Here is a 57671-nt window from a genome sequence, read left to right on the forward strand (position 1 = left end):
TATTTACTTATTTACTTATTTACTTATTTACTTATTTACTTATTTAATCCTTGTACTTTATTTTTTTTGCGAGTTATCCATGTTTCATTTACAATAATTACACCTACAGATTTAATTATTATTTTTAAATCAATAGGTTACTGTTTGATTGATATATTTATTATAGAAGATAAAATTCACAAAGATATTAATTATAATATGCCAAATTTTCATAATTAGCATGAGGATTGTATTTGTTTTTATTAATAAATTATATGGTTAATTAACTATGTTGCTATATATAATAGTAAGGATAATAGGATAAATATCCTATTATCCTTATACCCTCAGGAAAATAGCCTTTTATTGATGCTATTTTGAATACCTGCGGCATCAAGTCCTAAATCCGCTCTGATTTCTTCCTGGCTACCTTGTGGTATAAATTGGTCAGGCAAGCCAATATTCAGAATCTGCACAAGACGGCCTTCCTGCATTAATAGTTCATTAACGCCACTTCCAGCGCCGCCCATAATGGCATTTTCTTCCAACGTGACCAATAAATCATGGTTATCGGCCATGTCTAATACCAATTCTTTATCCAGTGGTTTAATAAAGCGCATATCGACAACAGTTGCATCCAGTGATTCTGCCGCGGTTATTGCATCGGGTAATAGAGTACCAAAGTTCAGAATTGCTACTTTCTTACCCTGACGGCGAATAACACCTTTGCCAATTGGCAATTGTTCAAATGGTTGTCGTTCCGCCCCCGTTCCGGTTCCTCGTGGATAGCGCACGGCTACTGGACCTTGCTGATAATGATAGCCAGTGTGTAGCATCTGGCGGCATTCGTTCTCATCACTGGGCGCCATAATGACCATGTTGGGGATGCAACGAAGGAATGAGAGATCAAAAGCGCCTTGATGTGTCTGACCATCAGCACCCACGATACCGCCGCGATCTATTGCAAATAAAACAGGTAGATTCTGAATGGCGACATCATGAATAACCTGGTCATAAGCACGTTGGAGGAATGTCGAATAGATAGCGACAATCGGCTTGTAACCACCAATAGCCAAACCAGCGGCAAAAGTCACGGCATGTTGTTCTGCAATGGCGACATCGAAGTATTGATCAGGATATTCGCGGGAAAAACGCACCATACCAGAGCCTTCACGCATGGCGGGTGTGATTGCCATCAGTTTTTTGTCGTTAGCGGCCTCTTCGCATAACCAGTCTCCAAAGATTTTGGAGAAAGTAGGGCGGTTATCTGAGCTTTTAGGTAATGCGCCAGTGGTCGGATCAAATTTAGGTACCGCATGCCAACTGATAGGATCTTTTTCGGCAGGTGCATAGCCACGACCCTTTTTGGTCATGATGTGTAGTAGCTGTGGCCCTTTTAGTTCACGCATATTTTTCAGCGTTTGGGTCAATGTCAGTACATCATGCCCGTCAATGGGGCCAATATAATTAAAACCCAGCTCTTCAAATAGCGTGCCGGGAACAACCATGCCTTTAATATGTTCTTCAGTTTTTTTCAGTAGCTCTTTAATCGGCGGCAGGTTGGAAAAGACTTTTTTCCCGCCTTCCCGCAATGTGGTGTAGAGTTTACCGGAAAGAAGCTGAGCCAGATGGTTATTTAACGCGCCAACATTCTCTGAGATAGACATTTCGTTGTCGTTAAGAATGACTAACATATCCGGGTCGATATCCCCGGCATGGTTCATTGCTTCAAAAGCCATACCTGCTGTTATTGCGCCATCACCGATAACACAAACTGTGCGGCGGCCTTTGCCTTCGCGTTGAGCGGCAATTGCCATACCTAATCCCGCACTGATAGAGGTTGATGAGTGACCAACACATAAGGTGTCGTATTCACTTTCATCTCTCCACGGGAAAGGGTGAAGCCCATTTTTTTGACGAATCGTATTAATACGATCTCGGCGTCCTGTCAGGATTTTGTGGGGGTAAGCTTGATGGCCGACATCCCATACCAATTTATCAAAAGGAGTTTTGTAGACATAATGCAACGCCACAGTCAGCTCAACGGTACCAAGACCGGAGGCGAAATGACCACTAGAGCGGCTGACACTGTTTAGCAAGAATTGCCGAAGTTCATCACATAACTTCGGCAGGCTCTCTTTTGGCAACATACGAAGTTCTTCAGGATTTTCCGCTAATGCCAATGTGGGGTATTTGGCTATATCAATGCTCATTTGATGCTCGTTAAGAAGTGTTTATTTAAATAGCGCCGCCAGTGGGTGAGTTTACCGGCAGACCTTAATTGTTACGTTCAATAATAAAGCTGGCAAGTGCGCGCAGCATTGTTGTGTTATAGGATTTATCTTCCAGTTTGCTCAAGGCTTTTAAGGCTTCTTGATACAGCTCGTATGCTTTTTTTTGTGCTTGTTCTAACCCCAATAATGCGGGGTAAGTGCTTTTTCTTAACTGTTGGTCGCTGCCTTGGCGTTTTCCTATCATTTCGGTATCGCCAATGACATCAAGAATATCGTCATGAACTTGGAATGCGAGACCAATCGCTTGGGCATATTGATCCAATTCTGGCAGGGCATCATGTCCACTTTGACCTGCGCCATATGCGCCCATTCTGACGGCGGAACGAATAAGCGCGCCCGTTTTATGGCGATGAATTTGCTCCAGCATATGGAGATCAATGTGTTTGCCTTCCGCGGCCAAGTCCAGGGCTTGGCCGCCGCACATACCGGCTATACCACTGGCGGTAGCCAATTCAGCAAGCATTGCGAGGCGATCTGTTGTTGTAACATCCGGCATTTCTCTTTTAGATAGGATTTCAAACGCCAGAGCTTGTAATGCATCTCCCGCCAGAATTGCGTGAGCTTCACCAAATTTTATGTGGCAGGTCGGTTGTCCACGGCGTAAATCATCGTTATCCATCGCAGGTAGGTCGTCATGTATTAATGAATAGGCGTGAATACATTCAACGGCCGCTGCTGGCGCGTCCAGATTATCTGCGGATAATCCAAACATTTCACCGACTGCATAGACCAAAAATGGGCGTAGGCGTTTACCACCAAGTAAAGTACCATGTTGCATCGCGTGAACTAGTGGGCTGTCTGCAAATGCCAGTGAAGATAGTGTGCTTATCAGAACGTTATTGACTCGTTGTTGACAGATTTTAAGCTGTTCTTTAAATTGGGTTGAATTTTGTTCAGACATAGGCTTATTCAGTATCCGGGGAGAAGTGACTCAGTGGAGATTGGGGGTCATCGTTAAGCAGAATTTGCACTCGCTGTTCTGCTTGCTGTAAAGTCTGTTGTCCTTGGCGGGCTAATTGAATGCCATGCTCAAACTCGCTTAGGGCTTCTTCCAGCGCCAGTTCACCTGATTCCAGCCGGGCGACGATTTGTTCCAGCTCTTTTAATGAGCTTTCAAATGTCATTGACGGTGCAGTTTCTGGCGTACTGTTTGTACTTTCTGATATTGCATTTTTCTTTGGCATAATTTTTTACTATTTACAGAGTTCGCCTAAGGGTTGCAGACTATCTTATTATGCTGGTGCAAACAAATCCTTAACTGATTTTGCGTTTTCTACGCGCTATACCAACGAGATAGTGTTATACTGCGCAGCCTGATTTGACGACCGGGCATACTGTCAGGTTTATTTATCAAAACGCCTAACCACTACTATAACTCACTATGAAGTTTATTATTAAATTATTCCCGGAAATCACGATCAAGAGCCAAACTGTTCGTTTGCGCTTTATTAAAATTCTTGCCAGTAATATTCGCAATGTGCTTAAGACGTTAGGAGATAATATTGCAGTGGTTCGCCATTGGGATAATATCGAAGTTCGTACTAAAGATGAAAACCTTGGTGCTCAAATTTGTGATGCGCTAACACGTATCCCCGGTATTCACCATATTCTGCAAGTAGAGGAGCGTGAGTTTCGTGACATGCATCATATCTTTGAACAAGCTTATGAAGCTTATGGCGAATCGCTCCACAATAAGACATTTTGTGTTCGGGTAAAGCGCCGTGGTAAACATGCATTTACTTCCAATGAAGTAGAGCGCTATGTCGGTGGTGGTTTAAACCAGCATATTGAATCCGCGAAGGTAAAACTTAATCATCCTGATGTGACTGTTAATCTGGAAATTGATCAGGATGTGCTGATTCTGGTAAAAGCCCGTTATGAGGGGATTGGTGGTTTTCCTATCGGAACGCAGGAAGATGTATTATCTCTAATTTCCGGGGGTTTTGATTCTGGTGTTTCCAGCTATATGCTAATGCGTCGTGGCTGCCGTGTTCACTATTGCTTTTTCAATCTTGGCGGTTCTGCTCATGAAATTGGCGTGAAGCAGGTGGCTCATTATCTTTGGAATCGTTTTGGCAGTTCCCATAAAGTCCGTTTCGTTGCGGTGGATTTTGAACCCGTTATCGCTGAAATTTTGGAAAAAATTGATGACGGCCAAATGGGGGTGGTGCTTAAACGGATGATGGTAAGAGCGGCTTCTAAAGTTGCAGAGCGTTATGGCGTACAGGCAATTGTTACCGGTGAGGCTTTGGGACAAGTTTCCAGCCAGACACTCACTAATTTGCGTTTGATTGATAATGCATCGGATACATTGATTCTGCGGCCGCTGATTTCTCATGATAAAGAGCATATTATCAGGTTGGCACGTGAAATTGGCACTGAGGATTTTGCCCGTACAATGCCTGAATTCTGTGGTGTTATTTCCAAAAGCCCGACAGTAAAAGCCGTTAAAGCTAAAATTGAAGCAGAAGAGGCCAATTTCGATTTTAATATTTTGGAAAAAGTTGTCAGTGAAGCCCAGAATATTGATATTCGCCAGATCGCAGAACAAAGCAATGAGCAAGTAGTTGAAATTGAAACGGTGACAGCATTCGCTCCAACGGATGTGTTATTGGATATTCGTTCGCCTGATGAACAAGATGATCGGCCATTGCAGTTAAATGGTGTGGAAATCAAATCATTGCCATTCTATAAGTTGAGCAGCCAGTTTGGTGATTTGCCAAAGGAGAAGACTTATCTGCTCTATTGTGAACGTGGAGTAATGAGTCGTTTGCAGGCACTCTATTTATCTGAGCAGGGTTTTGATAACGTGAAAGTTTATCGGCCTTAATTGCTTTAATTATACATTTCGGGGTTCCTATTACGTGAACCCCGAATCGTATAAAGTAAGATGTTTTTGCCTATTTTTTCAATCCTGATAAGAATATACACCTAGTGGCAATATGAGTTGAGCCGCCACCTCTGCTGCTGTTTCTCGTCCTTTTAATAATTCGATGAGTTTTAATGCGAAATCGAAAGCTGTCGCTGGCCCCTGACTGGTCAATAGATTGACGTGATCATCAAAACAGACTCTGCAATCAATCCATTTATCGGACGAAATTTTGTCTTGCAAATCGGGGTAACCGGTCATTTTGCCAGTAGGAAATAAATTATGGTGTTCAAGTACGATAGCAGGCACGGCACAAATTGCAGCGATAATTTTCCCTTGATAATGTGCCTTGCGGATTTTTTCGATAACTAGTGGGTTATCACGGAAACACTCGGCACCCTGCATACCGCCGGGTAAGATGATGGCATCGAAAGATTTATCAATAACTTTTTCCAGAGGGACATCAGCAACCAATTTTACACCTCTGGAGCAAATTAAAACCAGTTCTCCATCGCTGGCGGTGCTGGCGATCGTAACACTGATGCCAGCACGTACCAGTAAATCAATAGTTGTAACGGCTTCTGTTTCTTCACTACCGTGAGCCAGGCAGATGAGTGTTGAAGGGTTCATAATCATCTTTCCTTATGTTTAATTAGGTTATAGATACGGGTATTTTCAGGGGCTGCCAGGCCATGTGCACGGGCCCGGCGTAATAAATAACCGGTGATATAGTCAATTTCAGTGCGACGTTTTGCGCGGACATCCTGCAACATGGAAGAGTAATTTTTTGCGGTAAGCTTAATCACATCGTAGACATAGGCAATCAGGTTATCGATAGTGGTATGTATGTTCTCTCGTTGCATAACCTGAATAATTTCTTCGCACAAAATATTCAATTGTTCCGGGTAGCGAAGCAAATCTCCATTCCGGCATTCATAAAGTGCAGTCAGCGGGTTTACGACACAGTTAGCAGCAAGTTTCAGCCAACTAATAGAGTGAATTTCATTATGCCATGCAACATCTGGCAAAGATCGGTGTAATACATTAGCCAGAGAGCTAAGCCCAGTTGCATTTGACGTTGCTGAGCCAATATGGGTTAGCCCGGAAGCGGTATGATAAACCTGTTGGTCATCCTGATATGCACCATGTGTCGTGACGCCAAGAAGTATTGGATTAGGCGCTGATAATAGTTCTTCTTGAGTACCCATGCCGTTGTGTAGTAATAAAATTGGGCAATTAGGTGAAAGCTTAGGGAGTAAATTATTCACTGCATCAGCGGCTTGCCATGCTTTCAGACAGACAATCAGTAATTCGCTATTAGCAAGATGGTCGCTGTTATTAGTTGGGATTGTCTGGTTGAATACTTCCCCGTTCATTTCATCAATATGAACAGATAAATAAGACCGGGAACTTTTTAGCCAACCTTGTACTTGATGTTTTTGTTGTGATAATGCTGCCAGCCACAGTTTTCCTATAGCGCCGCAGCCAAGAACGGTTATCTTCATACGATCCTCCGGGAGAGACGCTATTATGATAATGGATAGAAATGATAAGATCCTGCTAATCCAAGTATAGAGCTTTTGCTGGCAATGGAAAGCGGTTATCATGCCAACTTATTGATTATCAGGAGGTCATGGATAATGCCATCTTTCGATATTGTTTCAGAAATTGATATGCATGAAGTTCGCAACGCGGTAGAAAATGCGCAGCGCGAGCTTGCTAGCCGTTGGGATTTCCGTAATGTCAACGCCAGTTTCGAATTAAATGAAAAAAATGAATCTATTAAGATTGCCAGTGAGTCAGATTTTCAGGTAAATCAGTTGGTTGATATTATACGTGAAAAGCTGGCTAAACGTGGTATCGATGGTGCTGCATTGAATATCCCTGATGATATGTTGCACAGTGGTAAGACTTACAGCGTTGAAGCGACCCTGACGCAAGGAATAGATACTCCTACGGCGAAAAAGATCGTGAAATTAATTAAAGATAGTAAGCTGAAAGTGCAGGCACAGATTCAGGGTGAGCAGGTGCGAGTAACAGGTAAAGCTCGTGATGATTTGCAAAGTGTTATGGCATTGGTTCGCGGCGCAGAACTGGGACAGCCATTCCAGTTTACGAATTTCCGGGATTGATTTTCAGCCAAATAAATTGATATACCCTATGGATTTCAAGATGCATCGCGACGGCAAGGGAGTGAATCCCCGGGAGCATAGATAACTATTCTAGTCTAGTATGGAGTGGGATATTCCTGACCAGGAATCCCACTTCCAATTTCCCTTAATATCGAATCGAAGTGGGTGAGTTTTATTAGCTTCTTATATGTTTGGTTTGATACTTAATCTATCGTGTCATTATTATTAGCTATCAATTGTTCAAGTTGTGTTCTGCTTGTCAACTTAGTATCTACTTTTATGTAAGCGCTATGCTCTTCCGGCACAATAACGACGTCGCAAACGCCGGGCTGAACAAGAATTTTTTGTTCCAGTAATGCTTTATTTACTATGTTTTCTGGTAGAGAAATTCTGATGCTGCTGACATAAGGGGGTTGTTTCATTGTTGTGCTGATAATGAACCAAATGATTGTCAGAACGATACCTGCCGCAAATACCAGCGGCGCTCCTTTTAACTCATATAACCAACCACCAAGGCCGCCCCCTAAAGCGACACCTAAAAATTGGCTGGTGGAATAGATACCCATTGCTGTACCTTTATAACCAGCGGGCGCTTCTTTACTGATAAGTGATGGCAGGAGAGCTTCCATTACATTGAAAGCAATAAAGAAAATTTGTATGCCGATGAAAATTACCCATAAGTGATGTCCCGCCGCCCACAATACAATTTCAGCAATCAGCAGCATAGTGATACACAGTGAAAACACTTGTTTCATGCGGCGCTTTTTTTCTGCGTAAATAATGAAAGGTAAAACAGATAAGAATGAAACTAGCATAGTGATCAGGTAAACCTTCCAATGTTGTTGGGCAGGGAATCCTGCTTGTTGCATCACCAAGGGAAGGGCGACAAAACTTGCCATTAGCAAAGTGTGCAAACTGAGAATGCCAAAGTTAAGTTTTAGCAACTGGCTATCAGCCAGAACCTTACTGAAACTGTGGCGAATAATGCCTGATTCACGATTAAGAATGTGTTTATCTGTAGAAGGAACAGCAAATAATGTTATCAGAATGCCACACCCGGCCAGAATGGTAATTCCCCAAAATAGACCATTTAATCCAATGGCATTCGTAAGAATTGGGCCAAGTACAATGGCTATGGCGAAAGTTATTCCGAAGCTAATGCCAATAAAAGCCATTGCTTTAGTTCGATTTTGTTCACGGGTTAAATCAGAAAGTAACGCCATAATTGCAGCAGATATCGCTCCAGCGCCTTGTAACGCTCGTCCAATTATTATGCCCCAGATGGAATCGCTGAGAGCGGCAATAATACTACCAAGGACGAATAACAATAATCCGCCAACAATTAAGGGTTTACGGCCAATTCTGTCAGAAAGCAGGCCAACAGGGATCTGGAAAATTGCTTGGGTTAAACCATAAATGCCAATGGCGATGCCAATAAGTGTTTCGGTCGCATCTTTTAGATGAAGGCCATAGGTTGTTAATACAGGAAGAACCATGAACATGCCTAGCATTCGCAGAGAAAAAACTGAACCTAGGCCCCACGTCGCCCGAAGCTCAAGTGGCGTCATTTTATTATCGTTCATGATTACCTCTAAATATTTTGATGCGTCATTGTAGATAGGTTTTCAATAAGGGGTAAATAGTTAATTGAATTAATAATATTGAAGTATTAAGGAGAGGAGATAATAGGTTGGAAGGAAACTGATGGCAGAAGGGGGAGCCACTGCCATCAGGGAAAATTACCGGACGTAAGTTAGGAAGGCTTCTGAGGGCACATGCGGGTCAATAGACATCATGATACTCAGGGAAGTGATTGCCACAATGGAAAATATAAATAATTTACGAGCCCAAATGCGGTCATTATCAGTTTTGTAACCGGATAACGCCATTCCTAGCCACCAGACGCTTACTGCTGCTGCAACAACCAAATATTTGTAACCAGCGTAACCGCTGATGGCTAGCATAAGGGTTGCAATCATAAATGCCAGGATATAAAGGATAATGTGGTTTTTCGCCACAGATATGCCTTTAATCACGGGCAGTACAGGAATGTTGGCTGCCTGATAATCTTTGAAACGAAAAATAGCAATAGCATAGGAGTGCGGCATTTGCCACAGGCTGAAAATCAGTAATAGGATCAACGCGCCCGTATCAAATTGACCAGTTACTGCACAATAACCGATAACTGGAGGTGCAGCACCGGACAAACTGCCGATCAACGTGCCATAAACAGATTTCCTTTTCATATAGAGGCTGTAAACCCCTACATAGACAACAAAACCGATAATCGCTAATTGCATTGCTAAAGCATTGGCTGCTGCATAGAGCAGCACTATGCCAGCAATACCCAGTATTGATGCATAAATCAGGCTGATTTTCGGATCAATAAGTCCTTTTACAAGGACACGGTTTTTTGTTCTTTCCATGATCCGATCAATGTCACGGTCAATGTAATTGTTAAATACACAACCAGAAGCCACGACTAATGAAACGCCGAGCAGAGTCGAGATGAACAAAGGGTAATCAATCACCCCTTTCGAGGCGAGTAGAAAACCACCGATCACAGAAATTAAATTGCCGAAAATAATTCCTGGTTTAGTTACTTGCAGGTATTGCTTAATCATATATGCAGCTCTTTAATCAACCATCATATTAATGTTGAGGTTGTACATAATCCATAGTGAGCCAACAACAACAATACCGATAATTAAAATGGTGAACAGCAATGCTACTAAGTTCCAGCGCTCTTCTGACGAAGTGTTCATGTGCAGGAAGTAGATAAAATGAACAATAATCTGCACCACAGCCAGAGCGACTACTGTTGTCAGGATAGTCGTATGGGAGGCAGAACCATCCATTACCATCCAGAACGGAATCACTGTCAGGATTACTGAAAGAATAAAGCCGATCAGATAAGACTTCAGGCTACCGTGGCTAGCTCCAGTATGAGCGGTATTGGAATGACTCATTACATAGCTCCTAACAGATAAACGACGGTAAATACACAGATCCATACCACATCCAAGAAGTGCCAGAACAAGCTCAGGCAGTTCAGACGGGTTTTATTGACATCAGTTAAACCGCGGCGGGTTACTTGGATTATCATAATGATAATCCAGACCAGACCACAGGTAACGTGGATACCGTGAGTAGCAACCAATGCGAAGAATCCAGACAAGAATGCACTGCGGTCAGGGCCGTGGCCGTCAATAATCAAGTGATGGAATTCATACAATTCCATCGCCACGAAGCCAAGGCCAAACAGGAAAGTCATGGCAAGCCAGGCGTTAACCTGGCCGACTTTTCCTTTATTCATGCCTAACATGGCAAAGCCATAAGTGATACTACTGAATAGCAGTAGGAAAGTTTCGACCAATACGAAAGAGAGGTCGAAAAGTTCTTTGCCAGATGAGCCGCCCGCGGTTCCGTTAACGAGTACTGCATAAGTCGCAAATAGACATGCGAACAAAATACAGTCACTCATCAAGTAGACCCAGAAACCGAATACTTTAGTGGCTCCCGCATCGTGGTGCCCGTGATGCTCGTGGGCATGATTGTGGTTAGTCATAGTTTCAGTTGACATGGTTCAGACCTGCCTTGCTAATTTGTTCATGGTGTTGATTCTCGATTTGCTCAACTTCAGCAACGGGTACGTAGTAATCAACATCTTCATCAAAGCTTTTCGCGATCCAAGTGATAATCATGCCTGCAAAGCTTGCGATAACCAGCCACCAGATATGCCAAATCATGGCGAAACCAAACAGCAAACTGAAGCCTGCAATAATTACACCTGCACCGGCATTTTTAGGCATATGAATTTCTTCATACTGAGCAGGACGTTTATAAGCTGTGCCTTTTTCTTTCATATCCCACCATGCATCACGGGTTTGAACATGTGGAACTTCAGCAAAGTTATAAAACGGTGGTGGAGACGATGTTGCCCACTCCAGAGTACGTCCGCCCCAAGGGTCACCGGTCAGATCACGGTTTTGGTCACGGTCACGGATACTAACGTAGAATTGAATGACCTGACACAAGATACCAACGGCAATCAGTGCGACACCAATCGCGGAAACGACCAGCAGAGTATGGAATTCAGGGTTGATATCTTGGCTAATACGACGAGTCATCCCCATAAAGCCGAGTGCGTAAACTGGCATAAAGGCGATGAAGAAGCCGATGATCCAGAACCAGAATGCGCGGACACCCCATTTTTCGTTCAGTGTGAAACCAAAAGCTTTCGGGAACCAGTAAGCAGTACCAGCGAAACAACCGAAGACAACACCACCGATGATCACGTTATGGAAGTGTGCAATCAAGAACAAGCTGTTATGCAGAACGAAGTTTGCACCTGGAACTGCCAGCAGAACGCCAGTCATACCACCGATAGAGAAAGTGACGATGAAGCCAACAGTCCACAACATCGGTGTTTTATACTCAATACGGCCTCGATACATTGTAAACAGCCAGTTGAAGATCTTAACGCCTGTCGGAATCGAGATAATCATGGTGGCTATACCGAAGAAGGCGTTAACATTCGCACCGGAGCCCATCGTAAAGAAGTGGTGCAGCCATACGATAAACGACAATACGGTGATGGCAATGGTTGCCCATACCAGAGAAGTGTAGCCGAATAGTCGTTTTTTCGAGAACGTCGCAGTCACTTCAGAGAAAACACCAAAGACTGGCAGCACCAGAATATAAACTTCAGGGTGACCCCAAGCCCATATCAGGTTGATATACATCATCATGTTACCGCCCATATCATTGGTGAAGAAATGGGTACCCATGTAGCGATCAAAGGTTAGTAGGGCAATGGTAACAGTCAGAATCGGGAATGCGGCGATGATCAGTACGTTAGTACAGAGTGCTGCCCAAGAGAATACAGGCATTTTCATCATGGACATGCCAGGAGCACGCATACGCAGGATCGTCGCAAAGAAGTTAACGCCTGTCAGCAAGGTGCCGATACCGGATATCTGAAGACTCCATATCCAATAATCGACTCCAACGCCGGGGCTATATTCTATACCTGAGAGCGGAGGATAAGCTAACCAACCGGTTTGAGCGAATTCACCTACACCCAGAGAGATATTAATCAGTGCAACGCCAACGACGAAGAACCAGAAGCTCAGTGAGTTCAGGAATGGGAATGCCACGTCACGAGCGCCGATCTGTAGTGGAACCACGACGTTCATCAGGCCGACAACAAACGGTGTCGCCATGAAGAAAATCATGATGACGCCGTGGGCGGTAAAGATCTGATCATAGTGATGCGGTGGCAAGAAACCTGCTTCACCCGCAGAGGCGACAGCCTGTTGACCGCGCATCATGATGGCATCGGCAAAGCCACGGAGCATCATGACAAGTGCCACGATAATGTACATAATACCGATTTTCTTGTGGTCAACGCTGGTTAACCACTCGCTCCACAGCCATTTCCATTTACGGAAATAGGTCAGGGCTCCGACAATCGCGAGCCCTGCGAAGAGAATCCCTGCAAGAGTGACCATAACAATGGGCTCATGCAATGGGATTGCATCAAGTGTTAATTTTCCCAACATTACTTTATTCCTCAACTCCGGCATGAGCGGTTTCGCTCATATTCATGTTATGACCTGTCGTTGCACCGTGGCCGCCATGCATATTCATGTTGCCCATAAATTTGGCAATAATGTCTTGATACAGGTTAGGCTTAACGCTTGAGAAGTATTCAACCGGATGGTTCTGGCTTTGTTTAGCTAACTCGTTAAATGCTTGCATGGTATCCAAGGTTTTAGAGGAGGCTTTCACTTTTTGAACCCACTGTTCAAAACCTTCACGATCTGCGGTAGCGGTAGCAGTAAATTTCATGCCGGAGAAGCCGTGGCCGCTATAGCTGCTGGACAAACCTTTATAAGTGCCAGGTTCATCGGCAATTAAGTGAAGTTTAGTTTGCATACCAGCCATTGCATAGATTTGACCACCTAACTGTGGGATGAAGAATGAGTTCATCACAGAATCAGAGGTGATTTTGAAGTTAACCGGAACCCCGACAGGGAAAGCAATTTCGTTAACTGTAGCGATGCCTTGCTCCGGGTAAACGAATAGCCATTTCCAATCAAGAGAAATTACTTCAATAGTCACTGGTTTTTCATCACTGACCAGTGGTTTATATGGGTCAAGCTCGTGGGTTGTTTTCCAGGTAATGGTTGCTAAAATAATAATGATAATGATAGGAACGGTCCATACTACCAACTCAATTTTATTTGAGTGCGCCCAGTTAGGGTGATAGGTAGCACTTTTGTTGGCTTCGCGGTAACGCAGGGCAAAAGTGAATGCCATGATGATCACCGGAATAACGATGATTAGCATCAGGCCAATAGCCGTAAGTATCAGCGTTTTTTGTTCAGCGCCGATAGCGCCTTTAGGATTCATCAATACCATATCGCAGCCACTCAGCATAAGAGTAGCCGCTAGTATTGACAATATCCCAATACTTTTATTGTATTTCATAAGTCTCATCTAACGACTCCAAATAACAAAAGCTCTATTGTCGTTTCATCAGTGCGGGCATTCTACGGTAAGGCTACTGGAGTGTAAACATTTGTAATAGTTAGTTGAGGGGTTGTTAACCCTTTATGTTACTGGGATCACATGCAACTGTAAGATTAATCAGAGGTTAGCTTGAAAAGGTTATTTAATTGTAACGAAATAGTGCGGAAATATGAATTTATACTAAATCATTTTATATTTTTTAGGCAAAGGGAAAAAAATAAAAAAATTTGCTTTAAAAATTTCCACCGCGGTCATTTTATTTAGGAATTAAATTAATTGTGAGCCACTTTTGGCAGCTCACAATTAAAGTCAATAATTAAAAGTTATATTTAATGGAGTAGACAATCGCATCCTGCCAGAAGTCTTCACCTAATTTATGATCGGCATATCGATATTGAATGCCGGTCGTGAAGGATTGGTGAGGTGTCCACCATAACGCTATTGCCCCGTTGGTACCGTTCCGTCCACCGTTGCCGTAGCGTTCATTCCGGTTAAGTTCTATTTCATTCCAGTTAGTTATGCTGAATTTTTCTTCCCAGAGTTGAAAGTCGTAACCCGCAACCCAACCAACGACATAGCCGTTATTACCGGAGTAGAAAGTTTGGTCAACATAGTGCAGTGCAACGAACGGTTTAAACCAGACACCGGCGAAATCAGTGTTGTAGCCAATACCATAAAGGGTATTTACCTCATGGAAGTTCCCTCCATGTGCTGTACCTGGGAGCGAGTAAGTACCGTAAACATGACCATAGAGGTTGAAACCAGTATCAGCCAGATAAAAGCGACCGGTGGTTTTAAACGTGTATCTTTGGTTATCTCCTGGTTCAGCGTGCTGACTGTTGAAAGCATTTTCCAGATCAAAGAACCCGTATAATTCACCCCAGTCAAATCCGGCTCCGCCTTCCAGTTCCAAATAGGCAAAGTCGTCTTTATGAGAGGTTTGCCCTGACTTGTGTGTGGTATGGTTGGTCCAGTCAAGGTAGTTCATGCTGATATTAGCAAAGCCCCCTTGATATTCAGCATAAGCTGGGACTGAGACGGTGGTGAATAAAGCAGTGGCTAGAATGGTTGTTCTCATAAATTTCTCTAACGCATCCATGAAAAGAGGTTTTGGGTTTTAAAGCTATATTAAATAACCCTTAAAATGGTAGTCTGATTCTACGCAGATATAAATATTGAACAATCAAATAATCACTTGAAAATAGCACTTTTGGCAAATGACTATTTGAAGTGTGATCGCTATCACTTAAATATTTTAAAAGAGGGCAGGGATATCAAAGGCTGACGGTCGTCAACCTTTGATAAATTAGCTTAATATTTTCACCTTTTAAGCCAATTTGCACCTTCTTAATGCAAGATAATCTAAAAGGCTACCGAGAATGATGCTTGTGACACCGATCTGTGCTCCCCATAATAGTAATGTTTCGGCTAGATCAGGCGCATGAGTCCAGTTAAGAGCATTGGTGATGATGATAAGTAACCAAAATGTGAGCAAGATACTTGCTAATGATAGTAAACCAAGCGCTAGACGATAGAAATTTTTGAACTCAATACGTGGCATAAAATCATTAGTTCTCTGGGTATAAATTAGAGTCTGGCGGCAGATAAATAACAGTAATAAGCCTGGAACAGAGGCCGCAATAGAGAATAGATAGAAGTTTGGCCAGCCATGTAATTCAACGAACCAACCCGCAATTGGGCCGACATAGACTCGTCCAACGGCAGATAAAGCAGATAATAAAGCAAATTGTGTTGCAGAGAATGATTTATGACATAACGCCATCAGTAGGGCAACAAATGCAGCGGTTCCCATTCCGCCGCAGATGTTTTCCAGAAAAACGGCGCTGCCCATAGTGTAGATATTTTTGTCAGTAATGGATAACAGCCAGTATCCAATATTGGAAATCGCTTGAAAGATGCCAAAGATCATTAGTGAGCGGAATAAACTCCACTGTTGCATCAAATAACCACCATATAATGCACCAACGATAGTTGCTGCTAATCCTAGCGTTTTGTTGATCACTCCAACTTCACCAGCATCAAAGCCAATACCACGGATCAGAAATGGGGTACTTAGGCTAGCAGCAAAGGCATCTCCCATTTTATACATGACAATTAACAGTAGTATCAGCCATGCATTATTGCGATTAAAAAAATCGGCTAATGGTTCTATTGCGGCTTGCTGGAGTGTTTTTGGTGGCAGAGCGTCAAGTTCAGGCTCTTTAGCTTTTAACGTCGCATAGATGCCAATTAGCATCAATCCAGCCATTAACCAGTAGGTATGTTGCCAGCCAATATAGCGGTCTGCGATCCATAATGCTAACCCGCCTGAAACTAACATGGCTAACCGATAACCCAGTACCGAAACGGCAGCACCTACGCCCCGTTCTTCGCTACTTAATAAATCGGTTTTATAAGCATCAAAGATGATATCCTGTGATGCAGAGCAGAAAGCAACGGTTACCGCTAGTGTGGCCAGCCACCATAAATGTTGGGATGGTTGGAGAAAACCCATTGCAGCAATACTGGTTATGAGTAATAACTGTGTAGCAAGTAGCCAACCACGGCGACGTCCAAGAAAAGGGAGGGTAAATCGGTCCATAAAAGGGGACCAAAGAAACTTGAAAACATACGCTTGGCCGACAAGAGAAAAGAAGCCAATTGTTTTAAGATCAACGTCTTCAACGGTCATCCATGCTTGCAGGGTGCTAGCAGTCAATGCGAGCGGTAAACCAGAAACAAAGCCGAGTAAAAGCAGAATTCGTGAATTATGTTGGGTAAAAACGGTGAAATAACGATAAGACATGTGCCTCCCGAAACTCTGCCCTTGGCGGGCAGAGTAAATAATTAATCCTTTAATTAGCGAGCATTTTGTTTGATGAAATTACTGACGGAAGGATCTTGAGCCATATCGGCTATGACTTCTGATAATACAGTATTGACTGCATCAGCAATTTTCTCATTAGTTGCGCTTAAAGGACCTTGTACATTGTAGCTAGTGCGGTAATTCTTAACTTGTTTACTGCCATTTTGCGCTGTACTAATGATGGAAATATCGGCTTTTGTTGAAATATTATGGCGCAGGCTGCCTTCTTTAACGTCTGCATATAAATTGTTGACAATAATTTGCAGATTGGCATTGGCTGGAGAGCCAATCATATAACCGCGAGCGGTCATCTGTTTTTCCAGGATTTCCTGGAGTAGAAAGCGCAGATCACGGGATGGTTTCAGTATTTCCAGCTTTGCATTGCGGTTAACTTGAGCAAGTGTCTGAGATTGACGATTGTCGGCACCGCTGATACTGATGGTAATCGCGCCCATCGTTGGATCTGCTGTTGGCAATGTAATTTTAGGTTCGATGGACAGGGTATTGCTGGGAGCTGCACAACCAGCAAGAAGAAAAAGCGCAATGAGTGGGAATAAGATTCTTTTCAACATGTTAATTTTCTCATCGGTGATAAGGATATCCAGTAATACTTATCAATAGCATAAATTGCGTTAATAATAGCACTGCCTTTTGATCATGGCATATCCCTGATGGGGTAAACGTGTATAAAAACCTTATGATGTGGGATTCGATTAAAAGATATTTTAATGCGTTGGTGCTATAACTCATGGAGAATAGACTAAAATTATTAGTATGGTTGGCAGTACGACTGCTGTGCGGTTAAGGAGAATGATATGGTGTGTCAGGATATAGAAGAGAAATTACAAGCTGCATTTAATCCCTCATATCTTGAGGTCATTGATGAAAGTTATCGTCACAATGTACCCGTAGGTTCTGAAAGCCATTTTAAAGTCGTCATCATCAGTAATAAATTTGCTGGTGAACGTATGCTGAACCGTCATCGTTCTGTTTATAGCACATTATCGGCAGAATTGTCCGCAGGTGTTCATGCTTTGGCGTTGCATACCTATACAGAAAAAGAGTGGAATGAATTGCAGGATACTGTTTTAGCGTCACCGGTATGTCGTGGAGGTAATATTGTTGCCTGAAATCCGCGGATTGATATTTAATTTGGGTCGTTTTCTTGCACAATAGAATGAATTTAGTGAACGGTCTTCGGGCCGTTTTTATGTTTTATATATGATCCATTTTGGATGCAAATTTAGCCGCTGAATAATCGTTATCTTGTGAAGTTGATGAATAGTTCGGCCTTTTTTCAGCAATTCTCGACTCACACCGTCTGCATCGCTATAATGTCGCGTCTAATTTTTAGAATGGTTTCGGGACGCTTCTGACATCAGGGATTCTCGGTTTTTAAATGCGACCGCCCCGGTTCTTAGAGAGTGTTGCGATTGGTACATAAAATATGTGCTGGTTGTATGGTCTCTGGAGTTGACCGAGCACTATGATTTTTTTGAGGTAAAAAGATGCAAGTTTCTGTTGAAACCACTCAAGGCCTTGGGCGTCGTGTGACAATCACCGTTCCTGCTGCCGATGTTGAAAAAGCAGTTAGTAGTGAGTTGATCAATGTAGCAAAAAAAGTTCGTATCGATGGTTTTCGTAAAGGCAAAGTGCCTATGAACATCGTTAAACAACGTTACGGTGCTTCTGTTATTCAGGACGTTCTGAGTGATCTGATGCAACGTAATTTTATCAATGCCATCATCGAACAAAAAATTAATCCAGCAGGTGCGCCAAGTTATGCGCCAGAACAATTCAAAGATGGTGAAGATTTCACTTACTCTGTAGAATTTGAAGTTTATCCAGAAGTTGAATTGAAAGATCTGGAAGCCATTGAAGTTGAAAAACCTGTTGTCGAAGTAAGAGATGAAGATGTTGATGCAATGCTGGAAACATTACGTAAACAGCAGGCTAATTGGAAAGAAACCGAAGAAGCTGTTGGTGCGGAAGATCGTGTTACGGTTGACTTCAATGGCTCTGTTGATGGCGAAGAGTTTGAAGGTGGTAAGGCTTCCGATTTTGTTCTGGCTATGGGCCAGGGCCGTATGATCCCAGGTTTTGAAGAGGGCATTGTTGGCCGTAAAGCAGGGGAAGAATTTACCATTGATGTGAACTTCCCAGAAGATTATCACGCTGAAAATCTGAAAGGTAAAGCCGCTAAGTTTGCCATTACGTTGAAAAAAGTAGAACAGCGTGAATTGCCGGAGTTGACTGAAGAATTTATCAAGCGTTTCGGTATCGCTGATGGCACTGTTGAGGGATTGCGTGCAGAAGTACGTAAAAATATGGAACGTGAACTGAAAAATGCAGTTCGTAACCGTATTAAATCTCAGGTTATCGAAGGCTTGGTTAAAGCTAACGAAATCGACGTTCCGGCCGCTGTTGTTGATAGTGAAATTGATGTTCTGCGCCGTCAATCTGCTCAGCGTTTTGGCGGCAATGAAAAACAAGCTTTGGAACTGCCTCGTGAACTGTTTGAAGAACAAGCTAAACGTCGCGTTGTCGTTGGTCTGCTATTAGGTGAAGTGATTAGCAGTAATGAACTAAAAGCTGATGACGAGCGTGTTAAAGCATTAATTGAGGAAATGGCTTCTGCCTATGAAGATCCTCAAGAAGTGATCGAATTCTATGGTAAAAACCAAGAATTGATGAACAATGTTCGTAATATTGCTCTGGAAGAACAAGCTGTTGAAGTTCTTCTGGGTAAAGCAAAAGTTTCTGAAAAAGAAACCACTTTTAATGAGTTAATGAATCAGAATCAAATGGCATAAGTTTTAGTTTTGTCATGAGATAATGAATTTGTCATCTTAATGTAATGAGCCCGCAGATTTATCTGCGGGTTTTTTTATAAGTAAAAGGCAATATTTTTCTTGAAAAAAGTGGGTTTAACCCCAGATCCTTTTTCATATTATGTATATGATTGCAAAATTTTTCAGGGGGGATTCCCCCTTGATTGGCTAACTTTGAATCATGGTCATCATCGCTTATCTCAAGTAGAATTGGTTATGAATGGCACCAACATGAATTCTATTAGGAGACGAAAATGTCATATAGCGACAAGCGGGATCAATATGCGCCTCACATGGCTTTGGTGCCGATGGTAGTCGAACAGACTGCGCGTGGAGAACGTTCGTACGATATCTATTCTCGCTTATTAAAGGAGCGTATTATTTTCCTGACCGGTCAGGTTGAAGATCATATGGCAAACCTGGTTGTAGCTCAGATGTTATTCCTTGAGGCAGAGAATCCTGAAAAAGATATTTTCTTATATATCAATTCACCAGGTGGTGTGATTACTGCTGGAATGTCCATCTATGATACGATGCAGTTTATTAAACCGGATGTCAGTACTATTTGTATGGGGCAGGCATGTTCAATGGGAGCGTTCTTGTTGACTGCTGGGGCAAAGGGAAAACGTATCTGTTTGCCAAATTCCCGGGTTATGATCCATCAACCATTAGGTGGTTTCCAGGGACAAGCTACAGATATTGAAATTCACGCTCAGGAAATACTGAAAGTGAAATCGCGTATGAATGAGTTAATGGCAAAACATACGGGAAGACCTATTGAAGAGATCACGAAAGATACAGAACGTGATCGTTTCTTGTCGGCAAATGAAGCCGTAGAGTATGGATTGGTTGATAAGATTTTCACCCATCGCGATTAATTTATTATTCCCAGAAGCTATAATATAAACATTCGGCTTACCATTTGGTAAGACTATGACGTTCGGGGTAATAGCAGAAGTTTCCTGCTTTGCCAGATGAATCTGGGGGAGCAGTTGATAAAGTGAGGTTGTGACTGATGACAGATAAGCGCAAAGACGGTTCAGGAAAGCTGCTGTATTGCTCTTTCTGCGGGAAAAGCCAACATGAAGTGCGAAAATTGATTGCTGGCCCGTCAGTATATATCTGCGATGAATGTGTGGATTTGTGTAACGACATTATTCGCGAGGAAATTAAAGAGCTTGTACCACATCGTGAGCGTAGTGCATTACCAACGCCTCATGAAATTCGTCAGCATTTGGATGATTATGTGATCGGCCAGGAAACGGCGAAAAAAGTGTTGGCGGTTGCTGTTTATAACCATTACAAGCGGTTACGTAATGGTGATACCAGTAATGGTGTTGAATTAGGTAAAAGTAATATTCTGCTTATTGGGCCAACAGGGAGTGGTAAAACGTTATTAGCTGAAACATTAGCGCGTTATCTTGACGTTCCTTTTACCATGGCAGATGCGACTACGCTGACCGAAGCGGGATATGTAGGAGAAGACGTAGAAAACATTATTCAGAAATTACTGCAAAAATGTGACTACGATGTGCAAAAAGCCCAGCGCGGTATTGTTTATATTGATGAAATTGACAAAATTTCACGTAAATCTGATAACCCGTCAATTACTCGGGATGTTTCAGGCGAGGGTGTACAGCAAGCGTTGCTGAAACTGATTGAAGGTACAATTGCGGCGGTTCCTCCTCAGGGGGGGCGTAAACATCCGCAACAGGAGTTCTTACAGGTCGATACCTCTAAAATCCTATTTATTTGTGGTGGTGCGTTTGCAGGTCTGGATAAAGTCATAGGTCAGCGTTTAAATACCAGTACGGGTATTGGATTTGGTGCGAAAGTCAAAGGTGAGTCAGAAAAGGCTACTGAAGGCGAATTGCTTGCACAGGCTGAGCCAGAAGATCTCATCAAATTTGGGCTTATCCCTGAATTTATTGGGCGGTTACCTGTTGTTGCCACGCTCAGTGAATTGAGTGAGGAAGCGTTGATTCAGATTTTGAAAGAGCCTAAAAATGCGTTGACCAAGCAGTATCAAGCATTGTTTAACCTTGAAGGTGTTGATCTAGAATTCAGAAGTGAAGCCCTGACTGCTATTGCTAAGAAAGCAATGGTGCGTAAGACGGGGGCCCGCGGCCTACGTTCTATTGTTGAAGGTGCATTGCTGGACACTATGTATGATCTGCCATCAATGGAAAACGTTGGAAAAGTTGTTGTAGACGAATCTGTTATCAATGGTCAATCTGCGCCTTTGCTGATTTACAGCAAACCGGATGCCCAGGTTTCTGGTGAATAATTTAGTCTAGGATAGGGAATTCACTAAACGAGATATTATTGAATAAAATGAGGGGATTACCCTCATTTTGTTTTTATTAAAGTGCCATACCATTGAATGTCAAATTCCTGTCCCCATATATTTTATATTCTATGGAGTGAAACTCGTGAGAACCGTGTTTCACGAGATTCCTAAAAACTGGCGAAAGCTAAACGAAGAGAGAGCTCTATGAATCTTGAGCGTTCCGAACGCATAGAAATCCCTGTATTGCCTCTGCGCGATGTGGTGGTTTACCCGCATATGGTGATCCCATTGTTTGTAGGGCGTGAGAAGTCTATTCACTGCCTGGAAGCAGCAATGGATCATGACAAACAGATCATGTTGGTTGCGCAAAAAGAAGCTTCAACTGATGAGCCAGGGGTTAATGACCTTTTCTCCGTTGGTACAGTAGCTTCTATTTTACAGATGTTAAAACTGCCCGATGGCACTGTAAAAGTGCTTGTCGAAGGGTTGAAACGTGCCCGCATTACGACCCTGGCTGACAATGGCGAACATTTTTCAGCTCATGCTGAGTATCTTGACTCGCCGCTCGTTGATGAGCGTGAGCAGGAAGTTATGATCAGGACAGCTATTAATCAGTTTGAAGGCTACATTAAATTAAATAAGAAAATTCCACCAGAGGTTCTGACCTCGCTACATAGTGTTGAAGATGCCGCTAAATTAGCTGATACAATTGCTGCGCATATGCCATTGAAACTCAGTGATAAGCAGACAGTTTTAGAAATGTCTGATGTCGTTGAGCGTCTTGAATATTTGATGGCAATGATGGAGTCAGAAATTGATTTGTTACAGGTAGAGAAACGCATTCGTAACCGCGTGAAGAAACAAATGGAAAAAAGCCAGCGCGAGTACTACCTGAATGAACAGATGAAAGCAATTCAGAAAGAATTGGGTGAAATGGATGATGCGCCTGATGAGTATGAAACCCTGAAGCGAAAAATTGAAGCGGCGAAAATGCCCAAAGAGGCTCGTGAAAAAGCTGAAGCTGAATTGCAAAAACTGAAGATGATGTCTCCTATGTCGGCGGAAGCGACAGTTGTCCGTAGTTACATCGATTGGATGGTACAAGTTCCGTGGGTTGCTCGCAGTAAAGTTAAAAAAGATTTGGTTAAAGCCCAGGAAACTCTGGATACCGACCATTATGGTTTGGAGCGTGTAAAAGAGCGTATCCTTGAATATCTGGCAGTACAAAGCCGAATTAGTAAAATTAAAGGGCCGATTTTATGTCTGGTTGGGCCTCCTGGGGTGGGTAAAACCTCTTTAGGTCAGTCCATTGCACGTGCGACCGGGCGGAAATATGTGCGTATGGCACTGGGGGGAGTGCGTGATGAAGCTGAAATCCGTGGTCATCGCCGTACCTATATTGGTTCTATGCCGGGCAAATTGATTCAAAAAATGTCCAAAGTTGGAGTGAAGAACCCTCTGTTCCTGCTGGATGAGATTGATAAGATGTCATCCGATATGCGTGGTGATCCAGCTTCTGCCTTACTGGAAGTTTTAGATCCAGAGCAGAACGTGGCATTTAACGATCATTATCTGGAGGTTGATTATGATCTGTCAGATGTCATGTTTGTCGCAACATCCAACTCCATGAATATTCCAGCGCCATTGTTGGATCGTATGGAGATTATTCGTCTTTCCGGTTATACCGAAGATGAAAAATTGAATATTGCTAAACGTCATTTGCTGCCTAAGCAGATTGAACGTAATGCTCTGAAAAAGAGTGAATTAACAATTGATGACAGTGCTATTATTGGCATTATCCGTTATTACACTCGTGAAGCCGGAGTGCGTAGTTTAGAGCGAGAAATTTCTAAGCTGTGCCGTAAGGCGGTAAAAGCATTGTTAATGGATAAAAATTTAAAACATATTGAAATCAACTCAGATAACTTGAAAGATTATCTAGGTGTTCAACGTGTGGATTACGGCCGTGCAGATACGGAAAACCGTATTGGTCAGGTCACAGGACTTGCATGGACTGAAGTTGGTGGTGATTTACTGACTATTGAAACCGCGTGTGTTCCAGGGAAAGGTAAACTAACCTATACTGGCTCGCTCGGTGAGGTTATGCAGGAATCCATTCAGGCAGCATTAACCGTTGTTCGTGCTCGTGCTGATAAGTTGGGCATCAACGCTGATTTTTATGAGAAACGGGATATTCATGTCCATGTTCCGGAAGGTGCGACGCCAAAAGATGGCCCAAGTGCGGGTATTGCTATGTGTACAGCATTGGTCTCCTGTCTGACCGGTAATCCAGTTCGGGCTGATGTTGCTATGACTGGTGAAATCACATTGCGTGGTTTAGTTCTGCCAATCGGTGGTTTGAAAGAGAAACTACTGGCTGCTCATCGAGGCGGAATCAAAACGGTTTTAATTCCGGAAGAGAATAAACGTGATCTGGAAGAAATTCCCCAAAATATTATTGCAGATCTACAGATCCATCCAGTAAAACGTATTGAAGATGTTTTGGCTATTACATTGCAGGATCCTGTGTTTGGCGCAGAATTAGTGTCAGCTCAGTAGTACAAAAATAGTAAACTATCTCAATAATGATGGATGAAATATAGGCTGGTAAGTGAATTCAGGCTTACCAGCTTTTTTATATTGCTAACTTGGATGAACTGTCTAATAAATATTTTGTTGTCTTATGATTTCTTGCCAATATCGGAAAGGATTGATATAACGGCACTGCTATCGGGTTATCCGTTAGGATTCTGATGCAGTAGTAAAAACTATATGGGGATGATAAGAGTGAATAAATCACAACTGATCGACAAAATTGCTGCTGACTCTAATATTTCTAAAGCAGCCGCAGGGCGTGTAGTAGATGCATTCATTTCTTCTGTAACGGGTGCATTGAAGGATGGTGATGATGTTGCTCTGGTGGGATTCGGTACTTTTGCTGTTCGTGAACGTTCTGCACGTACAGGCCGTAACCCTCAAACAGGAAAAGAGCTCAAAATTGCTGCGGCTAAAGTACCTGCTTTCCGTCCAGGTAAAGGTTTGAAAGACGCTGTTAATGGGTGACACGAACCAAAAATTGCTTATCAGTTTTTGTTATATTGGCAAACATAGACTGACGAGACAGGTTTGGTAAGTTAAAATAGAAGCGCATCAATTGATTGGTGCGCTTTTTTTCTCTTAGCGCTTGAATTAGCGTAATATGGCGTTTTCAATTTCACCAAAGCGGAGTTTTGCCTCTTTATGATGGACAACCTACGCACGGCGGCAAACAGTCCTGTGCTTAAAATCGTGCTGGCTCTCATTATCCTGTCTTTTGTTTTGACGGGGGTTGGGGGCTACCTGACAAGTGGAGCTGGTAGTTATGCTGCCGAAGTGAATGGTCAGACTATCAGTCGTGCTCAATTGGAGCAGGCGTTTCAGCAAGAGAGAAACGCATTGCAAGATCAATTGGGAGATAAATTCTCGGTGTTGGCAAGTGACGAACAAAGCATGAAGCAGATTCGTAATCAGGCTTTGGAGCGTCTAATTAATAATGTGTTGATTGAGCAATATTCCCGTGAATTGGGTTTATCTGCCAGTGATGAGCAAGTTAAGGATTCTATCCGAAATACTTCTTACTTTCAGACAAACGGTAAATTTGATAACAGCAAATATTTGGCGTTGTTCAACCGTCCCAATATGAGTCCGGATGTTTTTGCCGAACAAACACGCCAGAATTTAGTTAATCAACAATTAATTATGGCTTTTTCTGGTAGTGAAATAGCATTGCATAGTGAGGTGAAACCCAATGCTGAATTGCTTCTGCAACAGAGAACTGTCCGTATGGCTACACTGGAGCTGAGGAAAATTCAGGCGCAGCAGGAAGTAACAGATAAAGATTTGCAAGATTACTATAATCTAAATAAGGGCAGCTTTATTGCTCCAGAAGAAGTGAAAGTCAGCTATATCAAAATGGATGCTGTAGATGAAATGAATAAAGTTTCGGCTACATCCTCTGATGTTGATGCTTACTATGAGCATAATTTGAAACGTTATACTCAATCAGAGCAGAAAAAATACAGTCTGATTCAACTTGCAACTGAAGCCGAAGCCAAAACAGTGCTTGATGAGCTAAATAAGGGTGCTGATTTTGGTAAATTAGCGACTAAAAAATCTACGGATAAGTTGTCAGCGAAAAATCGTGGGGAGATCGGCTGGATAGAAGAGGATGCTCTTCCTGAAGAGTTGAAACAAGCTAATTTGAAAGAGAAAGGTCAAATTTCTTCTGCGATTAAGGTTCTTAATGGCTTCGCTATTTTCCATTTGGATGATGTTAAGCCTCAAATAATTAAGCCCTTATCTGAAGTTCGCTCTGAAATTGAGAAAACGGTTAAACAGGAAAAAGCGGTAGATGCTTTTTATGCTCTGCAACAGAAGGTCAGTGATGCTGCTACCAGCGATAATGAATCTTTAGCTGCGGCTGAGGAAGTTTCAGGTATTAAGGTTGTGACAACTGATTGGTTTGATCGCAATAGTGTGCCGGCAGAGATTAATTTTGGTGCTGTCATTCATGCCATTTTTGAAGGTAATCTTGTTGATGGTCAGGGGCCAACAGGGACTAATTCTGATGTTATCTCCGTTGAAGGTGATCGTGCATTTGTTCTGCGTGTAGATAATTATAAGCCGGAAACGGTACAGCCTTTCGAGAAAGTTAAAGAGCAAGTTACTGAACTGGTTAAACGTCAGAAAGCTGAAAAACAACTTCAAGTCGAAAGTGAGAAATTACTGGCCGCCTTAAAAGAAGGTAAAGGTGAGCAAGCCTTGAAAGATGCAAGTATTCAATTTGGTGAACCTCAGGTTATTCAGCGTACATCTCAAGATAATGTGTTAGTTGGTGCAGTATTTGCTTTACCTCGGCCAAAAGAAGGTAAGGCAGAATATGGTTTGACGAAAAATAGTTTGGATGACGTTGTGCTGATCCAACTGGATAAAGTTACTCCAGGTGTTGTATCCGAAGAACAAATTAAAAGCATGATTAATAGCTATCAGAGTGAAATGGGTAACGCTATGTTGGAGTCTTTACTGATTAGTCTGCGTGAAAAAGCCAAAATTAAGTTAGGTCATATCGAATAAAAATTTGCGGAGAGTATCGCAAATATCTTTGTAATTATCTTGTCAATAAAGGCCGCTTTCGCGGCCTTTCGCATATCTGATCTTCGTTCATTGCGCTCAAATTTATCTGTGGCAATCTTTTTTCTGCTCATAAAACATGGAGGAATTAGTATGAAAAAATCAGGAATTTTATCTGTTTTGCTTGCTGGCTTGCTTTATGCATGTGGAGGGCAATTCGCTATTGCCACTGAGCAAGTCAAAGATAAAGTAGCTAAAACAGCCAGTACTACCAGTCATTCTTCATCGGAAAAGCAATTGCAGCAGCAGGATGCTTTGAAAGCAGAAGAAAGGGGAAAGGTGAATATTAATACTGCAAGTGCGGAAGAATTAGCAAAAGCACTAAATGGTATTGGGATAAAAAAAGCACAAGGCATTGTTGAATATCGAGAAAAACATGGTGCGTTCACTACGGTGGAACAGTTGCAGGAGGTTCAGGGAATAGGGCCAGTTTTTATTGAGCGAAATAGAAGTAAATTGAGTTACTAGTATATTATCTATCATCCTCATTCATGATTTTTTTATGAATGGGGATGTTGTGATCAAGGTTGCAAATAAAACACTTTAATTAGTGTGAATTTTTTGTTTTGCTATTGTGAAATCAACCTGGTCAGATGAGTGACTTTAACATAAAGGCAATATTATGAGTTCAATTATAAAAGTTCATGGTTATCATATAGATTTGTTTCAACATGTGAACAATGCTCGCTATTTGGAATTTCTGGAAAGTGCTCGATGGGAATGGTTGCATAAGCATTCTGTAGTGGAATGGATACAGAAAAATAATGTTGGATTTGCTGTGGTCAACATTAATATTAATTATCGCAGTTCAGCAGTTCTTGGCGATGAATTGGAAGTGGATTGCCGATTGACGGAGCTAAGAAACAGAAGTGGTGTATTTTCTCAGGAAATCATACGCAGAAGGAACAATCAACTCATTGCAGATGCCAAGACTACGTTTGTCTGGATTGATAGAAAAACGCAAAGGGCATTGTCTATTGAAGGTGAACTACGTGAAATAATGGGAGCTTTGGTGAAAACAGAGCAATGAGAGGGGAACGGCTCTCATTGCCATTGGGATTAGACTAAATGTGTTTTTGCTTTCATTTCGGTCATTATTTTTTCAGGCGCATTTAGATATTGTTCTAATCCGTTAGCTCTGAGATGACAAGCTGCGCATTTACCGCATCCATTACCTTGAATGCCGTTGTAGCAAGTTAGTGTCTGACTACGAACAAAGTCTAAATGCTGGTAGTAGTCGGACAATGCCCAAGTTTCAGCTTTGTTGAGCCACATCAATGGAGTTTCAAAACGGATATCACGGGCAATGCCAAGGCTTACAGCTTTATTCAGTGCTTTGACGAATTCGTCACGGCTATCAGGGTAACCGGAGAAATCAGTTTCACATGCGCCAGTAATAACTGCTTCTGCTTCAATTTGATAAGCATATATAGCAGCCAGTGTCAGGAACAAAATATTGCGGCCAGGGACAAATGTACTGGGTATAGCACTTTTTGCACTTTCACTGTAATCAGGAATAGGGATGTTATCACGAGTCAGGCTGCTGAGAGCCAGCTCACTAAGTAATGTGACATCCAGTACTTTATGAGCAACAACGCCGAGAGAATGGCTGATATTACGTGCAACATCAATTTCAGCGCGATGGCGCTGACCATAATCAAAAGTGACACAATGTACTTCGTCATATTGATTAATTGCTTGAATCAGGCAGGTTGTGGAATCTTGCCCACCACTGAATACAACAACAGCTCGTCTCATTGTAACATCCTCATTAGAATAAAATGGTTATGTTACTTATAACTGCGGAACTTGGATAGTTGTTTGAGATAGGGTGAGATATCGCCGATGTTATTTTTTACCCAATCTAGATTGTAATAAGTATCGAGATAACGTTCACCACTGTCGCACAGTAAAGTTACTATTGCGCCTTGTTCTCCACGTTCATGCATTTGGTTAGCAATCAGGAGAGCTCCCCAGACATTGGTCCCCGTAGATGCGCCAACTTTTCTGCCGAGTAATTTTTCCAGCCAGTAAATTGTTGCAATGCTGGCGCAATCGGGTATTTGGATCATGTCATCAATAACCGAAGGGATAAAAGAAGGCTCTGCTCGAGGGCGGCCAATACCCTCAATCTTACTACTATAATTGCCATGAATATCACAGCAATTTTGACGGTAATGGTCATAAAATATAGAATTTTCTGGATCGACAACAATTAGTTTAGTGTTATGCCCTTGGTAACGGATATAGCGTCCTAAAGTTGCAGAAGTTCCCCCAGTACCAGCGCTCATAACGATATAATCTGGTTCAGGAAATGGTTCCATTTGCATTTGGCGAAAAATACTTTCAGCAATATTGTTGTTACCTCGCCAGTCTGTTGCTCTTTCGGCGTAAGTAAATTGATCCATATAATGACCGTTTAGTTCTTTTGCTAGTCGTTCTGACTCGTCATAAATTTGTGCTGAATGGTTAACAAAATGGCATTTACCACCATAAAATTCAATTTCCTGAATTTTACGTTTCGCGGTGTATGAAGGCATAACAGCAATAAAAGGTAACCCAAGCAGGCGGGCAAAATAGGCTTCAGATACAGCAGTACTACCTGATGAAGATTCAATAACCGGGGTACCTTCCTTTATCCAGCCATTACTCAGTGCGTAAAGGAATAAAGAACGAGCAAGTCTGTGCTTCAGACTACCGGTTGGATGGGTGCTTTCATCTTTTAGATATAAATGGATACCTGGAAAAACTGGCAAATTAAGGCGGATGAGATGAGTGTCAGAACTGCGTTGATGGTCTGCTTGAATCTCTCTGATTGCCTTGGTGGTCCAACTGTGTGACATTAATTATTAACTCTGTAATTTAAAAATAATTGGCGGCGGGTAGATTAACTTGATACTGGGAGAAATAGATTGTTATTTTTCTTAATGTGTGGTTTCTTTATGGAAAAATTTTCTATAAGAGGTAGCTATGTTGGATAAAACAGACCGCAAGTTGCTTAAGTTACTACAGAAAGATTGTAGTCTGTCTCTGAATGCATTGGCGGAAGCTGTTAATCTTACCTCTACTCCTTGTTGGAAACGGCTAAAACGACTTGAAGATGAAGGCTATATTGTTGGCAAAGTTGCTTTGCTTGATAGTGAAAAATTAGGATTAGGGCTGACAGTGATTGTTATGATCAGAACTCAGCAGCATAACAGTAGTTGGTATGAGCAATTTGTTGCATTTATAAAGCAAATGCCAGAAGTCCTAGCTTTTTATCGTATGGCTGGTGAATGTGATTATTTAATGCATGTAGAAGTTGTGGATATGAAAAGTTATGATCTTTTCTACAAGCGTATGGTGAATGGTGTTCCGGGGTTGATTGATGTGACATCGAGTTTTGCAATGGAAAAAATCAAATACACTACAGCATTACCGATACCAGATTAACCAATTATTAATTCATTGCGTTAAGTCAATTATTCTGAGTGTCGTTCAGTATTTCTATTATCTATTTCATTTCGGGATATACACGTGTGAGGTTATTTTCTCAATTAAGTTGGTACTTCCGTAGCGAGTGGCGTCGTTATCTTGGGGCAGTGACTCTGCTTATTATTATCTCTATTCTATTGCTAATTCCGCCGTATCTGGTGGGGGTTATCGTTGATGGGATCAGTACTGCGTCTATGTCATTTTACCAATTGATGGTGTGGATTGGTGTTATGCTGGTTATCGCATTGATTGTCTATATCTTGCGTTATATATGGCGTTTATGGTTGTTTGGGGCGTCATATCAATTAGCAGTTAAATTACGGAATAATTTTTACCAACAGCTTAGCCGACAAAACCCTGAATTTTATCTGCATCACCGCACGGGAGATTTAATGGCTCGTGCTACTAATGATGTGGATCGGGTGGTATTTGCTGCGGGTGAAGGTGTGCTTACGTTAGTTGATTCACTAGTTATGGGCTGTGCAGTGCTGATTATGATGAGTATACAAATTAGTTGGCAATTAACTTTACTGTCTTTGTTGCCTATGCCGATTATGGCGATCATTATCAAACGATATGGTGATCAACTTCATCGTCGCTTCAAATCTGCACAAGGCGCATTTTCTGCTCTGAATAACCAGGCTCAAGAAAGTCTGACCAGTATTCGAATGATTAAGGCATTTGGCCTTGAAGATTTGCAATCAAATCAGTTTGAACAAGTTGCAGTGGAAGCCGGTCGTAAGAATATGTATGTTGCTAGGGTAGATGCCCGATTTGATCCAACAATTTTTATTGCCATTGGTATGTCAAACTTACTGGCTATCGGTGGAGGTAGTTGGATGGTGTTAAATGGTGTTTTAACACTTGGTGAGCTTACTAGTTTTGTGATGTACCTTGGCTTGATGATTTGGCCAATGTTAGCGCTGGCATGGATGTTTAATATCGTTGAGCGGGGAAGCGCTGCTTATAGTCGTATCCGTAGTTTGTTGCAGGAACCTCCGGTCATTGAGGATGGTGTTGGTCATCTTTTGCCTGAGCGCGGTATTCTGGATGTGAATATCAAAGCGTTTAATTATCCGCAAAGTAACAAAACTGTTCTTAATCAAATTAATTTCCAGTTATTACCTGGGCAGTTATTAGGGATCTGTGGTCCAACTGGTTCAGGTAAGAGTACACTACTTGCGCTGATACAGAGACAGTTTGATGTGACTGATGGAGAAATTCTTTTCCAGTCGTTCAAAATTGCGGATATCAGGTTAGATGAATGGCGATCACGATTTGCTGTTGTTAATCAAACCCCGTTTTTATTTTCAGATACCGTTGCCAGGAATATCGCTTTGGGACGTCCTGATGCAACACAGGAACAGATTGAAGAAGTTGCTCGCCTTGCCAACGTCCATGAAGATATTCTTCGTTTACCCGAGGGGTATCAGACAGAAGTAGGAGAGCGTGGGGTAATGCTTTCTGGGGGGCAAAAACAGCGTATCTCCATTGCAAGAGCATTACTTTTAGATGCAGAGATTTTGGTTCTAGATGACGCTTTATCTGCGGTTGATGGGCAAACTGAATACAATATCCTACAAAACCTCAGTCAGTGGAGACAGCAACGCACAGTTATTATTAGTGCTCACCGCCTGTCTGCATTAACTGATGCTGATAATATCTTGGTGATGCAGCAAGGTTCTATTGTACATCAGGGACGGCATCAGCAACTGACAGAACAGTCAGGATGGTATCGTGATATGTATTATTATCAGCAACTTGAGGCAGCATTAGATGACAAGGAAATGGCAGAAGGAGATTAAGATGACTAAAGTTCGTCGATTATGGCCGTCTCTGAAGCGCCTGCTGGTTTATGGAAAAAGTTATCGTAAGCCGTTGGGGCTGGCTGTACTCATGTTGTGGGGGGCTGCAATTGCGGAAGTCAGTGGTCCGGTTCTCATTAGTTACTTTATCGATAATATGGTTGCAACGGGTAATATGCCTATTAGGGTGGTTATCGGGCTAGCTATAACCTTTATTGTTCTGCAACTGATTACGGCTGCGTTACACTATTTTCAGGCTTTAGTGTTCAATCAAGTGTCAGTCGATGTGGTTCAGCAGCTTCGTACAGATGTGATGAATGCAGCATTGCGCCAGCCTCTGAGTGCTTTTGATAATCAACCGGTAGGGCAGTTGATTTCCCGTGTAACGAATGATACTGAAGTCATTAAAGATCTTTATGTCAATGTAGTTCCTACGGTATTTCGCAGCATGGCATTGATTGGAGCGATGTTGATTGCCATGTTTATATTGGAATGGCGTATGGCATTGATTGCAATTCTTATTTTTCCTGTCGTATTGATTGTGATGGCGATATATCAGCATTTTAGTACCCCCATCGTCTGTCGGGTACGTAGTTATTTGGCTGATATTAATGATGAGTTTAACGAAGTCATTAATGGAATGAGTGTTGTTCAGCAGTTCAGGCAACAGGCGCGTTTTGGTGAGCGTATGCTGTCAACCAATCGGGCTCATTATCAGGCGAGAATGCAAGCGTTGAGATTAGATGGGCTTTTGTTACGCCCATTACTGAGTTTGCTATCTGCTATGGTATTGTGCGGTCTTCTCGTGTTGTTTGGAATTAGTGGGCCAGGGGCGATTGGTGTCGGGGTATTGTATGCTTTTATTAATTATTTGGGGCGGTTGAATGAACCGCTCATTGAACTGACATCTCAGCAATCGATTCTGCAACAAGCTGTCGTTTCTGGTGAGAGAATATTTGAATTAATGGATAGCCCTCAACAAGGTTATGGCATGGATAGTCAGCCACTGTCCAGTGGTCGAATTGATATAGAAAATATTAGTTTTTCCTATCGGCACGGAAAAATAGTTTTGCAGGATATTAACTTACAGGTTCCGGCTCATGGTTTTGTTGCTTTGGTTGGTCATACTGGTAGTGGTAAAAGTACGTTGGCAAATTTGCTGATGGGGTATTACCCGTGGCAGAAAGGGGAAATTTATCTTGATGGCCGGCCGGTATCATCCTTGTCTCATTCGGTATTACGTAATGGTGTGGCAATAGTTCAGCAGGACCCGGTCATTCTTGCTGACTCTTTCTTTGAAAATATTACGCTTGGTCGGAATATTTCAGAAGAGAAGGTTTGGCAAGTGCTGGAAACTGTTCAATTAGCTGAATTAATACGTACATTGCCTGATGGACTTCATACTCTTTTGGGAGAGCAAGGTAATACGTTGTCATCTGGTCAAAAACAGTTACTTGCTATGGCGAGAGTGTTAGTGCAAACACCACAAATTTTGATCCTTGATGAAGCGACTGCAAATATTGATTCTGGTACGGAACAAGCGGTACAGCAAGCCTTAAGATTGATTCGTCAACAAACAACGTTGATCGTGATTGCTCATCGTCTGTCTACCATTGTGGAGGCTGATACTATTCTGGTGCTGCATCGTGGTGCAGTTATTGAACAGGGATGCCATCAACAATTATTAGCGAGTCGTGGGCGTTACTATCAGATGTATCAGTTGCAACAAGTAGGTGAAACGCTAAATGAATGTGGCACAATCTCTGAGGAAGAGGTGGTAATTTAATCAGGTTTGCATTGATTTGGTGCACTCACGGGAGAGCATATTCACTGTTCTCCTCCCTTCTTATTCACCATAATTTTTTATTCTCTTTATTATTATTTGATTTCTATATGTTTTTAGTTTCTGGCACACCTCTTGCTATTTCCTTATTGCAAACATAATAGCCGGATGGAAGGGGGATATATGAAGCTCATTACGACAATCATAAAACCATTCAAATTGGAGGATATTCGGGAAGTTCTCTCTGGTCTTGGTGTTCAAGGGTTGACCATAACAGAGGTAAAAGGATTTGGGCGTCAGAAAGGACATGCGGAGCTTTACCGTGGAGCTGAATATAGTGTCAATTTTTTGCCTAAAATAAAGATAGATATTGCTGTAGCAGATGAATTGGTTGAAGAGGTAATTCATGCTATTCAGCAATCAGCTTTCACTGGAAAAGTTGGCGACGGTAAAATCTTTGTCATTGAATTACAACAGGCTATTCGTATTAGAACAGGAGAAACTAACGATGCGGCACTGTAACTCTCTGATAGAGAAGATAGATATGAAAAAACAATTCTCAGTGGCTGCTGGTGTCGTGGCCAGTTGTGTACCATCATTATCCCAGGCTGCGGAAGGCGTTGCTGATAAAGCTGATAATGCTTTTATGATGATTTGTACAGTCCTTGTTTTGTTTATGACCATTCCAGGAATTGCTCTGTTTTATGGTGGATTGCTACGGAGTAAAAACGTTTTATCGCTAATGGCTCAGGTCATGGTGAGCTTTGCTTTAGTATGTGTATTGTGGGTGATTTACGGTTATAGCTTGGCTTTTGCGCCAGGGAATGGTTTTTTCGGTGGTTTTAGTCAAATGATGCTAAAGAATTTAGCATTCACGGACTTAAGTGGCGATTTTTATCAGCTAATTCATGTGGCATTTCAGGGTTCTTTCGCTTGTATCACAGTTGCTTTGATTATTGGTGCGTTAGGGGAACGTATTCGCTTTTCGGCTTTGTTAATTTTTAGTGTGCTGTGGTTGACATTTTCTTACCTGCCTATGGCGCATATGGTTTGGGGTGGTGGTGTACTTTCACAGGATGGAGCATTGGATTTTGCTGGTGGTACGGTTGTCCATGTTAACGCTGCTGTTGCTGGATTAGTTGGTGCTTACTTGCTAGGAAAACGTACTGGTTTTGGGAAAGAGGCATTTAAACCACATAATTTGCCGATGGTCTTCACCGGTACTGCTGTGCTCTATATTGGTTGGTTTGGCTTTAATGCTGGTTCTGCTAGTGCTGCTAATGAGATAGCTGCTCTGGCATTTTTAAATACCATTGTAGCGACTGCCGCCGCTATCTTGTCATGGGTTTTTGCAGAATGGCTTTTCCGTAATAAACCTTCTCTTTTAGGGGCATGTTCAGGCTGTATTGCTGGACTGGTTGGCATTACACCTGCTGCTGGAATGGTGGGTGTTGGTGGTGCATTAGTCATTGGTTTGATCGCGGGTTTTACCGGACTTTGGGGGGTGGTTGCTTTAAAACGATGGTTACGTGTTGACGATGTATGTGATGTATTTGGTATACACGGCGTATGTGGGATCGTAGGTTGCTTACTGACTGGGGTTTTTACGGCTAAATCTTTGGGAGGAACCGGCCATGCGAAGGGTATAACCATGTTGGAGCAAGTTGGTATTCAGGCTTTTAGTATACTGGTTTGCGTGGTTTGGTCAGTCATTGTTGCCTTTGTTGCTTTTAAAATAGCAGAGCTGTTGGTAGGGCTGCGGGTTACAGTTGAGGTTGAAAGAGAAGGATTGGATATTAATTCTCACGGAGAGAGTGCTTATAATTAAGTTGTAATAAGAGGGCAGCAATAAGACCACAAAATGTAATGCGGGTTCTTAGTTTGCTGCCTTATTCATTTATCTGTTGCGTTTCCTAATTAGACCTTCCTGTACAGTGGAAGCAACAAGTATCCCTTCACGATTATAAATCTGTCCCCGAACAAAACCACGAGCACCGGAAGCTGACGGACTATCTACAGCATATAGTAGCCAGTCGTCTAGTCTAAATGGGCGGTGGAACCACATAGAATGATCAATTGTTGCTATCTGAATATTTTTCTCAAGGAACCCGACACCGTGTGGCTGTAACGACGTTGGCAGAAAGTTAAAATCAGAAGCATAGCCAAGTAGATATTGATGAATAAAGGGATCATCAGGCATATTGCCGTTACTACGAAACCAAACATAGCGTATAGGTTCTTCTGGTGGGCAATTAAATGGACTGTGATATTTTACAGGCCTCATTTCTAACGGACAGGGAAAAAGAAGAGTATTCTGCATCTTCTGTGGCAGTAGATGCGACATTTTTTTCACGATTTCGTCTTGGGGGATAAGTTCTTCTGGATAGGGCACATCCGGCATTATATTCTGGTGTTCAAAACCGTCTTCATGGCTTTGAAATGAGGCAGTCATATAAAAGATAGGCTTGCCATTCTGAATAGCACTGACTCGCCGGGCACTAAAACTTCCTCCATCACGAAGAATTTCAACATCATAGACGATAGGTTTGTGACTGTCTCCGGGGCGTAAGAAATAGCTATGGAAAGAATTGCCTATTCGGTCATCGACAACGGTTTGTTTGGCGGCATATAGTGCCTGACCAATCACTTGCCCCCCGAAAACCTGAGGAAAACCGAGATCTTCGCTTTGCCCTCGGTAAATACCTTCCTCAATTTTTTCCAATTTCATCAAATTTATCAGATTCTGTAATGACTTGCTCATAATACGCCTTTGTTTTCTATTAGGTTATCGAGAGTACAAGGGATGATTATTGTCTCATTAATAGATGATTAATAAATAACTAATTGTAAATGTTTTAAGTCCTGACAGTAGGGCAATAAAGAATATGAAATTTATTGTCGTTTTATATTCAAATTTTTAATCTATAATTCAAATGATTTAGATTTAATGATTTGACATTTCAATTTATTTTAATATTTATATAGATTAGTTAATAATGGAGGAATGTGTATGAAGTTATGGCAGCTCTCCACTGGCGTATTACTAGCGGTTGCTTTGGCCGGGTGTAGCGCTAAAGGTGCTGAGGTAGTAGATACTCAGGTGGAACAGATTGAAAATCCAATGAAACGGTCTTTTGTTGAAGGAAATATTAATATACTACAGCGTATGGCATTGCCAGCAGATGCTGTTCTGACAGTGGCTTTATCTGATGTATCTTTGCTTGATGCACCCTCAGTTACTCTGTCTCAGAAGGTAGAGCGTTTAGGTGGGAAACAATCACCTTTCCATTTTGTTTTGCCTTATCAACCAGATAAAATTAAGCCGGGTGCACGCATTGTTGTCAGTGCTTCTGTTTCGCTGCATAGTCGCTTGATGTTTGTGACAGATACAGCATATGAAGTGATTAATAATGGGAAGACTAAAGATATAGAAGTTACGTTGAAAGCCGTTAGATAATACATTTCCTTAATTGTATTGACTTGTAATGTACAATAAAACAGCATTCGGGCCTGCTTATCTTGCTATTTGAGTAGGTATGAATGATAATGGCGCCGCTTTGAAGTTAAAGCAACACGTCACAATGGGGGCTCTGTTGGTTCTCCCGCAACGCTAACTTGTTAACTTGGTCAGGTCCGGAAGGAAGCAGCCATAGCAGGAGATGTGTGTGCCGGGATGTCGCTGGCAGAGCCCTCGCCAATTTTATTGATAACCTAAATAAATAGATGATCTAAATAAGCCGATAGCACTTTACCGGCTCGGATCACTTTCTATCTGATAAAGACTATTTTAGCGAACGTATTTCCATACTGAAGGTGGAATTCTATCATACAGTTTATTCATGGTCAGCTCAGCTAGGCGGTGATCCGCAGCAGAGTAGAATAGTTCAAGTTCATCTCCTGAAAGTTCATATTTGTTCTTCTCAATCACACGTTCTAGTGTATCAATCGTGGTGCATTTTCTTAAACGCATCAGATAATCAGTTTTAGTCATAATCGCCTTTCTTATTTAACATATATAAAAAATTATTGAGGGAAATATTCAATCAAATTTTGCTCAAAGAGCAATTTAAATCCTGTAACAGGACGCTGGTTGAGCGTTCATTAGTTTTTTACTATTCCACAGGTTTGGAAACGTTAATCTTAATTTGTTTCCAAACAACATGTAAGTATATGTATTATCAGTACATTTATCAATTCAAGAGAGAAGGCTTAAATCATCAGAATACTTTATTTTAAAGTACCAAACGAAAGTTGATATGTATTCAATCTATTTGTTTAGCGTTAAATTATTCTGAGATGTAAAAATTATTTTCATAACCAGTCTCATCTCTGTGTACTTTGCACCAGAAGTGCTTCTTGCCTTAGATTCTCACATAAGTATTTTAATTCATCAATATTATGTCATCTTGAGTGAATATTCATCCATGCTATGTTGATCTTCCTGTATACGCCATTACTTAATTTTTTGAGTTAAACATTAGGCATATACACGTATTATAAAATTTTTTTCGAGAGATTATTATTATGTATCTATAATCGTTCTTTGGGATTATTTATCTTTTTTACAGATGGCTCTGATTTGCTTCTGGTAAATCAGGATCAGCTCTTAACAAAAATTCATACCTTAACTCAATAAACTATAAATATCGGCTAATATGTGCGAGTTAATATGTAGGTTTATATAAAACAGTATTAGCCTCAGATACCGGTAACGGCAGATTATAGCCTGATGGCTACAATAATCAATGAATATAACATCATTATTACATAAGTCACTATGTGCTGGTATTGTTTTTTGTCATTTAGTGTAAAAAAAGATAAAGTAATTTTTGTCTGACAACTTTCATATTAATTTTATTAAAGTCACTAATGCTTGGATTTTTAAAGCTATTTTATACTCATAAGTGGTGATTATAATTAAATTTAAACAAAACTACTTAAAGATTAAGTGGATAGATTAATGATCAGAATCTTGCCAGGTAGAAGCAACTATTATATTTAAGAAGGCCGATTTGACGGCCTCCTGGTTATTGTTGGTAGTATTTAATGAGATTCTGATGCAGGTTCAATCTCCTCCGCTTTCTTACTGAAACGTCGTTTTATAACTACAAAGAATACTGGTACGAAAAAGATTGCTAGTGAGGTTGCTGCAATCATTCCGCCTAATACCCCAGTACCCACTGCGTTTTGAGAGCCGGAGCCTGCACCATTACTTAGTACTAGGGGGATAACACCTAACATAAATGCTAGTGATGTCATTAGGATTGGGCGAAGACGCATTCTTACTGCATCTAGCGTAGCTTCTATCAACCCCTTGCCTTCTTTTTCCATCAGATCCTTGGCGAATTCAACGATGAGTATCGCGTTTTTCGCCGACAAACCGATAGTGGTTAACAAGCCAACTTTAAAGTAAACATCGTTATCTAAACCGCGGAATGTTGTTGCTAACAAGGCCCCAACGATACCCAGTGGTACTACTAACATAACTGAGAATGGAATTGACCAGCTTTCATACAGTGCTGCCAGACATAGGAATACTACTATCAATGATAATGCATACAGAGCTGGGGCCTGATTACCGGATAAGCGTTCCTGATAGGACATACCTGTCCAGTCGAAACCAATCCCATTTGGTAGCTTAGATGCCAGTTCTTCCATCAGGGCCATTGCATCACCGGTACTTTTACCTGGAGCTGCTTCACCCAGAATTTCCATTGATGGCAAACCGTTGTAACGTTCCAAGCGTGGCGAACCGTAGGTCCAGGGTTCTTTGGATGCATCTATAAAGGCAGAGAATGGAACCATTTCACCTTGTTTGTTACGGACATGCAGTTTGTAGATATCACTTGGCAACATACGATAAGGCGCTTCCGACTGAACGTAAACTTTTTTGACACGACCGCGATCAATAAAGTCGTTCACATAGTTACTACCAAACATCGTGCTGAGTGTTGAATTAATATCAGAGATGGAAACACCGAGAGCTTCAGCTTTTTCCTGATCGATCCTGAGCCGATATTGAGGGGTATCTTCCTGACCATTAGGACGAACACCTACTAACATATCTGGATGCTGTTGTATCATGCCAAGTAATTGGTTACGGGCTTCTGTTAGCTTCTCATGTCCAAGGTTTGCTTTATCAATTAATTCAAAATCAAAGCCGGTTGCTGAACCTAACTCTACAATTGCTGGGATATTAAACGCAAAAACCATGCCTTCTTTGATTTTCTGGAAGTGAGCACTAGCCCTGGCAACGATAGCAGGTACTTTGTTTTCAGCGCCAGAGCGTTCCCCCCAGTCTTTCAGGCTTATAAAGCCCAACCCAGTGTTTTGCCCTTGACCACTAAAACCAAAGCCGCTGACGGTAAATACAGAAACCACACGATCTTTTTCTTCTGTATTGAAGTAATCGCTTACCTTATCCAGAACTTTCTCTGTTTGTTCCTGTGTTGCCCCCGCAGGTAATTGAACCATTGTCAGCAATACTCCCTGATCTTCTTCAGGAAGAAAGGAGGATGGTAAACGTGTGAACATGAGGGCCATACCAGCCACCAGGAATACATAAATTACCAGATAACGACCTGTATTGCGTAGAATACGACCGACACTGTCAGTATAGTGGTGGGTACTTTTGTCAAATATGCGGTTGAACCAACCAAAGATGCCGGTTTGCTTACCGTGGCTACCTTTGGCAATAGGTTTCAACATAGTGGCACATAGAGCTGGTGTCAGGATTAAGGCTACCAGTACAGATAGTACCATTGCAGATACGATGGTAATCGAGAATTGACGATAAATTGCCCCGGTTGAACCGCCGAAGAAGGCCATTGGGATAAATACAGCAGACAGCACCATTGCAATACCAACTAGGGCGCTTTGGATTTGTCCCATTGATTTCCTGGTTGCTTCTTTTGGCGATAGACCTTCTTCCTGCATAACACGTTCAACGTTTTCTACAACAACAATGGCATCGTCTACCAATAAGCCAATGGCAAGAACCATAGCAAACATGGTTAATGTATTTATTGAATAGCCAAATGTAGCAAGTATTGCAAATGTTCCTAAGAGCACGACTGGAACTGCAATGGTTGGAATGAGTGTAGCGCGGAAATTTTGGAGAAATAGGTACATTACCACGAACACAAGCATAATTGCTTCAACGAGTGTTTTTACCACCTCGTTAATAGAAATTTTAACGAATGGTGTGGTGTCATATGGATAGACGATTTTCAGCCCGTGAGGGAAGAAAGGTTCCATATTTTTTAGTGCTTCTTTTACTGCTTTGGATGTATCCAGAGCGTTAGCGCCTGTCGCTAGTTTGACACCGATACCCGCAGCAGGTTTACCGTTATAGCGGGCAATGATGTTGTAGCTTTCAGCGCCTAGTTCCACGTTTGCTACATCTTTCAGACGGACCTGAGAACCGTCAGTATTGACGCGCAGAAGAATATTACTGAACTCTTCCGGTGAGGTTAGACGTGTTTGAGCAATGATCGAAGCATTCAAGCGTTGACCTGGAACGGGGGGGGTTCCTCCTAATTGACCGGCGGCTATTTGGTTATTTTGCGCTTTGATTGCATTTATTACATCCAGGGTCGTCATTTTGTAGTTAACGAGCTTGTCAGGATTTAACCAGATACGCATGGCATACTGGTTACCGAAAAGCATTGTATCACCTACACCCGTTACGCGACTTAAAGGGTCCTTGACGGTTGCGCCGACATAGTCAGAGATATCGTCCTGTGACATGGAGCCATCTTCAGAGATGAATCCGGCAACCATCAGGAAAGAGGATGTGGATTTATCTACACGTATTCCTTGCTGTTGCACTTCTTGTGGTAACAGAGGCATAGCGAGTTGCAGCTTGTTTTGTACCTGTACCTGTGCAATGTCGGGATCAGTACCCGCTTCAAAGGTTAATGTGATATTCATGTTCCCAGCAGAATCACTGTCGGAAGACATATAAACCAGGTTGTCGATACCATTCATGTTCTGTTCGATAACCTGAGTCACTGTGTTTTGTACAGTGGTGGCATCTGCGCCGGGATAAGTGGCGGCGATAGAAATCGCCGGTGGTGCGATAGTAGGATATTGCGCCACGGGTAATTTCATAATTGCCAGCAACCCAGCCAGCATGGTGATAATTGCGATTACCCATGCAAAGATTGGCCGATCTATAAAAAACTTAGGCATGAATCACCGACTCCTAAATTAAGACTTTTTCGCAGGTTCAGCTTGGTTTGCAGCAGATTTTGCATTTAAGTCCACTTCTTCTGCTTTAACCGGTATGCCGGGTTTAATTTTTTGCAAACCAGTAACAATGACCCGATCACCTGCTTTCAGACCGGAAGTTACTAGCCATTTATCACCGATAGCTTGGTTCGTGGTGATAATGCGTGGTTCGACTTTTTCGTTTGCACCAACCACCATGACAGTAGCTTCACCACGAGGTGTACGGGTAACTCCTTGTTGAGGAACGAGTATTGAATCCCGGCGAATACCTTCTTCCAGTTTTGCACGAACAAACATGCCTGGCAGTAACTCTTCATTTGGGTTAGGGAATATAGCACGAATAGTGATAGAGCCTGTTGTTTCATCTACAGTGATATCAGAGAATTCCAGGTAGCCTGTTTCACTGTAATTTTTACCATTTTCCATGATCAGGTGAACTTTGGCCTTATTGTCCCCTTTTTGCACAACACCTTTGGCGATTTCATTTTTAAGACGCAGATAATCATCACTTGACTGAGTGACATCCACATAAATTGGATCTAGTTGTTGAACAGTTGTCAGTGCTGTTGGTTGACCAACAGAAACTAGAGCGCCTTCAGTTACAGTAGATTTGCCGGAACGACCACTAATCGGCGCTGTAACTTTGGTATATGCCAAATTGATACGGGCGGTCTCTACAGTCGATTTCGCTGCCTGTACTATAGCATTCGTCTGCGCGTAGTCGGCGCTGGCTTTATCAAATTCCTGTTGACTAACATAGTTTGTACCTAACAGTGACTTATATCGGTTGACTGTCAAGCGTTCGATCTCTGCATTAGCTTGAGCTTTTGCCAACTCAGCTTTAGCTTTGTCATAGTCAGCTTGGTAAGTTGCTGGATCTATCTGATATAAAGATGTGCCTACTTTTACATCGCTACCTTCTTTATAGTTTCGTTTTAGAATTATACCGCTTACTTGTGGACGAACTTCTGCAATGCGGAAGGCTGACGTTCGGCCCGGAAGTTCTGTCGTGACCATCAGAGGTTCATTTTTCAGCGTCACGATACCGACTTCAGGAGCCTGTTGATTCCCAGCACCTTGCTGAGAGTCTTTGTCGTTACATCCTGAAAGAGCTAAGCTGCCTGAGAATACCAGTACTGTAGCCAGAGGCAAAACTCCCCTGTTTATTCGCATAAGTAAACCTCAATATTTTTAGATGTTGACCCTTCAATCCGTAAAACCATTACTCCATTAATAACAGCATGCTATAATACAAACATACGTGAATGTATGTAAATCCATTTTAGGTTAAAATTAGAGTGTATGGCACGAAAAACTAAACAACAAGCTGAGGAGACCCGGCAACAGATTATAGACGCAGCTATAAAAGAGTTTTCTGAGCGCGGTGTCTCTGCTACTTCACTGACAGATATTGCCACAACAGCAGGGGTAACCCGAGGGGCAATTTACTGGCACTTTAAAAATAAAGTAGACCTGTTTTCCGAAGCTTGTAGAATAACAGATTCTAAGATTGACGAATTAGAAAAAGAGTATCAAGCAAAATATCCTAATAATCCACTCCTGATTTTAAGAACTTTAATCATCCATATCCTGACGTCGGTCGTTGACGATCCGAAAAACCGGCTATTAATGGAGATTTTTTTCCACAAATGTGAGTTTGTTGGTGAAATGTCTGCCTTGGTGGAAGTCCGTCAGGAGCTGTGTGTTGCAGACTACGTTCGTATTGAAGAATCTCTTTCTGGTTGTATTGCATCAGGTCAGCTTCCTTATAATCTTCATCTGCGGCGAGCGGCTATCATGTTAAGAGGATTGATAACGGGCTTATTGGAAAATTGGTTATTTGCACCAGATAGTTTTGATATTCAGAAAGAAGCGGAGTCGTTAGTAGACAGTTTTATCGATATGCTTAAATATAGTGAGCATATGAAAATCACTGAAAAATGAAGAACCAGAATAATAGAGGCAAATTCTATTTTGGTAATTGCTAACAATGTGGCTAATGGCAAAAAGTCATTATCTTATGCTCTATTGTTTATCTGCTGTTATATAGCAGATGAGCTTGAGAAGCTGAGCTAAAAATATGTCTAATATCAGATACTATTGTCGGTTTTGTTAGGGAAGAGGTCAAAAAAAGCTATAACCTAAGGTAAATGTTGAAGATTATGACTGTGTAAAATGTACTGATTAGATTTGGCGAGCGTGGAATAGTTGCTCGTGACGTCAGCAAGTTGGAATTGGTTGATAACGCTGATATCAGTACATTGATTGAATTTTCCCTACGGATTTTGTAGACACATAGCGCTAAGTGAGAGCAGTGTTATATTGCTGACTACGGTTGTTAAGAGATAGCCATCTATGTTGGAAATACGAAATGTAACGCATGCCTATGGCGAGCGAGTGATATTGAAAGAATTAAATTTGCAGCTAAAGGAAAAACGGATTGCCATCATAGGTAGTAACGGTTGTGGCAAAAGTACATTCGCACGTCTTCTTAATGGATTGTTGGTACCGAAAAGTGGTGATGTTTTGGTGGATGGTCTGAACACTAGAACGGAGGGTAAAGCGATTCGGCGTAAGGTGGGTTTCGTATTTCAGAATCCTGACAATCAGATCGTTTTTCCCGTCGTTGAAGAAGATTTGGCCTTTGGGATGAAAAATCTTGGTTTTTCTAAGGACACGATTCAACAAAGAACGCAAGAGGCGCTTTCCCGATATGATTTACTTCAATTTAGGGAGTATCCTGCCCATCTTTTAAGTGGTGGTCAGAAACAACTCCTTGCGATTTCTGGTGTTCTGGTGATGGAGCCCGATTACATTATTTTCGATGAGCCTACAACCTTGCTGGATTTACGAAACAAGCGCCGTGTTGCCGAAGCAATTGATAACTTATCTCAAACTGTGATTGTAGTATCTCATGACCTTGATTTTTTGGCGGGATTTGATCGTGTTCTGGTATTTGATGATGGTCGTGTGGTAGTTGATGACATACCCTCTATTGCTATTCCTGAATATGTAAGGATGATGCTATGAGCCTGTCTGGATATAATCCTGGTTCATCATTTGTGCATCGAGTTAGCCCTGGGCTTAAAATTATTTCTTTGGTCATTCTGGGAACATTGCTTTTCGTTGTTCCTCGTATCGATCTTTCTGTTGCGGCGTTGACAGGCATCGTACTTTTATACTTGTTAGCCAAAATCTCATTAAAAACTGCTTGGATGCAGTTACGGCCGGCGCTATGGATACTCGTACTTATTTTTATAGTCCAATTGCTTTTACACCACTGGACCGCAGGTGTACTTGTGGTGGTTCGTCTTGCCTCTCTTTTGCTGCTGGCCTCGCTTGTTACTCTCACTACGCGCTCTTCTGATATGATCGGCGCATTGGAAAAGGGGCTTAGGTGGTTGTATTATCTTGGCATCAATCCTGGAAAAGTAAGCTTGGCTCTATCGCTTACTTTGCGGTTTATCCCTGTTCTGGCGTCAATTACAGAAGAAGTACGAGAAGCGCAGAAAGCAAGAGGCCTCGATAAGAGTATCATTGCAATTGCAGTTCCTGTTATTGTGCGAATGCTCAAAATGGCAGACGATATTTCCGCTGCTATTGAAGCTAGGTCCTATGATCCCGGATTTGACAGAAATAAATCAAGTAGCAAGTAAAGCAAGGGTTTGTGGCTTTATCGAAAAGAAAGGGGGATTAAATGTCTACAAGAGATATTGTTTATATAGCACTATTTGCCTCTCTAACCGTAGCGCTGGGTTTATTTCCGCCACTGACACTTCCCGTTGTAGGCGTTCCGATAACAGCGCAGTCAATGGGAGCAATGCTTGCTGGCGCCATTATTGGCGCGAAACGGGGTGGATTAGCATTATTGCTCTTTTGTGTGCTTGTTACCGTTGGATTACCGGTAATGTCTGGAGGAAGGGGAGGATTGAGTGTATTCCTCAGTCCAAGTGGCGGCTTTATTTTGGCATGGCCGATTGCTGCTTTTGTTATCGGCTATTTGTATGAGAAAAATCTTGTAAAACTAAATATCTTTAAAGAAGCTGTATTCCTTGTCTTTGGTGGAATTATGGTTGTTTATGCGGTCGGTATCCCGTGGATTGCCGCATTTGCCAAGATCAGTATTTGGCAAGCAACCGTAGGTTCGATTGGATTCATACCGGGAGATATTATCAAAATCGTACTGGTTATTTTGATTGCGAAAACGGTTCGTCGGGCTTATCCCACTCTTGAACTGCGTTCTTAAATGTTAGCTTTTTTTGTGGGCTGATGTTTGTTTGTGATTACCCAGTAGTTACCGCTAAGTGTCATCATTGTGCCGATTATGGCCCAAATGGTTGGACGATAGCCCTCTGTAACGCTGGAGATCGTCAAAGCTACGAGTGGAACGAGAAGCATTGTATAAGCTCCTCGTTCAGCACCCAAACGACCGACAACGATAAAGTAAGTTGTATATCCAATCACCGAAGGAAATAGGATCAAATAGAATAGGGATGTTACATAGGCTGGCGATAGATCAAAATTAAACGTTTGCTTGGTCAAAAGGGCATAGCTGAACAAGAATATGGCGCCATATCCCATAGAAATCCCAGTCATTGGCAGAACATTGACACCTTTTCTCTGTAACTGAACAGCGGAAATGTTAGCAAATGAGAATGTCAGGGTTGCTGCGATTGCGTAACCGAATCCTGTCCAATTCCATTTGTTATTTAAAAATTCTGGGCTAAAAACCAAAATTATTCCAGTCAGCCCGACTATAGCGCCTGCTAGCACTGTCCATGAAATCGATTGCCGTAGGAAAAGAATTGCGTTTATAGAATTGAATAATATGACTGAAGAGTAGATGAGGGCGATTAAACCGGTAGTGATCAAGGCTGTAGCCTTGTAAATCAGCAAAAATGTGACAGCGAATCCGAATGCTCCAAGTGCGGCAAAAGAGAGGTGCTCACGCCAGGTATGTGTAAGTTTTTTCCGTGAAATTACAGCAATCAAAAGTAGCAATACCGACGCACATCCAAAACGGTAAATCAAGGATATTACAGGTGAAACATCAGTTAATTGTAGTTTTGCTGCATACCACGATGTTCCTCCAGTGATGATCGTCACGACATACAGAGCAGCAGTAGAGTAAGAAGAGGCGCTCTTCATATTCAGGTCCAAAGTGTTTCACTAAAAAGATGTATTACGACCATAAGATCAACTGTTTCTCATTTAATACACCGATGAAGGAGCCTGTGGCAATTCGGTTGCTGTTTGCAGGCAGGATAATATGAGGGTTGCTGGTGTTAAAAATGACGACGGAGCTGACTTGAGGTCGGAAAGTGAAAGATTCGCAATCAGCTAATAGAGCACTGTCATACGGTTTGTATGTTTTATCAACCGCAGTACTTTTGAATGGTTGATTATAGATCACGGTTTCTCCTCCCTGAGAGGGAGGCAAAACATAGAGGTTCCAGGCAAGCTGAGCCGATATATCTCCGACGACTAAATTTCCTTTCGCAAAAGTGGGTGCATAGTCCACATGTAGATCCGAGCCACCGGAGAGAATCCGGACGATACCAGCAAAATAGGAGCCAAACCCCGGTTCTTCTGCGACCGAAATGCTGAAATTTGTATTGTGATTGATATATTGTATGAACCGAGCAACTGGATCAAAAGCTTGATTAATAATTTGGGTGAGAGTCTGCTCAGCTACGCTAACTTGAGCGAAATATTGCTCTTTTGGTCGATTGCGGTAATGAGAGAGTGGATTTCCCAAATAAAACCCTGGTTTTCCAAATTCATATGGCTTTGCCTTCATGCTCAGTATTGCAGACGAAAGCTGTTCTGCTTCTTCTTTAGTTGCAAAATCATTTATCATCGCTGCTGGAATCTTGTTATCTATGATTGCCTGCAAGCTTTCTGATGATAATTTGACAAGCTCGTTTGATATCCACCGTGACGACATAATAGCCGATTCCTAGCCGATTTTCTTTATATTAGAAAAATTGATCTATTGATGGTCAATATTGATCGTATAGCATTGATTGTATAAAAATGCAACACTTGATCACGTTCGGGAGCGCAATAATGACAGTATCTCTAAGAGGCCATCACCTTTTGTGTATTCTTACCTACGCAGGTAACGGATATTCCCCTGATTTTGTTGAAAATTACAATAGGATTATTCCTCGAATTCGGGACGAAGATATCCTGATTGTGGCAGGGCCGGATGACATATGTATCCCTTTACTTGGAGAAGACAAACCTCATTGTTTTGGTGAAAGTGTTATTGTCCGGGATAGACGAGCTTTGGAAGCCGTGAGTGCTCTTATGGGCCGACCAATTGAGATAGGTCATACATTGAGGGTTGATGAGACCTATTTTAAACAGGCGCGATGGGCTTTCAATCGTGGGATCATAAGAGCGGCTTGTGTAGGCTGTGAATGGGAGTCGCTTTGCACGCGAATTGCTGAGGATGATTATTCTTCAACGTTTCTTAAACGAAATAGTGGAAAGAGCGAGTGACGATATAAAGCCGTTTGAAATTTTGCAAAGGCTAATATTGATATGAATGTATGATCACATACTTAAGATAAACGTGAATCTTTTAGTATTGATCAAGGTATCTATTAAGATGTTTGAAGTAAATCGTTTAATATTCCTTCGTTGATTGTGACTGCTTCGCTAATTTTGCTTGGTAATCGTGTTTGACGATTTCTAATGCGGCGAGTGCAATTTCAGGGGCGATTTCATTGCATTCCAGTAAATAGATTAGATCAACAGCAAGTTGAACTTCAGGTGGTGCGTGTTCGACGGACATAAAGTATTCCTCATTTGAATCGTTAGTCCATGTTCTCTTTGTATTCAATTGATTTTTCAATTCGCGTCAAAGATTGACGGCAACGTGCTAATCTTCCGGCTAATGCCGCGATTTCTTTCTGTATTTTTTGTTGATGACTAAGTGTAGTTTGTTGATTCAATTTTAGCTCTCTATCGTTGATCATTGCGAGCAGACGGCGTTCATAATCCTGATGTTCAGCCAGTTTGTGATACAGATCAGTAGCTTGTTGTTTATGTTCAAATCGGCTCTCTTTTTTTCTCAATGACTGGGTGGACAATTCACGCTTTAATGCCTCTATTTGGGCAACCAGGCGTTCAGTCAGAAATGCGACTTGTGCGGTTCGGTGATCTTGAACACACTCTTTGAGTTGTTCCATGTTGTGCCTGACTTCGTGTAGATAACCACGGAGTTTATCGCTGTGTCGGTTAAATAAAGCTTGATCAAACCGGGCAGTAGAGAATGGTGTGTCTGCTAATGGCGCTATCTCTTCCGCCAATATATCGACCTGTTTTTCGAGTAAATTTAGTAACGGCTGCGTATTCATTTATACCCTAAAATGGTTATGTCTTGCGAAGCAGAATTAATCTGGAACAACAAAAAGTAGGCTGATGCGTGTTCATCAGTTGCTTTTTTCTATCAGTTTACATAGATTTTAGAACCTCCGTGTTCTATTCATTGGCACCGATTATGACCGCAAACGCGCAGCAACTGCAATTTATTAAAGACAGCATTGAAACGGTTCCTGATTATCCGAAACCAGGAATTCTTTTTCGTGATATTACCTCTTTATTGGATAACCCTCTTGCCTACCAAATAACAATTGATCTTCTGGTAGAGCGATATCAGGACAAAGGCATTACAAAAATCGTTGGCACCGAAGCTCGCGGTTTTCTGTTTGGCGCCCCGGTTGCGTTACGTCTTGGTGTTGGTTTTGTTCCTGTTCGTAAAGCGGGCAAACTACCTCGAGAAACATTGAGTGAGACATACGATCTAGAGTATGGCACTGATACGTTGGAAATGCATAAGGATAGCGTAAAAGAAAACGATAAAGTGTTGGTTATTGATGATTTGCTGGCAACGGGAGGAACGGTTGAAGCCACTGTCCGTTTAATCCGTCGCTTAGGCGGTGAGGTTTCTGAAGCAGCCTTTATTATTGGTTTGCTTGGTTTAGGCGGTGCTGAGCGCCTGCAAAGACAAGGTGTAAGTAGTTTTACTCTACTTGAATTTCCAGATCATTAATCTGCTTATTTTCGTATTACTAACATAACGGCCTCGCTGTCTGTAGTGAGGCTGTGTTAGCATGGTAGCCAACTGTATTCGATTTTCCCGGTATCAATGAGCTATCAGGTACTTGCCCGTAAGTGGCGTCCACAAATATTTTCTGATGTAATTGGTCAGGAATATGTCTTGGCTGCGTTAGCTAATGGTCTTGCCAACGGCCGGCTTCATCACGCCTATTTATTTTCTGGCACGCGAGGTGTCGGGAAAACAACGATCGCCCGTTTGTTTGCCAAGGGGCTAAATTGTGAAATAGGGATTACTGATAAGCCTTGTGGTAAATGTGTTAATTGCCTTGAAATTGAACAGGGGCGATTTGTCGATCTAATTGAAATTGATGCGGCTTCCCGAACTAAAGTTGAAGATACGCGCGAATTGCTAGATAACGTGCAATATGCTCCGGCTCGTGGGCGTTTTAAAGTCTACCTGATTGATGAAGTGCATATGTTGTCCCGCCACAGTTTCAATGCATTATTAAAAACGTTGGAAGAGCCGCCTGAGCATGTGAAATTTCTACTGGCAACGACTGATCCGCAAAAATTGCCAGTGACCATACTTTCCCGTTGCTTGCAGTTTCATCTCAAATCGCTGGATATTGATCAGATAAGTGGTCAGCTTGAGCGTATTCTTAAAGTTGAGCGTATAGAGAGCGACAACCGCGCTCGCCAGTTATTGGCTCGTGCTGCTGATGGCAGTATGCGCGATGCTTTGAGTCTGACGGATCAAGCTATTGCTATCGGCCAAGGTAAGGTGACTGCTGAAATAGTTAGCTTGATGCTAGGAACGTTAGATGATGAACAACCGTTATCAATTATTGAAGCATTGATTCGAGCTGACGGCCAGCAGGTTATGGCATTGGTAGAACAAGTCGCTTCGCGGGGGGCTGACTGGGAAGAGTTATTGGTAGAGATTCTTTCATTGTTACATCGTATTGCAATGCTTCAATTGTTACCTTCTCAACCAGAGAGCGATTCTTCATCAATTGAAGGCCGTTTGCGGATATTGGCAAAAGCTATTTCACCTGAAGATTTGCAACTTTATTATCAAACTTTGCTGATTGGTCGTAGGGATTTGCCGTATGCGCCGGAGCGCAGGATGGGTGTTGAAATGGCTCTGTTCAGAGCTTTGGCATTTCATCCAAAAACAGTTATTGAAGAGGTTGCTGCCCCGGTGGTAAATCCTGCGGTTATACCATCAGTTACAACACAGCCAAAACAGAGCGATCAGGGGGATGCGCCACCGGCTAATTATATTAATGAACCGGCACAATTGGATAGAATTTCTCAGTCGGAGCCTCAGATACCTCAGGCGCTTGCATCAAGCCCAACCGCGCAGTTGCTGAAAGCAAGGAATGTGTTATCCCGACAGCAAGAGCAAACGCCGACAAAAAAGCCTGAATCGGCAACGCCTGTTAAGATGAAGTCAGCAACTTCAGCCTTAGAGCGGCTTGCCGCAGTGTCAGGTCAGCGCTCTCAGTCATCAATAGATAAAAAACAGGAAAACAAACCTGAGAAAAAAGAAGCTTACCGTTGGCGTGCCAAGAATATTGAGGAGAAGAAAACAGAAACTCATGTGGCTACGCCAAAAGCTTTAAGAACAGCTTTGGAACATGAGAAGACACCAGAGCTGGCAGAGAAATTAGCGGAAGAATCTAAACAGAGAGATGCATGGGCTGAAGAAGTTGGTAAACTTAAAATTCCTAAACTGGTGCAGCAATTGGCATTAAATGCGTTCAAAGAGCAGATTAGTGCAAATAATATCCGTTTGCATCTACGTTCGAGCCAGCGTCACCTTAATTCCGCTTTCGCACAAAAGTCATTAGCGGGGGCTTTGAGCGAGTTGTACCGCGCAACGGTTGAATTCAGCATTATTGAAGATGATAATCCTGCGGAGAAAACTCCGCTGGAGTGGCGACAAGCCATTTATGAAGAGAAATTGGCACAAGCTCGCCAATCAATTATTGCGGATAAAACTATTCAAACATTGCGGCAGGTATTTGATGCTGAATTGGATGAAGAGAGTATCCGACCGGTTTAACCATGCTGCAATATGTACCTTGTTGTACGATGTAGCCATAGCGAAGAGAGAAATCTATGTTTGGTAAAGGTGGTTTGGGCAATTTAATGAAGCAGGCCCAACAAATGCAGGACAAGATGCAGAAAATGCAAGAAGAGATCGCCAATCTGGAAGTCACGGGTGAATCGGGTGCAGGTCTGGTTAAAGTGACTATCAATGGTGCTCATAATTGCCGTCGTGTTGATATCGATCCAAGCCTGATGGAAGATGACAAAGAGATGCTGGAAGACCTGATTGCAGCTGCATTCAATGACGCAGCCCGTCGTATTGAAGAGACTCAGAAAGAGAAAATGGCCGGCATTTCCAGTGGGATGCAATTGCCGCCAGGCTTTAAGATGCCATTCTGATGCAAACCAGTCCTCTCCTTGAATCCTTGATGGAAGCATTACGCTGTTTACCAGGGGTTGGCCCTAAATCTGCACAGCGGATGGCTTTTCATCTGCTACAGCGTGATCGCAGTGGTGGAATGCGTTTGGCTCAGGCATTGACAAGAGCGATGTCAGAAATTGGACACTGCAAATATTGCCGGACTTTTACTGAACAGGAACAGTGCACGATTTGTGCTAATCCACGCCGTCAACAAAATGGTCAAATCTGTGTGGTTGAAAGCCCTGCGGATATTCATGCTATTGAACAAACCGGGCAGTTTGCCGGGCGTTACTTTGTATTGATGGGGCATTTGTCCCCATTAGATGGCATTGGTCCAATGGATATTGGTTTAGACCGTCTTGAGGATCGTCTTGCCACTGAAGAAATTTCAGAGGTGATTCTGGCGACTAATCCGACAGTGGAGGGAGAGGCTACTGCCAATTATATCGCAGAGATATGCGTTCAATATGGTGTGACAGCCAGTCGTATTGCTCATGGTGTACCCGTTGGCGGTGAACTTGAGATGGTAGATGGTACAACATTGTCTCATTCAATTGCTGGGCGGCAGAAGATTACTTATTGATTTTCTGTTAATGCTTTACAGTTTTATCGAATTGTGACTGAACATGTGCTTGAATAGTGTTGTAGTTGAGTAATGTTGTAGCTGAATAGTGTTGCAGCTTGGTTAGAGCAAATCGCAAAGGTTTTGAGGCGCTACATTATATGTGGCGCATGCTTTTTAGTTCATTTTACTATGATCAAAATTACTTCATATTCTTTTCGATAATCAAACTTGAAATTCAACTTATTTATCCCCATCTGCATATCATCGTCTGATTTTGTCTGTCTGAACTGGATTTAGATTGAGGTAATAAATGAGTATGAAAGGTCAGGAAACCCGTGGATTTCAGTCTGAAGTAAAACAACTTCTGCAATTAATGATCCATTCACTCTATTCCAATAAAGAGATTTTCCTTCGTGAGCTAATCTCAAACGCTTCCGATGCTGCTGACAAATTACGTTTCCGCGCATTATCTGCTCCAAAACTTTATGAAAATGATGGTGAACTACGCGTTCGTCTTTCTTTTGATAAAGAAAAGAGAAGCATCACGATTAGTGATAATGGCATTGGTATGACTCGTGATGAAGTTATCGATAATCTTGGAACAATTGCTAAATCAGGAACAAAAGCTTTTCTGGAATCTATTGGTTCAGATCAGGCTAAAGACAGCCAGTTAATTGGTCAGTTTGGTGTTGGGTTTTACTCTGCATTTATTGTGTCTGATAAAGTCACTGTACGTACTCGTGCTGCCGGCGCTTCAATTGATCAGGGCGTATTTTGGGAATCTGCTGGAGAAGGCGATTACACGGTTGCTGATATTGAAAAAGAGACGCGCGGTACAGAGATCACCCTTCATTTACGTGAAGGAGAAGATGAATTCCTGAATGACTGGCGTTTGCGTTCTGTTATCAGTAAATACTCTGACCATATTGCTTTGCCGGTTGAAATTGAAACCAAAAATAAGAGCGAAGAAGAGGGTGAAGAGGATACAGTAACTTGGGAGAAGATTAATAAAGCTCAAGCTTTGTGGACTCGTGGTAAATCTGAAATTACAGATGAAGAGTACAAAGAGTTCTACAAACATATTTCTCATGATTTTTCTGATCCGCTGATCTGGAGCCATAACCGCGTAGAAGGTAAACAGGAATATACCAGCATGCTTTATATTCCATCTCAGGCTCCGTGGGATATGTGGAACCGTGAGCATAAGCACGGGCTGAAATTATATGTCCAGCGTGTGTTTATTATGGATGATGCGGAACAGTTTATGCCGAACTATTTACGCTTTGTCCGTGGCCTGATTGACTCCAACGACTTGCCGCTGAACGTTTCCCGTGAAATTTTGCAAGATAACTCTATTACCCGTAATTTACGTAATGCATTGACCAAACGTGCATTACAGATGTTGGATAAACTGGCGAAAGATGATGCAGAAAAGTACCAGCAATTCTGGCAACAGTTTGGTCTGGTAATGAAAGAAGGTCCGGCAGAGGATAGTACTAACAAAGAAGCTATCGCTAAATTGCTACGTTTTGCTTCTACTCATAATGACGACTCGGCACAGACAGTTTCTTTGGAAGAGTATGTGAGTAGGATGACCGAAGGTCAGGATAAGATCTACTACATCACCGCAGACAGCTATGCTGCGGCGAAAAACAGCCCTCATCTGGAGCTGTTCCGTAAGAAAGGTATTGAGGTTCTGTTGCTGTCAGAGCGCATTGATGAATGGATGATGGGATACCTCACTGATTTTGACGGTAAAAAATTCCAGTCAGTCAGTAAGGCCGATGAATCCCTGGATAAATTGGCAGATGAAAACAAAGCCGAGCAGGAAGAAATTGAAAAGCAGTTGGAGCCGTTTGTTGAGCGTGTGAAAACATTGCTTGGCGATCGCGTAAAAGAGGTTAAATTGACTCACCGTCTGACGGATACTCCGGCAATTGTGACAACAAATGCGGATGAAATGAGCACGCAGATGGCGAAACTGTTTGCTGCGGCTGGTCAACAGGTGCCGGACGTAAAATACAATTTTGAATTGAATCCTGATCATCAGTTGGTAAAACTGGCTGCTGATATCAGTGATGAGGCTCAATTCGCGGATTGGATTGAACTGTTGCTTGATCAGGCATTGTTTGCTGAGCGCGGCACATTGGAAGATCCAAATCAGTTTATTCGCCGTATGAATCAGTTGCTATTGTCTGAAAAAGCTTGATTTAACTATACCCAATGGATTTCAAGATGCATCGCGACGGCAAGGGAGCGAATCCCCGGGAGCATAGATAACGATGTGACCGGGGTGAGTGAGTGCAGCCAACAAAGAGGCAACTTGAAAGATAACGGGTATATACTTCTTGATACCACGCCTCTAATAATAAGATGAGGCGTGGTTTATTTTTACAGAAAAATATCACGAAATCGTTTACCTGTTTCCTTGAGCAAACCCCATGCTAGATGGTATGGTGATTCGTTTTCTTAAAATATAAAAACTAACTAGCAAGGGGATTTACGCAATGCGTATTATTCTGCTGGGCGCTCCGGGCGCCGGTAAAGGGACTCAGGCGCAATTTATCGTGGAGAAATATGAGATCCCTCAAATTTCTACTGGCGATATGTTGCGTACTGCGGTTAAGGCTGGCACAGAATTGGGTTTAAAAGCGAAAGCGCTGATGGATCATGGTAAGCTGGTTACTGATGAACTGGTTATTGCTTTGGTCAAAGAGCGCATCAAACAAGATGACTGCCGCAATGGTTTCTTGTTGGATGGGTTCCCCCGTACTATTCCCCAGGCTGATGCAATGAAAGAAGCGGGGATTAACGTTGATTATGTCCTGGAGTTCGATGTTCCCGATGGACTGATTATTGAACGTATCATTGGGCGCCGTATACATGCGCCATCTGGCCGTGTTTATCACATCAAATTCAATCCGCCGGCAGTGGAGAACAAGGATGATGTTACGGGTGAAGAGTTGACCGTTCGTAAAGACGATCACGAAGATATCGTGCGTAAGCGTTTAGTTGAATACCATCAACAAACAGCACCTTTAGTATCCTACTATCAAAAAGAAGCAGAGGCAGATTACACCAAATATTTTAGAATTGATGGTACTCGTAAGGTATCTGAGATTAGTGAAGAATTATCTAAAATTTTGGATTAATCAACCTGAATGATTCTTGGAGGGCGACTAATAAGTCGCCTTATCTTATATTATTTATTTACTGTATCAGGTAAATTAGTCGGTTTTTCCTCATTGTTTTCGTATATAAACATGATTTTCATCTGTACTTTATTATGCTAGGGTTTTCACCAGCGAAACAATTAAGGATCGACATAATGAACAACGGTAAATATGGTGTTTTATTAGTTAATCTTGGTACTTCTGATAAGCCGACAACTGCGGCTGTAAGACGTTATTTAGCTGAGTTTTTGAGCGATAAAAGAGTCGTAGATTTATCTCGATTTATCTGGAAGCCAATATTATATGGTTTTGTTTTGCCTTTACGTTCTTCACGTGTAGCAAAGTTATATCAGAAAATTTGGACTGATGAAGGTTCTCCTCTGTTAGTATATGGCCGCCGGCAACAGAAATTACTGGCAGAAAAACTTGCTGACATCCCTGTTGAGTTGGGAATGAATTACGGCTCTCCATCTCTTGAGCAAGCGATTGACAACTTACTTAAGCAAAATGTTGAACAATTGATTGTTTTACCGCTTTATCCCCAATATTCCAGCTCCTCATCTGCGGCTGTATTCGATGGTATCAGTCGGGTATTACAAAAATACCGCACTATTCCTGGGATTCATTTTATTCGTAGTTATGCTGATCATCCGGCTTATATTTCTGCACTGCAAGAAACTATTGAGCAGAGTTTCGATAAGCATGGTCAACCAGACAGATTATTGCTTTCCTATCATGGCATTCCACAGCGTTTTGTTGATACGGGTGATATTTATGCTGAACAGTGTAAGTTAACAACACGATTGCTAAAGCAAGCGATTAATTATCCGGCAGAGCAGGTAATGATGGCTTATCAATCACGTTTTGGTCGCGAGCAATGGTTGACGCCATACGTAGATCAAACGGTGAAATCTCTACCTACTCAGGGAATAAAACATATTCAGGTACTTTGCCCTGGTTTTTCGTCTGATTGTCTGGAAACGCTGGAAGAGATAAAACAACTGAATAAAGAGATATTTCTTAATGCTGGTGGGGAAAAATTTGAATATATTCCGGCGCTTAACGACAATACTAGTCATATCTTACTACTTGAAGAATTGGTCAACGGGTTTCTCAGAAACAGAAA

At 42.1% G+C, this 57671-nt stretch carries 52 protein-coding genes, 1 other RNA gene and 1 pseudogene (1 of these 54 running past the window's edge); 30 read left to right on the forward strand and 24 right to left on the reverse strand.

Annotated elements, in window-relative coordinates; genetic code table 11:
* Positions 1-326: 326 nt before the first annotated feature.
* The 3 genes from dxs to xseB form a co-directional block, all read right to left on the reverse strand.
* Positions 327-2192, reverse strand: coding sequence for a 1-deoxy-D-xylulose-5-phosphate synthase (gene dxs / locus OO184_RS07965; protein WP_265378717.1), 1866 nt, complete (start codon positions 2190-2192; stop codon positions 327-329).
* Between the two features lie 64 nt (positions 2193-2256).
* On the reverse strand, positions 2257-3174 hold the full coding sequence (ispA, locus tag OO184_RS07970) for a (2E,6E)-farnesyl diphosphate synthase (protein WP_265378718.1): 918 nt from the start codon (positions 3172-3174) through the stop codon (positions 2257-2259).
* Between the two features lie 4 nt (positions 3175-3178).
* Complete coding sequence (xseB, locus tag OO184_RS07975; RefSeq protein ID WP_265378719.1) at positions 3179-3457, reverse strand: exodeoxyribonuclease VII small subunit; 279 nt, start codon at positions 3455-3457, stop codon at positions 3179-3181.
* 197 nt (positions 3458-3654) lie between these two features.
* On the opposite strand from xseB, the gene thiI reads away from it, so the two are divergent.
* Positions 3655-5103 (forward strand): tRNA uracil 4-sulfurtransferase ThiI, encoded by a 1449-nt coding sequence (gene thiI, locus OO184_RS07980; RefSeq protein WP_265378720.1) that lies wholly within the window; start codon positions 3655-3657, stop codon positions 5101-5103.
* A 78-nt stretch (positions 5104-5181) separates the two neighbouring features.
* Here the strand turns inward: thiI and yajL are convergent, their stop codons facing one another.
* Together yajL and panE are read right to left on the reverse strand one after the other, a co-directional pair.
* Positions 5182-5772, reverse strand: coding sequence for a protein deglycase YajL (gene yajL / locus OO184_RS07985; RefSeq protein ID WP_265378721.1), 591 nt, complete (start codon positions 5770-5772; stop codon positions 5182-5184).
* Positions 5735-6647, reverse strand: a pseudogene (gene panE / locus OO184_RS07990) (2-dehydropantoate 2-reductase). Before panE ends, yajL begins: the two are co-directional and overlap by 38 nt.
* A gap of 135 nt (positions 6648-6782) precedes the next feature.
* Between panE and OO184_RS07995 the strand changes: the two are divergent.
* Positions 6783-7274, forward strand: a complete 492-nt coding sequence (locus tag OO184_RS07995; RefSeq protein WP_265378722.1) for a YajQ family cyclic di-GMP-binding protein — start codon at positions 6783-6785, stop codon at positions 7272-7274.
* 203 nt (positions 7275-7477) lie between these two features.
* Here OO184_RS07995 and OO184_RS08000 read toward each other — a convergent pair whose 3' ends face one another.
* The 9 genes from OO184_RS08000 to OO184_RS08040 form a co-directional block, all read right to left on the reverse strand.
* Entirely contained in the window at positions 7478-8857 is a 1380-nt protein-coding gene (locus tag OO184_RS08000) for an MFS transporter (RefSeq protein WP_265378723.1), read from the reverse strand.
* A 156-nt stretch (positions 8858-9013) separates the two neighbouring features.
* Positions 9014-9898: a heme o synthase gene (gene cyoE, locus OO184_RS08005; RefSeq protein ID WP_132345744.1), complete on the reverse strand. Its 885-nt coding sequence runs from the start codon at positions 9896-9898 to the stop codon at positions 9014-9016.
* Positions 9899-9910: 12 nt separating this feature from the next.
* Complete coding sequence (locus OO184_RS08010; RefSeq protein ID WP_049582576.1) at positions 9911-10243, reverse strand: cytochrome o ubiquinol oxidase subunit IV; 333 nt, start codon at positions 10241-10243, stop codon at positions 9911-9913.
* On the reverse strand, positions 10243-10857 hold the full coding sequence (locus tag OO184_RS08015; RefSeq protein WP_265378724.1) for a cytochrome o ubiquinol oxidase subunit III: 615 nt from the start codon (positions 10855-10857) through the stop codon (positions 10243-10245). Before OO184_RS08015 ends, OO184_RS08010 begins: the two co-directional genes overlap by 1 nt.
* Positions 10847-12838, reverse strand: coding sequence for a cytochrome o ubiquinol oxidase subunit I (cyoB, locus tag OO184_RS08020; protein ID WP_265378725.1), 1992 nt, complete (start codon positions 12836-12838; stop codon positions 10847-10849). Before cyoB ends, OO184_RS08015 begins: the two co-directional genes overlap by 11 nt.
* A 4-nt stretch (positions 12839-12842) precedes the next feature.
* Positions 12843-13778, reverse strand: a complete 936-nt coding sequence (cyoA, locus tag OO184_RS08025) for a cytochrome o ubiquinol oxidase subunit II (protein WP_049582573.1) — start codon at positions 13776-13778, stop codon at positions 12843-12845.
* A gap of 349 nt (positions 13779-14127) precedes the next feature.
* Positions 14128-14889 (reverse strand): nucleoside-specific channel-forming Tsx family protein, encoded by a 762-nt coding sequence (locus OO184_RS08030; RefSeq protein WP_265378726.1) that lies wholly within the window; start codon positions 14887-14889, stop codon positions 14128-14130.
* Positions 14890-15138: 249 nt separating this feature from the next.
* On the reverse strand, positions 15139-16617 hold the full coding sequence (gene ampG, locus OO184_RS08035) for a muropeptide MFS transporter AmpG (protein ID WP_265378727.1): 1479 nt from the start codon (positions 16615-16617) through the stop codon (positions 15139-15141).
* Positions 16618-16670: 53 nt separating this feature from the next.
* A complete protein-coding gene (locus tag OO184_RS08040; protein ID WP_265378728.1) occupies positions 16671-17249 on the reverse strand; it encodes a lipoprotein in 579 nt (192 codons plus the stop codon).
* 243 nt (positions 17250-17492) lie between these two features.
* Here OO184_RS08040 and bolA point away from each other — a divergent pair, with 243 nt between their 5' ends.
* The 9 genes from bolA to OO184_RS08085 all read left to right on the forward strand — a co-directional run bounded on the left by bolA (position 17493) and on the right by OO184_RS08085 (position 27997).
* Positions 17493-17807, forward strand: coding sequence for a transcriptional regulator BolA (gene bolA, locus OO184_RS08045; protein WP_049582569.1), 315 nt, complete (start codon positions 17493-17495; stop codon positions 17805-17807).
* Between the two features lie 378 nt (positions 17808-18185).
* A complete protein-coding gene (gene tig, locus OO184_RS08050; protein ID WP_265378729.1) occupies positions 18186-19490 on the forward strand; it encodes a trigger factor in 1305 nt (434 codons plus the stop codon).
* A gap of 272 nt (positions 19491-19762) precedes the next feature.
* The gene (gene clpP, locus OO184_RS08055) at positions 19763-20386 is read left to right on the forward strand and encodes an ATP-dependent Clp endopeptidase proteolytic subunit ClpP (protein ID WP_265378730.1); all 624 of its coding nucleotides are present in this window, start codon (positions 19763-19765) and stop codon (positions 20384-20386) included.
* Positions 20387-20523: 137 nt separating this feature from the next.
* Complete coding sequence (gene clpX / locus OO184_RS08060) at positions 20524-21795, forward strand: ATP-dependent protease ATP-binding subunit ClpX (protein ID WP_049582566.1); 1272 nt, start codon at positions 20524-20526, stop codon at positions 21793-21795.
* A gap of 207 nt (positions 21796-22002) precedes the next feature.
* Positions 22003-24357 (forward strand): endopeptidase La, encoded by a 2355-nt coding sequence (lon, locus tag OO184_RS08065; RefSeq protein WP_265378731.1) that lies wholly within the window; start codon positions 22003-22005, stop codon positions 24355-24357.
* A 228-nt stretch (positions 24358-24585) separates the two neighbouring features.
* Positions 24586-24861 (forward strand): nucleoid-associated protein HU-beta, encoded by a 276-nt coding sequence (hupB, locus tag OO184_RS08070; protein WP_011148005.1) that lies wholly within the window; start codon positions 24586-24588, stop codon positions 24859-24861.
* 177 nt (positions 24862-25038) lie between these two features.
* Positions 25039-26910, forward strand: coding sequence for a peptidylprolyl isomerase (gene ppiD / locus OO184_RS08075; RefSeq protein WP_265378732.1), 1872 nt, complete (start codon positions 25039-25041; stop codon positions 26908-26910).
* A gap of 150 nt (positions 26911-27060) precedes the next feature.
* A complete protein-coding gene (locus OO184_RS08080; RefSeq protein ID WP_265378733.1) occupies positions 27061-27435 on the forward strand; it encodes a ComEA family DNA-binding protein in 375 nt (124 codons plus the stop codon).
* A gap of 154 nt (positions 27436-27589) precedes the next feature.
* A complete protein-coding gene (locus OO184_RS08085; RefSeq protein WP_036775130.1) occupies positions 27590-27997 on the forward strand; it encodes an acyl-CoA thioesterase in 408 nt (135 codons plus the stop codon).
* A gap of 29 nt (positions 27998-28026) precedes the next feature.
* Here the strand turns inward: OO184_RS08085 and queC are convergent, their stop codons facing one another.
* Together queC and OO184_RS08095 are read right to left on the reverse strand one after the other, a co-directional pair.
* Complete coding sequence (gene queC / locus OO184_RS08090; RefSeq protein WP_265378734.1) at positions 28027-28725, reverse strand: 7-cyano-7-deazaguanine synthase QueC; 699 nt, start codon at positions 28723-28725, stop codon at positions 28027-28029.
* Positions 28726-28757: 32 nt separating this feature from the next.
* Entirely contained in the window at positions 28758-29810 is a 1053-nt protein-coding gene (locus OO184_RS08095; protein ID WP_265378735.1) for a PLP-dependent cysteine synthase family protein, read from the reverse strand.
* Positions 29811-29937: 127 nt separating this feature from the next.
* On the opposite strand from OO184_RS08095, the gene OO184_RS08100 reads away from it, so the two are divergent.
* From OO184_RS08100 to amtB, 5 genes are all read left to right on the forward strand, one after another.
* Positions 29938-30399: an Lrp/AsnC family transcriptional regulator gene (locus tag OO184_RS08100; RefSeq protein WP_049582560.1), complete on the forward strand. Its 462-nt coding sequence runs from the start codon at positions 29938-29940 to the stop codon at positions 30397-30399.
* Between the two features lie 86 nt (positions 30400-30485).
* The gene (locus OO184_RS08105) at positions 30486-32246 is read left to right on the forward strand and encodes a SmdA family multidrug ABC transporter permease/ATP-binding protein (protein WP_265378736.1); all 1761 of its coding nucleotides are present in this window, start codon (positions 30486-30488) and stop codon (positions 32244-32246) included.
* Between the two features lies 1 nt (position 32247).
* On the forward strand, positions 32248-34032 hold the full coding sequence (locus OO184_RS08110) for a SmdB family multidrug efflux ABC transporter permease/ATP-binding protein (protein WP_265378737.1): 1785 nt from the start codon (positions 32248-32250) through the stop codon (positions 34030-34032).
* A gap of 180 nt (positions 34033-34212) precedes the next feature.
* Entirely contained in the window at positions 34213-34551 is a 339-nt protein-coding gene (gene glnK, locus OO184_RS08115) for a P-II family nitrogen regulator (protein WP_049582557.1), read from the forward strand.
* 22 nt (positions 34552-34573) lie between these two features.
* Positions 34574-35857 (forward strand): ammonium transporter AmtB, encoded by a 1284-nt coding sequence (amtB, locus tag OO184_RS08120; RefSeq protein ID WP_265378738.1) that lies wholly within the window; start codon positions 34574-34576, stop codon positions 35855-35857.
* Positions 35858-35926: 69 nt separating this feature from the next.
* Here amtB and tesB read toward each other — a convergent pair whose 3' ends face one another.
* Positions 35927-36790, reverse strand: a complete 864-nt coding sequence (gene tesB / locus OO184_RS08125; protein ID WP_265378739.1) for an acyl-CoA thioesterase II — start codon at positions 36788-36790, stop codon at positions 35927-35929.
* Positions 36791-37039: 249 nt separating this feature from the next.
* Here tesB and OO184_RS08130 point away from each other — a divergent pair, with 249 nt between their 5' ends.
* Together OO184_RS08130 and ffs are read left to right on the forward strand one after the other, a co-directional pair.
* Entirely contained in the window at positions 37040-37486 is a 447-nt protein-coding gene (locus OO184_RS08130) for a YbaY family lipoprotein (protein ID WP_265378740.1), read from the forward strand.
* 134 nt (positions 37487-37620) lie between these two features.
* Positions 37621-37717: signal recognition particle sRNA small type (gene ffs / locus OO184_RS08135), an RNA gene on the forward strand.
* A gap of 99 nt (positions 37718-37816) precedes the next feature.
* Here ffs and OO184_RS08140 read toward each other — a convergent pair.
* From OO184_RS08140 to OO184_RS08150, 3 genes are all read right to left on the reverse strand, one after another.
* Complete coding sequence (locus OO184_RS08140) at positions 37817-38020, reverse strand: HHA domain-containing protein (RefSeq protein WP_011147992.1); 204 nt, start codon at positions 38018-38020, stop codon at positions 37817-37819.
* Positions 38021-39072: 1052 nt separating this feature from the next.
* Positions 39073-42222: an efflux RND transporter permease subunit gene (locus tag OO184_RS08145; protein WP_265378741.1), complete on the reverse strand. Its 3150-nt coding sequence runs from the start codon at positions 42220-42222 to the stop codon at positions 39073-39075.
* Between the two features lie 18 nt (positions 42223-42240).
* On the reverse strand, positions 42241-43434 hold the full coding sequence (locus OO184_RS08150; RefSeq protein ID WP_265378742.1) for an efflux RND transporter periplasmic adaptor subunit: 1194 nt from the start codon (positions 43432-43434) through the stop codon (positions 42241-42243).
* Positions 43435-43563: 129 nt separating this feature from the next.
* On the opposite strand from OO184_RS08150, the gene acrR reads away from it, so the two are divergent.
* The 4 genes from acrR (at position 43564) to OO184_RS08170 (ending at position 46507) form a co-directional block, all read left to right on the forward strand.
* Positions 43564-44205, forward strand: coding sequence for a multidrug efflux transporter transcriptional repressor AcrR (gene acrR / locus OO184_RS08155; RefSeq protein WP_065389297.1), 642 nt, complete (start codon positions 43564-43566; stop codon positions 44203-44205).
* Positions 44206-44616: 411 nt separating this feature from the next.
* Positions 44617-45291, forward strand: a complete 675-nt coding sequence (locus OO184_RS08160) for an energy-coupling factor ABC transporter ATP-binding protein (protein WP_088375052.1) — start codon at positions 44617-44619, stop codon at positions 45289-45291.
* The gene (locus OO184_RS08165; protein ID WP_265378743.1) at positions 45288-45917 is read left to right on the forward strand and encodes an energy-coupling factor transporter transmembrane component T family protein; all 630 of its coding nucleotides are present in this window, start codon (positions 45288-45290) and stop codon (positions 45915-45917) included. Before OO184_RS08160 ends, OO184_RS08165 begins: the two co-directional genes overlap by 4 nt.
* 41 nt (positions 45918-45958) lie before the next feature.
* The gene (locus tag OO184_RS08170; protein WP_265378744.1) at positions 45959-46507 is read left to right on the forward strand and encodes a biotin transporter BioY; all 549 of its coding nucleotides are present in this window, start codon (positions 45959-45961) and stop codon (positions 46505-46507) included.
* Here the strand turns inward: OO184_RS08170 and OO184_RS08175 are convergent.
* Together OO184_RS08175 and OO184_RS08180 are read right to left on the reverse strand one after the other, a co-directional pair.
* Entirely contained in the window at positions 46504-47409 is a 906-nt protein-coding gene (locus tag OO184_RS08175) for a DMT family transporter (protein ID WP_265378745.1), read from the reverse strand. The genes OO184_RS08170 and OO184_RS08175 overlap by 4 nt on opposite strands.
* Before the next feature lie 34 nt (positions 47410-47443).
* Positions 47444-48208, reverse strand: coding sequence for a 2OG-Fe(II)-dependent halogenase WelO5 family protein (locus tag OO184_RS08180; protein WP_265378746.1), 765 nt, complete (start codon positions 48206-48208; stop codon positions 47444-47446).
* 122 nt (positions 48209-48330) lie between these two features.
* Between OO184_RS08180 and OO184_RS08185 the strand changes: the two genes are divergently transcribed.
* Complete coding sequence (locus OO184_RS08185; protein WP_265378747.1) at positions 48331-48768, forward strand: DUF1284 domain-containing protein; 438 nt, start codon at positions 48331-48333, stop codon at positions 48766-48768.
* 127 nt (positions 48769-48895) lie between these two features.
* Here the strand turns inward: OO184_RS08185 and rsmS are convergent, their stop codons facing one another.
* A complete protein-coding gene (rsmS, locus tag OO184_RS08190) occupies positions 48896-49063 on the reverse strand; it encodes a pleiotropic regulatory protein RsmS (RefSeq protein WP_074524823.1) in 168 nt (55 codons plus the stop codon).
* Positions 49064-49085: 22 nt separating this feature from the next.
* Entirely contained in the window at positions 49086-49628 is a 543-nt protein-coding gene (gene priC, locus OO184_RS08195; RefSeq protein ID WP_265378748.1) for a primosomal replication protein PriC, read from the reverse strand.
* 143 nt (positions 49629-49771) lie between these two features.
* Between priC and apt the strand changes: the two genes are divergently transcribed.
* The 7 genes from apt to hemH form a co-directional block, all read left to right on the forward strand.
* Positions 49772-50323: an adenine phosphoribosyltransferase gene (gene apt, locus OO184_RS08200; RefSeq protein WP_265378749.1), complete on the forward strand. Its 552-nt coding sequence runs from the start codon at positions 49772-49774 to the stop codon at positions 50321-50323.
* Between the two features lie 96 nt (positions 50324-50419).
* Positions 50420-52399, forward strand: coding sequence for a DNA polymerase III subunit gamma/tau (gene dnaX / locus OO184_RS08205; RefSeq protein WP_265378750.1), 1980 nt, complete (start codon positions 50420-50422; stop codon positions 52397-52399).
* Between the two features lie 56 nt (positions 52400-52455).
* Positions 52456-52785 (forward strand): YbaB/EbfC family nucleoid-associated protein, encoded by a 330-nt coding sequence (locus tag OO184_RS08210; RefSeq protein ID WP_265378751.1) that lies wholly within the window; start codon positions 52456-52458, stop codon positions 52783-52785.
* Complete coding sequence (gene recR / locus OO184_RS08215) at positions 52785-53390, forward strand: recombination mediator RecR (RefSeq protein ID WP_105394490.1); 606 nt, start codon at positions 52785-52787, stop codon at positions 53388-53390. The genes OO184_RS08210 and recR overlap by 1 nt, the downstream gene beginning before the upstream one ends.
* Before the next feature lie 298 nt (positions 53391-53688).
* Entirely contained in the window at positions 53689-55581 is a 1893-nt protein-coding gene (htpG, locus tag OO184_RS08220; RefSeq protein WP_265378815.1) for a molecular chaperone HtpG, read from the forward strand.
* A gap of 298 nt (positions 55582-55879) precedes the next feature.
* Positions 55880-56524 (forward strand): adenylate kinase, encoded by a 645-nt coding sequence (adk, locus tag OO184_RS08225; protein WP_265378752.1) that lies wholly within the window; start codon positions 55880-55882, stop codon positions 56522-56524.
* Positions 56525-56700: 176 nt separating this feature from the next.
* Positions 56701-57671, forward strand: partial view of a ferrochelatase gene (gene hemH / locus OO184_RS08230; RefSeq protein ID WP_265378753.1) — the 5' portion only. It continues 7 nt past the right edge of the window; 971 of the gene's 978 nt are visible here — the first part of the coding sequence; its start codon is at positions 56701-56703; its stop codon lies beyond the right edge, outside the window.

This window comes from Photorhabdus aballayi (assembly GCF_026153155.1).
Lineage (GTDB): Bacteria > Pseudomonadota > Gammaproteobacteria > Enterobacterales > Enterobacteriaceae > Photorhabdus > Photorhabdus luminescens.

What these genes read in the sequence shown, in the direction of transcription:
- OO184_RS07995 (WP_265378722.1), top strand. Translation starts at nt 6,783, where the DNA reads ATGCCATCTTTCGATATTGTTTCAGAAATTGATATGCATGAAGTTCGC.
- OO184_RS08040 (WP_265378728.1), bottom strand. Translation starts at nt 17,249, where the DNA reads ATGTTGAAAAGAATCTTATTCCCACTCATTGCGCTTTTTCTTCTTGCT.
- thiI (WP_265378720.1), top strand. Translation starts at nt 3,655, where the DNA reads ATGAAGTTTATTATTAAATTATTCCCGGAAATCACGATCAAGAGCCAA.
- OO184_RS08140 (WP_011147992.1), bottom strand. Translation starts at nt 38,020, where the DNA reads ATGACTAAAACTGATTATCTGATGCGTTTAAGAAAATGCACCACGATT.
- clpP (WP_265378730.1), top strand. Translation starts at nt 19,763, where the DNA reads ATGTCATATAGCGACAAGCGGGATCAATATGCGCCTCACATGGCTTTG.
- glnK (WP_049582557.1), top strand. Translation starts at nt 34,213, where the DNA reads ATGAAGCTCATTACGACAATCATAAAACCATTCAAATTGGAGGATATT.
- OO184_RS08100 (WP_049582560.1), top strand. Translation starts at nt 29,938, where the DNA reads ATGTTGGATAAAACAGACCGCAAGTTGCTTAAGTTACTACAGAAAGAT.
- tesB (WP_265378739.1), bottom strand. Translation starts at nt 36,790, where the DNA reads ATGAGCAAGTCATTACAGAATCTGATAAATTTGATGAAATTGGAAAAA.
- xseB (WP_265378719.1), bottom strand. Translation starts at nt 3,457, where the DNA reads ATGCCAAAGAAAAATGCAATATCAGAAAGTACAAACAGTACGCCAGAA.
- OO184_RS08015 (WP_265378724.1), bottom strand. Translation starts at nt 10,857, where the DNA reads ATGTCAACTGAAACTATGACTAACCACAATCATGCCCACGAGCATCAC.
- bolA (WP_049582569.1), top strand. Translation starts at nt 17,493, where the DNA reads ATGGTGTGTCAGGATATAGAAGAGAAATTACAAGCTGCATTTAATCCC.
- amtB (WP_265378738.1), top strand. Translation starts at nt 34,574, where the DNA reads ATGAAAAAACAATTCTCAGTGGCTGCTGGTGTCGTGGCCAGTTGTGTA.
- OO184_RS08180 (WP_265378746.1), bottom strand. Translation starts at nt 48,208, where the DNA reads ATGTCGTCACGGTGGATATCAAACGAGCTTGTCAAATTATCATCAGAA.
- OO184_RS08130 (WP_265378740.1), top strand. Translation starts at nt 37,040, where the DNA reads ATGAAGTTATGGCAGCTCTCCACTGGCGTATTACTAGCGGTTGCTTTG.
- OO184_RS08210 (WP_265378751.1), top strand. Translation starts at nt 52,456, where the DNA reads ATGTTTGGTAAAGGTGGTTTGGGCAATTTAATGAAGCAGGCCCAACAA.
- queC (WP_265378734.1), bottom strand. Translation starts at nt 28,725, where the DNA reads ATGAGACGAGCTGTTGTTGTATTCAGTGGTGGGCAAGATTCCACAACC.
- OO184_RS08150 (WP_265378742.1), bottom strand. Translation starts at nt 43,434, where the DNA reads ATGCGAATAAACAGGGGAGTTTTGCCTCTGGCTACAGTACTGGTATTC.
- cyoA (WP_049582573.1), bottom strand. Translation starts at nt 13,778, where the DNA reads ATGAGACTTATGAAATACAATAAAAGTATTGGGATATTGTCAATACTA.
- lon (WP_265378731.1), top strand. Translation starts at nt 22,003, where the DNA reads ATGAATCTTGAGCGTTCCGAACGCATAGAAATCCCTGTATTGCCTCTG.
- cyoB (WP_265378725.1), bottom strand. Translation starts at nt 12,838, where the DNA reads ATGTTGGGAAAATTAACACTTGATGCAATCCCATTGCATGAGCCCATT.
- OO184_RS08030 (WP_265378726.1), bottom strand. Translation starts at nt 14,889, where the DNA reads ATGAGAACAACCATTCTAGCCACTGCTTTATTCACCACCGTCTCAGTC.
- acrR (WP_065389297.1), top strand. Translation starts at nt 43,564, where the DNA reads ATGGCACGAAAAACTAAACAACAAGCTGAGGAGACCCGGCAACAGATT.
- OO184_RS08165 (WP_265378743.1), top strand. Translation starts at nt 45,288, where the DNA reads ATGAGCCTGTCTGGATATAATCCTGGTTCATCATTTGTGCATCGAGTT.
- ispA (WP_265378718.1), bottom strand. Translation starts at nt 3,174, where the DNA reads ATGTCTGAACAAAATTCAACCCAATTTAAAGAACAGCTTAAAATCTGT.
- recR (WP_105394490.1), top strand. Translation starts at nt 52,785, where the DNA reads ATGCAAACCAGTCCTCTCCTTGAATCCTTGATGGAAGCATTACGCTGT.
- priC (WP_265378748.1), bottom strand. Translation starts at nt 49,628, where the DNA reads ATGAATACGCAGCCGTTACTAAATTTACTCGAAAAACAGGTCGATATA.
- OO184_RS08000 (WP_265378723.1), bottom strand. Translation starts at nt 8,857, where the DNA reads ATGAACGATAATAAAATGACGCCACTTGAGCTTCGGGCGACGTGGGGC.
- OO184_RS08110 (WP_265378737.1), top strand. Translation starts at nt 32,248, where the DNA reads ATGACTAAAGTTCGTCGATTATGGCCGTCTCTGAAGCGCCTGCTGGTT.
- cyoE (WP_132345744.1), bottom strand. Translation starts at nt 9,898, where the DNA reads ATGATTAAGCAATACCTGCAAGTAACTAAACCAGGAATTATTTTCGGC.
- ampG (WP_265378727.1), bottom strand. Translation starts at nt 16,617, where the DNA reads ATGTCTTATCGTTATTTCACCGTTTTTACCCAACATAATTCACGAATT.
- dnaX (WP_265378750.1), top strand. Translation starts at nt 50,420, where the DNA reads ATGAGCTATCAGGTACTTGCCCGTAAGTGGCGTCCACAAATATTTTCT.
- dxs (WP_265378717.1), bottom strand. Translation starts at nt 2,192, where the DNA reads ATGAGCATTGATATAGCCAAATACCCCACATTGGCATTAGCGGAAAAT.
- OO184_RS08095 (WP_265378735.1), bottom strand. Translation starts at nt 29,810, where the DNA reads ATGTCACACAGTTGGACCACCAAGGCAATCAGAGAGATTCAAGCAGAC.
- OO184_RS08085 (WP_036775130.1), top strand. Translation starts at nt 27,590, where the DNA reads ATGAGTTCAATTATAAAAGTTCATGGTTATCATATAGATTTGTTTCAA.
- OO184_RS08010 (WP_049582576.1), bottom strand. Translation starts at nt 10,243, where the DNA reads ATGAGTCATTCCAATACCGCTCATACTGGAGCTAGCCACGGTAGCCTG.
- OO184_RS08145 (WP_265378741.1), bottom strand. Translation starts at nt 42,222, where the DNA reads ATGCCTAAGTTTTTTATAGATCGGCCAATCTTTGCATGGGTAATCGCA.
- htpG (WP_265378815.1), top strand. Translation starts at nt 53,689, where the DNA reads ATGAAAGGTCAGGAAACCCGTGGATTTCAGTCTGAAGTAAAACAACTT.
- OO184_RS08170 (WP_265378744.1), top strand. Translation starts at nt 45,959, where the DNA reads ATGTCTACAAGAGATATTGTTTATATAGCACTATTTGCCTCTCTAACC.
- OO184_RS08185 (WP_265378747.1), top strand. Translation starts at nt 48,331, where the DNA reads ATGACAGTATCTCTAAGAGGCCATCACCTTTTGTGTATTCTTACCTAC.
- clpX (WP_049582566.1), top strand. Translation starts at nt 20,524, where the DNA reads ATGACAGATAAGCGCAAAGACGGTTCAGGAAAGCTGCTGTATTGCTCT.
- OO184_RS08160 (WP_088375052.1), top strand. Translation starts at nt 44,617, where the DNA reads ATGTTGGAAATACGAAATGTAACGCATGCCTATGGCGAGCGAGTGATA.
- tig (WP_265378729.1), top strand. Translation starts at nt 18,186, where the DNA reads ATGCAAGTTTCTGTTGAAACCACTCAAGGCCTTGGGCGTCGTGTGACA.
- adk (WP_265378752.1), top strand. Translation starts at nt 55,880, where the DNA reads ATGCGTATTATTCTGCTGGGCGCTCCGGGCGCCGGTAAAGGGACTCAG.
- yajL (WP_265378721.1), bottom strand. Translation starts at nt 5,772, where the DNA reads ATGAACCCTTCAACACTCATCTGCCTGGCTCACGGTAGTGAAGAAACA.
- apt (WP_265378749.1), top strand. Translation starts at nt 49,772, where the DNA reads ATGACCGCAAACGCGCAGCAACTGCAATTTATTAAAGACAGCATTGAA.
- ppiD (WP_265378732.1), top strand. Translation starts at nt 25,039, where the DNA reads ATGATGGACAACCTACGCACGGCGGCAAACAGTCCTGTGCTTAAAATC.
- OO184_RS08175 (WP_265378745.1), bottom strand. Translation starts at nt 47,409, where the DNA reads ATGAAGAGCGCCTCTTCTTACTCTACTGCTGCTCTGTATGTCGTGACG.
- OO184_RS08080 (WP_265378733.1), top strand. Translation starts at nt 27,061, where the DNA reads ATGAAAAAATCAGGAATTTTATCTGTTTTGCTTGCTGGCTTGCTTTAT.
- rsmS (WP_074524823.1), bottom strand. Translation starts at nt 49,063, where the DNA reads ATGTCCGTCGAACACGCACCACCTGAAGTTCAACTTGCTGTTGATCTA.